Raw genomic sequence first — 55,913 nt, forward strand, 5'->3', positions numbered from 1 at the left:
TTCGAGCCGCTCGGCCACGCCGGCGGGCCTTACCGGCTGAACATCTCGCTGGTCGATTCGAAGCTTGTCTTCGCCATCACCACCGAAGAGGGCGGCGGCGTCGCTACCCATATCCTGTCGCTCACCCCTTTCCGGCGGATCGTCAAGGATTACTTCATGATCTGCGAGAGCTATTACGAAGCGATCCGTTCGGCGACGCCGAGCCGCATCGAGGCGATCGACATGGGCCGGCGCGGCATCCACAATGAAGGTTCGCAGACGCTCAAGGACAGGCTCGCCGGCAAGATAGAGATCGATTTCGACACCGCCCGGCGCCTTTTCACGCTGGTCTGCGTGCTCTACTGGCGCGGATGACGGCAATGGATCGCGCCGCCGAGATCGAGGAGGGAAAGCGGCCGGGCGCCATCCTCTTCATGTGCGGGATGAATGCCATCCGCTCGCCCATGGCCGAAGCGATCGCCCGTAGCATTCTGCCGGCCAATACCTATATACGATCGGCCGGCGTTCGCGCCGGCGAGCGCGATCCCTTCGTGGATGCGGTGCTCGAGGAGATCGGGCTTTCTCTCGGCCGCCGCCAGCCGCAGACGCTGGAAGAGCTCGAGGACGATTATTTCGATCTGATCATCACCCTGTCGCCGCAGGCCCATCACGCGGCGCTCGAGTTGACCCGGTCGAATGCGATCGATGTCGTCTACTGGCCGACGATGGATCCCACGGTTGCAAGCGGAACGCGCGAGCAGATTCTGACAAGCTACCGAGAGGTTCGCGATCACCTGGCCGGCCTCATAGAAAGCCGGCTACTCAAGCGAAATGGCATCGCCGCGCAATCGGCATGAAAACAAATAAAGGAAAGCCTGATCAACAAGGTTCACAAACCATCGTTGATTGTGTAGTTTCCGCCCAAATTTTCAAGGCGCGCCCTGCGCTGCCTATTCAACCCACAGGAAGAAAACACTTATATGCCTAAAGAAGAAGTCCTCGAATTCCCGGGAATCGTCACCGAACTTCTGCCGAATGCGACGTTCCGCGTGAAGCTCGAAAACGAACACGAGATCATCGCCCATACCGCAGGGCGCATGCGCAAGAATCGCATCCGCGTTCTCGCCGGCGACAAGGTGCTGGTGGAAATGACGCCCTACGATCTGACCAAGGGCCGCATCACCTACCGTTTCAAGTAAGCTTGCCCAAGGCCCTGCAAGGGTTTTTCTCCCGTCTGCCGATGGTCGAGGTTCCATGACGCTGAAATACAAGCTCATTCTGGCCTCGGGTTCGCCCCGTCGCGTTGACCTGCTCAACCAGGCCGGCATTGAGCCTTCGCGCCTGATGCCGATGGATATCGACGAGGCGCCAAAGAAGTCGGAGCATCCGCGTTCGCTGGCCCGACGGCTTTCGGCTGAGAAAGCCGAAGCCGCCCTTGCCGCCATCAAGGGCGATATCACCTGGAAGGGCAGCTATATCCTGTCTGCCGATACGGTGGTCGCCGTCGGCCGGCGCATTCTCGGCAAGGCGGAGTTCGCCGATGAGGCGTTGAGCTCGCTGCATCTGCTGTCGGGGCGCAACCATATGGTCTACACCGGCGTTTGCCTGGTGACGCCGGATCGCAAGATCCGCCAGAAGATCGTCGAGACCAAGGTCCGCTTCAAGCGGCTCTCCGGCTTCGAGATCGAGAACTACCTGGCCTCCGGCCAGTGGCGCGGCAAGGCAGGCGCCTACGGCATCCAGGGCCTCGCCGGCACCTTCGTACAGAAGATGGTGGGCTCCTACACCAATGTCGTCGGCCTGCCGCTTTATGAAACCATTCTGCTTTTGACCGGCGAAGGCTTCGATGTGCATAGCCGGTGGCCCGAGGGCTGAGCCCCGACGGCCGATCCTATAGGACAGACCGATATGCCTGAAGACAAGAAAGCGGCCGCCAAGGTCGAACCGCTGCGCAAGGCGCGCCCTTGCCCCGCATGCGGCAAACCTTCCCACCGCGAAAATTACCCCTTCTGCTCCAACCGCTGCCGCGAGGCCGATCTCTCCCGCTGGCTGACCGGCGCCTATGCCATCCCGGTTGCCGACGATGAGGCAAAGGTCGATTATCCGGATGAGGAAAACTAATGCATGTCGCCCAAAAATGCGCAGCGGTTTTGGGAGAACGACATGCATAGAAATAAAGCTCTAAAGCGCGAGGAGCGGTCTGAAGGATTGCGACGCGCTTTAGAGCACTGCACCCGCGAAGCTCTTATATTTCCTCATGAATCCGCAAAGCCGGCAAGACCGTCAAAAAAGAGTCATTTGACGCTTGCCATGGCCGAACAAGATGCTATAACCCCGCTCGCTTCCGGGGCGAACCAAGGCCCCGCGGTTCTTTTCCTAAAGGGGCCATCGGAAGCAGGTTAGCCCAGGTAGCTCAGTTGGTAGAGCAGCGGATTGAAAATCCGCGTGTCACTGGTTCGATTCCGGTCCTGGGCACCATTCAGTCTCTTAAAGCCAGTCTCATATGTTTGGTCTCGGAATAGCGGCGAGATTTTAATGGCTTAGCCCATATGTGCGTCCGTCTTTTCCACCTTTCTCAGCCTTCTGCATGTCATTCTCCACCTTTTTGCCGGCCCGTCTCAGGTGGCTGTCGTCAGTAGCCAATAGCTCGCATCAGTTGAGTTGCGCTTTCTTGAGACAGGTTCGCCTGTCTCGATCGACTCTGCTGCACCTGCGGAGAGCGCAAAAGGGCGTCTGCCGTGATGCCCTCCTCGATCAGTCAGCACGGCGCGGTTGAACGCCATCGGCGCCACCCGATTTCGCCGACGTAGCGCGTCCGCTGTTGCGCCGGTGATGGAGTTCTCTCATCGCCGCGGCGATTCTTTCAAGAATGAGAGGGTTTGCAAGCAACGATGAATGGACCGCAAAACGAAATCAATAGAAGCTTGCCGAACTTCGTGACGTCGCCTCGTGATCGCGCGAAAACTGGGAGGAGATCAGGTGAAAGTCGCTCGGCATTGACGCCGTCTATGAAGTTCGCGGACTTAAGTCATCAAATAAGGCACTGAAAAAGCATGCATTTCGTGCGAGGCAGTGCAGCGGGGAACGACTGGCAAATTGCCAGCGTCGAGATCGCCGCGATAGCTTTACGATGATTTTCGACCTTTTTTGCTGGCACCCTGACGCCTCTTTTTGGCCAGGGCGCTGGAGCTCCGGCGTGAGGAGGGTGCAGCCGGGCACCGCTTTGTGGAGGAAGTGAAATGAAAAAGTTTATCCTGGGCACTGCGATGGCGCTCGTCATGTCGACGGCGGCTCACGCAGAAACCGTCGGCGTCTCGATGGCGAAGTTCGACGATAATTTCCTGACCGTTCTGCGCAACGGCATGACCGATTATGCAAAGACACTCAGCGGTGTGACGCTGCAGGTCGAAGACGCGCAGAACGACGTGTCCAAGCAGCAGAGCCAGATCCAGAATTTCATCGCCTCCAAGGTCGATGCGATCATCGTCAACCCTGTCGATACCGATGCGACGACGGCAATGTCGAAGCTTGCGGCCGATGCCGGCATTCCGCTGGTTTACGTCAACCGTCAGCCGGTCAATGTCGACACGCTGCCGGAAAAGCAGGCCTTCGTCGCCTCCAACGAGCAGGAATCCGGCACGCTGGAAACCAAGGAAATCTGCCGCATTCTCGGCGGCAAGGGCAAGGCCGTGGTGATCATGGGCGAGCTCTCCAACCAGGCTGCGCGCATGCGCACCCAGGACATTCATGACGTCATCAAGACGGATGAATGCAAGGGGCTGGAGATCGTCGAAGAGCAGACGGCCAACTGGGACCGCACCCAGGGCGCCGACCTGATGACCAACTGGCTCTCCAGCGGCATCGAATTCGACGCCGTCATCTCCAACAACGACGAAATGGCGATCGGCGCCATCCAGGCGCTGAAGGCAGCCGGCAAGGATATGACCAAGGTCGTCGTCGGCGGCGTCGACGCCACCCAGGACGCGCTTGCCGCCATGCAGGCGGGTGATCTTGACGTCACCGTGTTCCAGGATGCCGCCGGCCAGGGCAAGGGCTCGCTCGACGCGGCGCTGAAGCTTGCCAAGGGCGAAAAAGTCGACAAGAAGGTCTATATTCCCTTCCAGCTCGTCACGCCTGAGAACGTCAAGGACTTCGTCACCAAGAACTGAGGCGAATGCCAAGCAGGATGCGGGCTTTGCCCGCATCCTTTTTTGAGTGCTCAAAGTCCCGTGGCTGATTGAGGATGAGACTGGCCGGCATCCCGATCTCGTGCCCGCAAAGAAGAGGCAGGGCCGAAACATCAAGGAGTGAACCTTTGCCGAAGACGCTTTGCGCGCCGCGACAGAGGCCACCATTGTCGGCAAATATAGCTAAGCTAGGTTGCTCGACGGAACCCTGTTTTCGACATATGTGGGTCCGCGCGTTACTAGCGCATCGTCCGGAAAATTGCCGCCCCGAGGTTCCTGCTTGACGATTTATACAGTCGGCATCAGAATCACAGCGTCGAAGGTGAGTCGACCGTACCCGCTTTCACATCGTTGCTCGCCTCGGAAGAGACTAGCCGCAGCGGCCGTTTGGCCACGCGCCGACCGACGCCGCTGGTCGCAAGCTTGCGGGGGATCGCCGTGGATAAAGTGTCGTTGGCAGTTGGTCCTCCTCGCGACAGCCAGCCGCGGCACTGGAGGTTCCTCTTACGGAGCAACCGCCGCTGGCTGCTTTGGTCGGCGCTTTTGATGCCCGTTTTGCTTCTTATCGGCATCGCTGTTTTTTACCATGAAATCCGCCGCGTCGAAGATCCGGCTGGTCGCTTTGAGTATCAAGCGCTCGATAAGGCCGCCCGATCATCACGCATATCAGTCCGCCCTGATACGGCGGCTCCTTCTCCTCTTCCGCCGACGTCTATATCGCTGAAGCTGATCGAGGTTCCGAAACCGGAGCTGGCCAGTCAGTTTCTGCGGACGTGGCGCTTCGCGGGGCCAAATATCTGCGGCGCTCTTCGAGAGGCCGGCATCGAAATGAGCGAATGGAAAGCCGCATCGATGCGCAATCGCAGCTATGAATGTTATTTTCAGCGCATCCACGAACGGGACGAGGTGCGACCGCTCAGTTCGACCTTCGTTAGGGTTCGGGGAAATGAAAGGGGCGATATTGTTGAGATCCGCGCCAAGATCGTCGGGCCGCAGACAGATGCCCAGGGGCGTCTCGCTCCGGCTGTCCTGCGCATTTTCGAGATCATTGTGAAGCAGGCCTGCTGGCGTGATTTCGAAGATGCGCTTGCGTCGATCCAAAGCCTTCGCAATGTCGAATACGAACAATTCGGCGCCTATCTCAGCTTTACGCGCGAAGCCGGCAGCGAAAATAGCTTCAATTTCATTCTTGGCCTTAAGGCGACGTCAAGTTCGCAGGTGAGGACCAAGGCGTATTTTTCGGCAGACAGCTGGCTGGCCACGACAAAACCCCGCATTCCGCAAACTTTATCCTCATCGACCGCATCGTCACGTCCACAGCCGCCACTTGCGCTCAATGACGGAGTGAGTAGCGGCCACAATTCAAGATCAATCTGGAACTGTGGCTGAACATCCACAAGTCCATCGTGACCTTAGTTTCGCCCCTTCGAGGTCTTCGCCAGCATCTCGCTCAGCGTTGCCGCCGAGAGCATGGATTCGGCCAAAAGCTTCTTGAGCTTCTGGTTTTCCTCCTCCAGTGCTCTCAGCCTTTTGGCATAGAGACCGACATTTCCGTACTGCAAGGATTGCCACCGATAGAAAGTCGGCTCGCTGATACCGTGCTTGTGGCAAACATCCGCCACCGTCACCCCGGCTTGGTGCTCCTTCAGAATACCCGTAATCTGGTCGTCGTCGAATTTTCTCTTGCCCATCACGGTCTCAGTCCTCGCGAAATGCTCTGTTGAAACTGTCGAGGAGTGGTCTGACGGCATAGAGCGCCACGCTGCTTTCGCCTGTTTCGATCAGTGTCTGTGCGGGCATGCCCGCGACCAGTTCGACATTACTCATTTTTGCCAACCGCTCGTCCGTTACACGGATAGTCGCGGCAAAGTAGGGCTGGCCGCTCTGCGGGTCGGTGAGACGATCCGCTGATACGTACTCGACCCGACCTTTCAGCAGTGGAACGCGCCGCTGATTGTAGGGAAGGAGGTGGACTTGTGCCTCGAGCCCCGGACGGACGAGATTGATGTCTTCCGGTCTGACGTGGGCAGACACGACAAGGCGATCGGTGCGTGGCAGAAGATCGACGAGCGGTTCACCCGCGCCGATCACGCCACCTGATGTGTGGATGCGCAGGTTCATGATTGTCCCATCGTCGGGAGCACGAATATCGGTCCTTGACAGTTGGTCGTCGATCGCCCGCAAGCGCTCGCGCAGCTGCATGATCTGGCTTTCCGTGTTGCGCATGCCCTGGGCGACTTCGCTCAACCGGTCGCTCTCAAGTTTTGCGAGATCGGCCTGCGAGCCGCTGATCGCCTGATAGGCGCGAGAGATCTGCGCCTCTACTGCACCGTGCTGGCCATCAAGGTCTGCTTTTTCCCGCTGGAGGTTGAGAAGCCTGCTCCGTCTTTCCAGTCCTTTGGCGGTGAGGACCGTAACCTGATCCAGTTCTTGGCTCGAGATTGCGGCTCTGTCGGCCAGTGCTGCCTTCTGCGCGCCAAGCCCGACGATTTCCTGCCGCACCTGCGCGATTTTTTCATTTGTGATCTGAATTTCCGCCTGCATGACCCGGCGACGGGCGTCGAAGATTTTCTGTTGCCCGATCAGAATGGCGCTGACCGAAGGATATTTGTCCATTGCTGCCCTGAGATCCTCAGGATAGGCGACATGGTCGCCGCCTGTCTGCTCCGCAAGCAGGCGGGCACGGCTTCCTTCGGCGTCCCAAAGTTGCCCTTGAACGCTGTCGCGCTCCGAGCGAGACTTCGTATCGTCGAGTTCTATGACGATCTGCCCGGCCGTGACCGCATCGCCGTTTTTAACGAGGATCCGTCGGACAATTCCACCTTCTAGATGCTGAATGGTCTTGCGGCTGGATTCCGGTTCGACAACGCCCGAAGCAATTGCAGCGCTTTTCAGCGGCGCCAGAACCGACCAGATTCCCAATCCGACGATGAAGGTCAGGATCAACAGGTTCCCCGTCCAGACAACGCCTCTGAGCCGCGGCATGGGAGAAGGGGCGGCGGGTCCGCGCTGTTTCGACTCGATCACCGGCCAATAGGCCGACTGTTGCTTGGCTGTCGCTGTCGGTCGTTCGACCAGCTCCCGACCCGTCCTCGACGAATTTGAAAATCTCGCCGGCGTTGTCTCCAGTTGAACAAGGGCCATGGCAGCGTTTCCCTATGTTCCTGTTCGAGACGGTGGTTGAAGATAGGTTTCGTAAATCCGCTCACTGTCGCCGAAGGCAGTCACCGTCCCGTTGCGCATGATGGCAATCTTGTTGGTGACCGGCAGGATCCCCATCCGGTGCGTTATGATAACGACGATCATCCCCCTGGATCTCATGCGCTCGATTGCCGCAAAGAGCATGCGTTCGCCGTCATAATCCAGGCTCGAATTCGGATCGTCGAGAACGATAAGAGACGGATTTCCATAGGCAGCCCGTGCCAGTCCCAGCTGTTGGCGCTGAGCCCGAAGGAGCAGGTTTCCACCTTCACCGATATCGGTCTCGTAGCCCTGCGGCAGTCGCATGATCGCTTCGTGCAACCCAACGAGCTTTGCGGCGTCGATCGCTTTGCCGGGGTCTCCTCCGTCCAGCCGGCCGATCACATCCTTGATTGCTCCGCCGAAGAGTTCGATGTCCTGCGGCAGGTATCCGACATGGCAGGTCCCGCCGCAAAGGCGCAGAGCCGAGATATCGACCCCGCCGAGAAGGGCACATCCGCTCGTTGCTTGCACAACGCCTGCCATGATGCGGCCAAGTGTCGATTTTCCCGATCCCGACGGACCGATGAGCGCTATGCAATCGCCTGGCGCCAGCCGCAATGTGATATCCGTCAGTATCGGCCGATTGGCGAATGGCTTGAAATAGCTGACATTATCGAGAACGAGGCCATTGGGTTCCGGTCGCGGCACCATTCGGGCATCGCGGTCCGATGCAACTGCTATCAGCATTCTGTTCAAGCGATTGAAGGCATTGCGCGCAAACGTAAAGGAGCGCCAAGCACCTATTGCGCCCTCGATTGGTGCGAGCCCGCGCCCGAGCAGCAGGCTCGCAACGAAGATGATCCCGGGACTGCCGTCGTTTGCGAGCACCAGCCATGTCGCGGATCCCATCATCAGGATCTGCGCGAGTGTGCGGATCGATTTGGAGAAACCAAGAATGATCTCGGTGCGATGCATCGCGATGTCCTGCGCCCGTCTTGCCATTTCTGCATCGCGATAGACGATCAGCGCCGCGCCATCCTGCATGCCCATTGCCCGGATCACCTCGATGTTTTTGAGGGCGGTCGCAAATCGCAGATAACTCCTCGAAAGGGCAAGATTGGCGTGGGCAAGCGGCTCCCGCGTCGCCAGTTCCGTCATGAACGCAAACAGCAGAAGTGCAACTGCGCTCAGAAGACCGATGGTCCCAAGCAGCGGATGAACAAGAAAGAGCAGGAGCAGGAATAACGGCGCCCAGGGAACGTCAAAAAGCAGCGAGCTGGCCGGTGAATCGAGGAACTGGCGTAGGGCGGCCAGGTCCCTGTAGCATTCCGTAGCAGCTCCCGTATCGGCGCGAGCGGCATATTCGAACGATGCGGTCAACACCATGGGCCGTAGCCTGTGATCCAGCCAGCTGCCGAGGCGCGAAAGCGCAGCCCTGCGCACGATATCGAGCGTCGACCCGACCAGCACAGCGACGGCGATGATCATCGTCAGCATCAGGAGCGTGTCAGCGCTTCGGCTCGACAGGACCCTGTCATAGATCTGCAGGAGATAGATGGACGGCGCCAGAAGAAAGAGATTGTAGCCGCAGCTATAGAGGAAGACCAACCCGAAGGCTCCGGCACAGGCCCTGAGCGCGACAACAAGCTGTGTCGGCGGGCGCGGTGGCTTGATGGAAATCGTTGTCATTACCAGATCTCGCTGCATTTGATACTGACGAGAAAAGACTGCGTGCTGGTTCAGCAATTCAGGAGGGTCGCCAGCCGAAACCGGCGACCCTCAGAGTCTGAGTTCATGAGCCGAGATGGTCGACGTCGATATGGCCGAAGGCGTTTATGAAGTGATCGAGAGAATTGTTCACCGTCGTCGTCTCGGGATCCGTGTGCACCAGAGCTGACGAGATATCGCCGCCCAGAGCGTTGTTTCCGTTGCCGCCGTTGCCGCCGACGCCTGCGAGGATGGTGGCATGCTGATCGGCCACAAGCTGCGTATATTGTGTCGCGGTCGTAGCTGCAGCCACCGCAGCCGTGTCGCCGCCGCTCGAGTTTCCTTGGCTGCCGTTGGAGTTGGAATCTCCCCCCGCGCCGCCGTCGCCGCTGTTCGTGACCGCCGCCAGGAAGCCGTTCTTGGCCTGAGCAAAGCCACCGTCTCCACCATGGCCGGCGTCCCAACTTGCCTTCTGCCAAACGTGATCGCCGTTGTGCAGATCGGTCGTTGCCCCGTAGACCTTTTGCACGGGGTCTACATATGCAACTGGGTTGTAGTTGATGTTCCCATCGTTGTGGCCATCACCGCCGTTGCCGGCTTTCGCGTCACCAGCATCCGGGTTATTGAGTTGAATCGTGTCGGATATTTGTGGAATAGGCATTGATGTCACTCCTTCTACTTCGTTTCGTCCATGTTACTTTTACGGCGTGGGTATCCAGCATGTCACCGCTAGCCAATACAACCGCGGACGAATATTGCCTGCGATTTAATCTACGAACTACCTAGATATTCGGCGGCATTCCTTCGGATGTATACTTGAAGGTGATGGAGCGTTATTTGGATTAGTACCTAGTGATTTGACCCCGGCTGGTATGGGCAGGATCATTTCTGCGGCCTCGTCGAAGCGATGCCGTTTTTCGAAGCAACGGCCGCCCAAGCGAACCGGCTGCATCCCCGGGGCTGATCAGGCCGCGCCTGGCGGAGGCCCCGCTTGGAGCTAAAAACTGTCATGACCCGCCGCGAGAACGGGGGCGCAAGATGGGGGCCTCTAACCCAAACGGGCGTTGAGTGCTCGCAGACTCGCACAAGGAGCACTGCGGCCCTGACAGCCAGATGGCTATAGAACTAGCCGACGGGATGTAGACGAATTGCAGGCTCTGCTTTTGTTGCGTTCAGATGCACAATGCCTGAACAATTCAGGCTGCATAGCGTCGCACGCTCGGTGGCCGTGCGGTTGACCGGAAATGGAGACGGTAATGGCGGAAACTCGTTCCTTATCGGAAGACTTGCCCAAGGCGGGCACCGATCAAAACCTCGCCCCTAATGTGGCCGCGGGGCATCTGGCACTGGTGCCGACCTGGCTTCCATTGGAGGTCGCTTCCAATCCGAGCTATAATTCTGCCGGCAGCGGTGGTGACGGGATAAGCGAAGGCGTGATCAGCAGCAACGCCTTGGCCGTCTTCATGCCGTCGAATGCCGCGATGGCCGGGCCTCATTCGGGCGCCGACGCTTTCCAGGGCAATGATGCGCTTATCAATCAGCATCCTACCGAAATGGCCGGGATCGGCGGGAATGGCGGAAGCGGCAATGTTGCCATCGGCAGCGGCGACGGCGGCAATCATGCCGGCACCGGCGGCAATGGCCTCTTCTACGGTGGACTGGTCAGCACCGAAGTCGCAGTGTTTGCGCCGGTGAATACGGCCGTGGCTGCTGGCCCCGGCGCGGAGGCTCACGCTGAGCAATCGAACAATGCATTGTTTCTGCAGGGCGCAACCCAGATGGGCGGCATCGGCGGCTCGGGCGGAGACCACAACGCCGCGGGCCATGGTCCGTCGCTGAGCCCGGGAACGTCGCTCACATTGACCGGCGACAATTATGCGGGCCACGGCGGCGATGGATATTTTATCGGCAGCATGGTCGACGTAAGCGTGGCCATATTCTCACCGATCAACATCGCCGTCGGCGCCGCGGGCGGCTCGGCGGTCGCTCATCAGACAAACAATGCAATTTTCGATCAGGGCACTGTGCAGATCGCCGGCATCGGCGGCAATGGCGGTGGCTTCAACATGTCGTCGGATACGATTTTCACCGGCAACCATGCGGGGGGCGGTGGCGGGACCGGATCGTCAACCGGCAGCATGGTAGACGTCAATTTCGCCTATTTCCATCCCATCAACATTGCCGTTCCCGCTGGCGGGACGGCGGACGCCCAACAGATCGATCATGTTCTCTATGATCAGCAAGCGCTTCAGTTGGCGGGCATCGCGGGCCACGGCGGAGAGGGTAATCTCACGGACGCCCATTCGGCTCTCGTCGACGACATTCTGAGCTTCATGCATAGCTAGCGGATAGACTCCGCGCTTGCATTGCGGAGGCTCGACTGCACGAAACCGCTTTCGTGCCGACGGGCTCGCGCAATGCCGAACATTTCACCACGACCTCATCCGTATTGTCACCGATTTCGGCCGCCAGAGGCCGTGACCGCCGCCCGGCATCTGGGAGCGTCGGCGCAGTGCTGCCTGCGTGAAACAACGGGTATTCACGCCTCATCAGGGTGTAGTTTCACTAATCATAATGGGTAATCAGCGATCTTGTGGTTTTGTCGCTTTTTTCGGTTGTCGTTTTGCTGTCTGGGTCTGCGGCTGTTTTGAGCCGACATATGGAAACAAAGCCGAGCCGATCGGCAGCTGGTTATCTCCACTGGTTCCTTCCGAAATGGGTCTGTAGCAGATCGGTTGCTTTTTCAGTGCCTTTGAAAGCTTTGTTGACCCGCTTGCCGTACGTGAATTCGGCGAAGGGATGGAAAGTCTGTAGCGACAAGTCGAACCAGCAGACCCTCATGAACAATCTCTTAAATACGCCCTGCGGGCCTAGTCATCTCTCACTCAAATCTTATAGACTATAAGAATTATCGTGAGAGATCAGACTATTGATATCTGAAATACACTCACTTTTTATCATGACATGTAATGAGAACAGGAATAATATGAACAGCTGTTGCGTTGCAAATATCTGGGGAGCGCGCAAGTGTCCGACATTGCTAAAACCAAGCGCCGTATGGGGCGCAATGCACCAACTGTGATCATCATTGAGCATTCTACTTTGGCGCGCACCACCGTGGTGAAGCTTCTTGAGCGTGAACTCGTCGGGTGGAACTTTATAGATTTGATCTCGACCGAGAGTCTCGATCGGGCTCTTGGAGCCGAGGTGCGTTTGATTGCATTGGATCTGGCTGGCAGAGATGTCGAGAGCGCCAGCCTGCGGGAAGATCTCGCGGCAATTGCTGCACGTTTTCCTGAGGCTCCTATCACGTTGCTCTCAAGTACGGATGACGTCATCATAGTCCGTCAGGCGCTCGAGATAGGCATCCGCGGCTTTTTCTCGACGTCACTTCCCGTTGATATTGCCCTTGCCGGTCTTCGCCTCGTTCTGGCAGGAGGAACATTTTTCCCGCAGCTATTGGGAGCTGTTGCAAACGGCTCAAGCGAGCATAGCCCGGCCAGAAATGAGGCCGAAAAATGCCTGGATGATAGGACGCAGTACTTGGCGATTGCTGATTTCACTCCCCGGGAAGCGGATGTCCTCGCAGAGCTGCAATCCGGCTGTTCAAATAAGGTAATTGCAGGAAAACTCAATTTGTCGGGGCATACGGTCAAGATGCATTTGCAACACATTATGCGCAAGTTGCAGGCGCAGAACCGCACTGAAGTGGTTGCCCGCTTAATTCAAAGAGCCGCCGGTGGGCCTGACGCCTCGCCGAGTTAGGCGGTGTCGGCCGGTACCGGGGAGATGTCTCAACGTTGTTGGCGGCGCGCGAGAGCCAAACACAGCGCGGCCCGCGCGATGGCGGGCCGTGTATCGGCGAGGCTTTCGTTTCAACGGGTCTCATATCGTGATGCCCTGATCGGAACCGCGACTCCGGCCGTCCGTTACCCTTTGAGGAACGGAGGACATGGACATGCCCAAGAAAAAAGCCATCGTCGAGGCGGCGCTCGAGTCCGGGTACGAGCGCCAGGCACTGGGGATCATGAATACGGAGCAAGCTCTCAAGCTTGAGGATTCCGACGGTCTTGTTTTCAGTCATCCAGATAAAGAGGCCGGCGTAACGGATCATTTTGTTGATCAGGATGAGCTGCGCCGATTGGTGCGGCGGTCAACGTCGCCGCTTCCCCGATTGCAATCGCCGGCTCGTACGACGCGTTCGTCCTGAACTTCAGGCAATCATGTAGCCGCCGTCCACCGGCATCGATATCCCGTTCACCATGGCAGCCTGATCGGAGAGCAGGAAAAGAACGACCTCGGCGATGTCTGCCGGTTCGGCGAAGCGACCGACGGGGATTCGCTTCATCATTCCCGCGGCTTTCTCGGGATCGCTCCATGCCTTCACCGCCATCGGGGTCAGCGTCACCGTTGGGTGGACGCCGTTGGCGCGGATGCCGTGCGGCGCAAGCTCCTTTGCCATGACCCGCGTCAAGCCATCCAACCCGCCCTTCGACGCACAATAGGCAGCGTGGTCGGGGATGCCGACGAAGGACGCGACCGACGAGACGTTGACGATGGCGCCCTTGCGGCCCGCCTTGATCAGCGAACGGGCATATTCCTGGGCCACGATCATCGGAGCACGGGTGTTGACCGCAACAAGTCGGTCGAATGCTTCGACTGTCGTATCCAGGAACGGCTGGAGCTCGGTCGTGCCGGCGCAGTTGACGAGGAAATCGGCGGGAAGGGCAGCGATGACAGCCTCCCTGGTCGCATCGGCATCGGCGAGATCGACCTGTATGGCCCGGCAGCCGGATTCCTGTTGCAGCGCTTCGACATCGGCGGCACTCCGGGTCAGCGCGACGACCTGCGCACCCCGTTCGATGAGCATCCTCACAAGTTCGCGTCCGATGCCTTTTCCGGCGCCGGTCACGATGACCGTCTTTCCTTTGAACTCCATGGATCGCCTCCCTTACAGTCTCTGGCCCGTTTCCCGATCGAAGATATGCGCACGCCGGGGATCGATATGGAAGTACATCGTCCGTCCGGGATCGACTTCGATGCGCTCGCGGATCAGGGCGTCGATCGGCACGCCTCCCGTGCGGCCGAAGATCAATGTCTCCGAACCCGTGGGCTCGAACACGGAGACCTCGACCGGAACGCCTTCATCGCCGATGGTGATATGCTCCGGCCGGATGCCGTAGGTAACGGCTCTTCCTTCGTCCGCATTTGTACTTCCCATGGGAAGGGCGATACCCTGGTCGGTGACGACGACCTTCCTGCCGTCGCGGGTCGCGATGCGGCCCTGCAGGAAGTTCATCGATGGGCTGCCGATGAAGCCTGCGACGAAGAGGTTGACCGGGAAGTCGTAGAGATCGAGAGGCTTGCCGATCTGCTCGACCCTGCCGTCACGCATCACCACGATCTTATTGGCCATTGTCATGGCCTCGATCTGATCATGCGTGACGTAGACGGTGGTGGTCTTCAGCCGCTGGTGAAGCTCCTTAATCTCGACGCGCATGGTGACGCGAAGCTTGGCGTCGAGGTTCGACAACGGCTCGTCGAACAGGAAGACCTTCGGATCGCGCACGATCGCGCGGCCCATCGCCACACGCTGACGCTGTCCGCCTGACAATTGCTTCGGATAGCGGTCGAGATAACGCGTTAGGTCGAGGATCTCGGCCGCTCTGCCGACCTTCTCGTCGATCTCCGCCTTGGGGCGCTTGGCCATCTTCAGCGGAAAGCCCATGTTCTCGGCGACCGTCTTGTGCGGATAGAGCGCATAGCTCTGGAAGACCATCGCGATGTCGCGCTCCTTCGGCGGAGCGTTGGTGACGACACGGCCGCCGATCCGGATGTCGCCGCCGCTGACGGTCTCAAGACCGGCGATCATCCGCAGCAGGGTGGACTTGCCGCATCCGGATGGGCCGACCAGCACGACGAATTCACCGTCCTCGATGTCGACGCTGACGCCGTGCATGACCTGAAGTGCGCCATACCTCTTGGTGACGTCGCTCACCTGTACATTTGCCAATGTCGTTCCTCCCTAAAGCAGCAATTTAAAGTGCTGCAGCTTTGCGCGTCTGATGAGACGCGCGGCGCTGTCGTGTCTTGATGGTGTTGACGGAAATTCATCGGCTCATCCCTTCCAGACGAGATAGGCGCCGAGGACTGCCGAGATTGCTGCCGCAAACCATACCGAAAGCCCGAACGGCTCGATGAACCGCATCCAGAACAGCGAGAGCGCGACCCAGATCACAATCGAGATGAACAGCCGGTCGAACCAGTTCGTTTCGATCGGCAGAAAGCCCGGCTTGCGTTCACCATTTCCTGACGGAGATGTCATGGCTTCATCCTTTCACGGCGCCGAAGGTCAGGCCGGCAACGATGTGACGCTGGACCACCGAAAACACGATGAGCGCCGGAACCAATGTCAGCATTGAGATCGCGGCCATGATGCCCCAGGCCGTTCCCGTGGTCGTCACATATTCCGACAGGCCGGTGGTCAGCGTCCGCGCATTGAAATTGGTGAGCGTCGCCGCCAGCAGATATTCGTTCCACGCAAACACCCAGGTCAGGATCAGCGTCACCGCAAGTCCGGGCCGTGCCAGGGGGAAGACGATGTCGTAGAGGACGACCCATGGGCTGGCGCCATCCATATAGGCCGCCTCGTCCAACTCCTTCGGAATGGCTTCCACGGTCGGTCGCAGCGTCCAGATTGCGAAGGGAAGGTTGAAGGAGCAGTAGACCAGGATCATGCCGAGCCGGGAATCGGCGAGCGAGAAGTCGCCGATCCTGTAGACCTGCGTCAGCAGCAGGAAGAGCGGCAGCAGGAAGACTGCCGGCGGCGCCATGCGGTTGGTGATCGTCCAGAAGAAGATACTTTCCTTGCCGGCAAGCTCGAAACGCGTCAGGGCGTAGCAGGCAAAAAAGCCGAGCGTCGTCACGAGCAGCGCGTTGCCTGACGAGATGATCAGCGAATTGAGCATGTAGCCGCGCAAGGTCGGATTGGTCAGCACGTCCTGATAGTTCTTCCAGAAGAAGCTCCGGAGAATGACGTCGGGTGTCGAGAACAGGTCGAAGGGCTGTTTCACCGATATGACGAACAGCCAGTAAATCGGGAAAAGCGTCGCGAGGCTTATCAGCGTCCACAGGACGACCGGAAGCCAGGGGGTCTGGTTCTTCATCGCGTCAACCTCTCTTCACGCGGGGCGCAATCAAGCCGACATAGAGCAGCCAGCAGACGACGATGGTGAGGTAAAGGACGATGACGGAGATCGCCGAACCGTAGCCGTAATTCGTCTTGGGAAAGACTTCCCTGAAGATATGGACGCCGATGTAGCGCGTCGATGAACCGGGACCGCCGCCGGTCAGCATCAGCACTTCGTCGACGGTGCGCAGCGCATCCATCAGCCGGATGAACACCGTGGCGAGCAGGGCCGGGCGGATCAAAGGGAGTGTTATGTGCCAGAAGATCTGGCTCTTGCCGGCGCCGTCGATCTGCGCCTGCTCGAAGGGGTCTGACGGAAGCGAGACGAGGGCGGCGATCAGCGAGAGGGTGACGAGCGGCGTCCAGTGCCAGATATCCATGATGACCGTCACGGTGAAGGCCGCGACGGCACTCTGGCCGATATTCAGATCGTAGCCGAACCAGCTTCGGAGGAGATAGGGAATGATGCCGATCGACGGCGTGGTCATCAGCTTCCAGACAGAGCCGACGATGATCGGCGCCATGATCAGCGGCAGGGTATGGATCGTGCGAAACACCGCTTTTCCGGGAAAGTCCTTGAGCAGCGCCTGGGCGAGGATGTAGCCGAGGACCAGCTCCGACACGACCGCGAAGAAGACGAATGCCAGGGTTATGCCGAGCGATGCCAGGAACTGCTGGTCGAAGACCAGCCGCCGATAGTTCTCAGCCCAGTTGAAGATCATGCCCGGATTGGCCGCGAACGGGTTCCATGAATGGAAAGAGACCCAGAGGACGTAGACGAAAGGAAAGATCCCGAACAGTCCGAGGATCACTATGGTCGGTGACAGCAACAGCCACCCGAGCTTCTGCGAATGCATCGCCTATCCCCCATTGAACGTTATGTGGACGTCCGCTCCACCTGGAGCGCAAAGATGACGGGTCGCAGGAAACGACCCGTCAGTTGGGGAGGATGTTTTATTTGCGATAGCCGAGCGAGGTGAGCTCCTCTTCGGCCTTGGCTGCCATCTGGTCGAGGCCTTCATCGGGGCCGATCTTGCCGGTCAGGATGTCGTAGAAGATCGGAGCGGTCGCTTCACGTACCTGCGCATGGAAGGGGTAGGGAGGAGCGCCGGCGAAGAGCTTGCCCTCGTCCTTCAGCATTGTGTAGAAGCCACCGAGCTTGGCGTCCATCTCCTTCACCTTCGGATCGTCGAACGTCGCCGTGTTGGTGATGCGCGGTGCGGCGATGGCCCAATCGGGCTGAACTTCGTTCTGACCGATGAATTCGAGGAAGAGCAGCGACGCTTCCTTGTTCTTGGACGTGACCGGCACGCCGAAGGCGCCGCCATCATAGTAGCCGATATAGCCCTTTCCGGCTTTCGCATCATCCAATACGCCCGGCTCGAGCGGCGGCAGAGCGAAGCCGACCTGGCCGACCACCTTCGACTGCGCCGGATCGCTGGCGATCCACGCGGCATTCTCACCATAGATCAGCCCCTGGGCGACACGGCCCGCGGCAAACGTCGTTGCGGTTTCCGTCCAGGTTGACTGAGTCGATTCCGGAGGAGCGATGTCGCGCAGGTGCAGCCAATATTTCAGCGCGGCCTTCGCCTTGTCACCGTTCATCGAGCCGCCGTGTTCGACCGTCGCCGCATAATTGTTCTTGGCGTCGATGCCCCAATTGTAGACGCCGAAGGTCGGCACGATGGACTCGAAGAATTCATACCAGGAGGCCGGATGGCCGGTATGGGCCTGAGCGGTCGTGCCCCAGAGCTCCAGACCGTTGTCCTTGCCGTATTTCGTGAAGAATTCGGCAATCTGGGTGTACTCCTCGTGGGTCGTCGCCGGCTTCAGGTCCTTGCCGGTTTCCTTCTTGAAGGCTTCCTTGATCTTCGCATCGTCGAAGAGGTCCTTGCGATAGAGATAGGTCTTCAGGAAGGCTTCCATCGGAACGCCGAAGAGATCGCCGCTCGTGTCCTTGAAGTAGTCGGCAAAGCTGGTGAAGTTCGCATCGTCGTAGGTCGGCGCTTTCAGATCCGGCTGGTCTTTCAGCGTCTTCGTGATGTCGACGAGGAAATTCCTGGCGAGATAGGAGTAGATGATGTCCTGCTCGATGTAGACCATGTCATAGATGCCGGTCTTGGCTTCCATGTCCTTGATGGCCTTGTCGTACATCTGATCCCAGGACGTCGTCTCGATGTCGACCTTGATGCCGGTCTTCTTTTCGAATTCCGGAGCAAGCACGTTCTTGATGTAGTTCGACGGCGGGGTGCTTTCGGTGACGCCGTGCAGGGTCACGCCCTTGAATTTAGCCCCGGCGTCGGACCAGAAGTCGGCCCAGGCCGGTGAAGCGGTGGCGGCGAGGCCGAGCGTCAGCGCAAGCGCGCTAGCCTTCAAAGCATAGTTCATTTCCAATCCTCCCAGAGTGCAGCGAGATCATTTCGCCGGTGCTTTGTGTAGGCCAAAAAAACCGGCGGCGCAACATTTGTTGTCTAAACATGCAAATCATGAGCCTATCCCATTGATTTCTGCAGAAACTAATTTCTGCTGGGAGGAAGGGTAAGCGCGAAAACGGCATAATATATTGCATTGCAAAGAAATTTTGCGAAGCAGCAAAAAGTTAGCCGCTGAAATTATTTGTTGCCTCACCAAACTAAATGGCATAGCACTGATCCGCGATCAAGAGCATCTCGCGGAGGAAAAGGCTATGCGTCGATTGGGTATCCATTCATTTGTATGGACAGGTGGCCAAACGCAGGAGGGGCTGGAGATGGCCCTCAACAAGACGGCCGAACACGGATATCGCACCATCGAATTTGCCTATCTGCGCCCCGAGAAATTCAACCTCGATCGACTGGCGAAGCTTGCCCAATCCCTTGACGTCGAGATTGGCGTGACGATGGGTCTGCCGCTCGACAAGGACGTATCGAGCGAGGACATGTCTGCTGTCTCCGCCGGCAAGCAGACGCTGGCCGACGCCGTTCGGGCGGTCCGTGATATCGGCGGCAACAAGCTCGGCGGGATTCTCTATTCCGCCCACACCAAATACAATCGCCAGCCGACGAGGAAGGGCTGGGACAACAGCGTCGCCGCGATCGCCGCGACCGGCGAGGTCGCCAGGCAGGCAAACGTCGACCTCGTCCTGGAGGTCGTCAACCGGTTCGAGACGAACCTGCTGAATACCACGGCGCAGGGGCTGAAGTTCATCGCCGAGACGGGATCGGAGCATGTCCGTCTCCATCTCGACACGTTCCATATGAACATCGAGGAAGCCAATCCGGCCGCGGCGATCCGTCTCGCCGGCGACAAGATCGGTTATTTCCACATCGGCGAGAGCAATCGCGGCTACCTCGGCGACGGTGTCATCAACTTCGATCTGATCTTCGACGCGCTGCTCGACATCGACTATAGGCGCGACATCGTATTCGAAAGTTTCTCGACGACGGTCGTCGACGAGGGCCTGTCGCTCGCCTGCGCGATCTGGCGCGACACCTGGGAGGATAATGATCCGCTTGCAGCACACGCGAAGCGCTACATCGAGCTGAAATATGACGAGGCGAAGCGCCGCCGCGCCACAAACGCGCGGCCCTAATTATCCTTCTGACAGCCTGTTCCAGTCGTGTAAGGGTTGGGCGACTTGAAGGGAATTGAAATATGAACGACACCGTCTCCATCGGAAGTTCGCCGCGCAGGATCCGACAGAACAATATCGTCGCCGCCTTGCAGACGATCTACGCTCACCGAAGCCTCAGCAGGGCGGATCTCGCCCGCAAGCTCGGGATGAACCGTTCATCCTCGGGAGAGATCGTCGCCGAACTGACGGAAGGCGGGTTCGTTCAGGAATCGGACGAGAGCGGCAAGCAGCGCTCGGAGCCCTCCCGTGCCGGGCGGCCGGGCATCATGCTCGAACTGGTTCCCGATGCCGCGTTCTTCGTCGGAATCGAGATCGGCGTCGAGCATATATCGGCAGCCGTCATCGATCTCTCCGCAGAAGTCCGGGCCTGTCGAAAAATGGCGTTCGATACACCGTCTTCGACGGTGGAGGAGGCGGTGGCGCAGGGTGTCGAGCTCATTGTCGGCGTGATGGCGAAGAGGATGATCGGCAGGTGCAAGGGTCTCGGCATATCGACGCCGGCCCATATCCGGCCGGATGGTTTTGTCACCCTGGCACCGATCATCGGCTGGCGAGACGTGCCGTTGAAGGAGATTGGCCGATCCGCTTTCCTGGCCGTTGTCCCGGCCGCCGTCCCGATCACGGTCGAAAACGACGCCAACGCCTTCGCGATCGGTGACAGCTATCGCCACGGCGCCGCGGGAGTGACCCTGTTCCTGCTCATGGAAACCGGCGTCGGCGGCGGCATCATGATCGATGGCAAACTGTTTCGTGGCGGCCACGGTCTGGCGGGAGAAATCGGCCACACCCTGGTGCCGGGAAGCGGTGGTCAGAAGTTTGAACAGCTGATCGGTCGCGAGGTGCTCATCAGGCAGTATCGCGAGGCTGTCGGCCGCGAGAACGCCGATCTGCAGGATTTCCTCGGCGACGTTCGTGACCGTGTCCCGGCTGCCGTCAACATCGCCGAAACCTGGTCGCGCCATCTCGCCTACGCATTGCTGCAAGCCTGTCGCCTGCTCGACCCGGACAGGATCGTGCTGGGCGGCTCCGTGGCATCCCTCTACCCGATGGTCGCTGCCCGCGTGGCGGTCCACATGTCGGAGAGCCAGAACATCCCTTTCCCCACGCCTGAGATCGTCGTCGACAGTGATGCGGAGTTCGGTTCCGCCTTCGGGGCGGCATGCATGTTGCACCAGCGCTTTCTGTCACTGGAGAGCGAGGAGTTCGGCAGCGAGGATGGTGGGCCGGTCCAATCGGCGACGAGTTGACGACAAGAACTATCGAAAGCAGGGTTGCAAATGGCTTCAATACTGTCTCCGGACGCGCTTGGTCCCACGGTTTGCGTAGGCGAGATCCTCGTGGAGATCGTCGCCACGACGGTTGGAGACGGATTTCTCGAAGCCCAGCCGCTGGTCGGTCCGTTTGCGAGCGGCGCGCCGGCGATCTTCATCTCGCAATGCGGCCGGCTCGGCGGCAAGTCGGCCATGGTCGGCGCTGTCGGCGATGACGATTTCGGCCGGGTGAATACCGATCGCCTCAAACGCGACGGCGTCGACGTTTCGGCGATCTCGATCGATCCGGACTATCCGACGGGAAGCGCGTTTGTCCGCTACCGCAAGGATGGCTCCAGAGATTTCGTCTACAACATCGCCACATCGGCAGCCGCGCGCTTCGGCTGGTCTCAAACGGTCGGCGATCTCATCGATCGGAGCGGGCATCTTCACGTGATGGGCTCGGCTCTGTCGGTCCCCAGTGCGCGCGAGGTGATCGACAAGGCGGTCGATATCGTCAAGGCGCGCGGGGGAACGCTCTCGGTGGATCCGAACATTCGCAAGGAGTTGAAGCTGGACGAGGACACCGAGCGCCGGTTTTCCGAGCTTGTTGCCATGGCTGATCTGCTTCTGCCGTCCGGAGAGGAGCTTGAACGTGCCGCAGGTGTCGAAGGCGAGGCGGAAGCAATCCGCCGCTTATTCGAGATGGGCGTCAAGGAAATCGTGCTGAAGCGCGGCGCCGACGGCGCGACCTATTTCGGCAGGCAAGGAGACCGCATCGAGGCTCCGGCATTCGTCGTTCGTGAGGTCGATCCGACCGGCGCCGGCGACTGCTTCGGCGGAGCCTATCTCACCTGCCGGCGGCTCGGAATGTCTCAGAAGCAAGCGCTGACCTATGCCTCCGCCGCCGGCGCCCGCAATGTGACGGTGCTGGGTCCGATGGAAGGCGCCGGCACTCGGCAGGAACTCGATGCATTTATTGCTTCAACGGAAAGGCGGCCGTGATGCAGGTGCACCTCGACGAACTGGCCAGACTGAGGATCGAAGGCCGCCCGAAAGGCGTGACCTCCGTATGCTCCGCTCATCCGATCGTGCTTCGGGCAGCACTCCGGCACGGGCGGCAACAGGAAAGCACCGTCCTGATCGAGGCGACCTGTAACCAGGTCAATCACCTCGGCGGCTACACCGGAATGACGCCAAGCGACTTCGCGTCTCTCGTTATTAAGATCGCTGCCGAGGAGGCGTGCCCCGAAGAACTGATCGTTCTCGGCGGCGATCACCTCGGCCCCAATCCCTGGCGCGACCGCCCGGCGGAAGAGGCCATGGCCGAAGCGGAGAAGATGGTTGCCGCCTATGTCGAGGCCGGTTTCCGCAAGATCCACCTCGACGCCTCGATGGGCTGCAAGGGCGAGCCGGTGGCGCTCGACGACGAAACCACCGCCCGTCGCGCCGCCCGGCTGGCTGTTGTCGCCGAGGCCTCGGCGAAGAAGGCCGGCGGCGCGATGCCGGTTTACGTCATCGGCACCGAAGTGCCGCCGCCGGGTGGAGCCGACCATGCCCTCACGACGATCGAGCCGACGGCCGCAGCGGCGGCGCTGAAGACGATCGATGTCCACCGCCGGGTCTTTGCCGAGGAGGGCCTAACGGAGGCGTTCGGACGCGCTATCGGGCTGGTCGTTCAGCCGGGTGTCGAGTTCGGCAATCACAATGTCATCCTTTATAACCGCAGCAAGATCGAGGCGCTGCAATCAGTGCTCACCGAGGAGCCGCAATTCGTGTTCGAGGCTCACTCGACGGATTATCAGGGCACCCGGCCGTTGGCCGCGCTGGTGGAGGACGGGTTTCCCATTCTGAAAGTCGGTCCGGAGCTGACCTTCGTCCTGCGCGAGGCGCTCTATGCGCTGGATGCGATCGCGTCCGATCTGTTGCCCGACTACGGCGAGCGCCCGCTCTATGCGGCGATGGAAACGCTGATGCTCGATCAGCCCGGCAATTGGAGCCGCCACTACCACGGAACCGATGGCGAGAAGCGGTGGCTGCGGCACTATTCGCTCTCCGACCGTATCCGCTACTACTGGGCGTCGGCTGAAGCGCAAGATGCCGTCCGGCGCCTGTGCGGGGCCCTTCGGGGTCAATCCGTACCGCTGCCATTGCTTTGGCAGCATATGCCGGCCGCGCAGCACTTCGCGGATGCGCCGCTCGATCCGGAACAGGTTTTGGTCTGGAGAGTGACAAGGAGTCTTTCGGACTATCACGCCGCCTGCGGCGTCGGAAAGAATGAGCAATCAGCATCAAGATAGGAGCAGAAAATCGATGACGGAACTGAATGGGAAGATCGCAGCGGTCACGGGTGCAGCATCCGGTATTGGCCTTGCTTCGACGGAGGCGATGCTCGCCGCAGGCGCGACGGTCGTGCTGGTGGACCGCGATCAGAAGGCGCTTGAGACGGTTTGCGAACGGCTTGGCGAGCGCGCCATTCCGCTGGTGATCAACTTGCTGGATCCGGACCAGTGCGCGGGACTGCTCGAGGGCGTCCTGTCGAAGACGGGCAAACTCGACATTCTGCATGCCAATGCGGGCACTTATATCGGCGGCGACCTGATGGAAACCGACCTCGATACCATCGATCGGATGCTCAATCTCAACGTGAACGTCGTCATCAAGAACGTTCGAAATGTCATTCCTCACATGATCGAACGCGGCACTGGCGACATTGTCGTCACCAGCTCGGTCGCCGGACATTCGGCGATTCCGTGGGAACCGGTCTATTCGTCATCGAAGTGGGCGATGACGTGCTTCGTCCAGACGATGCGACGCCAGCTTCTGAAAAATGGCATTCGCGTGGGGTCGGTTTCACCAGGGCCGGTGATCAGCGCTCTGCTGGCGGATTGGCCGGAGGAAAACCTTCGTAAGGCCAAGGAGGCCGGCGCTTTGATCGAGCCCAAGGAAGTCGCCGACGCGATCATCTTCATGCTGACCCGGCCGCGCAACGTCACCATCCGCGATATCGTGGTGCTTCCAAGCGCATTCGACATCTGAAGGAGCCGAACATGAGCTACCAGGAGAAATTTCGCCTTGCCGGCGAACGCGCGGTGGTCACCGGCGGAGGGCGCGCGATCGGCCTTTGCTGCACCGAGGCGCTGGCGGAGGCGGGTGCTGCCGTCGTCGTCATCGAACGCAGCGAGGCCGACGCTGAGCAAGCGCTTGCGTTGCGCGACAAAGGCTACGACATCGAAGTCCGGGTCGGCGACGTCACCGACGCGGCCCGCATGGAAGCGATCGCGACCGAGCTTGCCGATGCAGGCCGGCCGGCGACGATCCTCGTCAACAATGCCGGCATCGGCCAGAGCGGCATCCCGGCGGAGGATCTCACCGACGCCGACTGGTTGCGCATGATGGACGTCAATCTCAACGGCGTCTTCTGGTGCTCGCGCGCCTTCGGTCGTCCCATGATTTCGCTGAAACGCGGCGCCATCGTGAACCTCGGCTCGATGTCAGGGACGATCTGCAACCGGCCTCAGCCTCAGACGGCCTATAACGTCTCCAAGGCGGCGGTCCATCACCTCACGCGCTCGTTGGCGGCCGAGTGGGCGCATCACGGCATCAGGGTCAATGCCGTCGCGCCCACCTATATCGAGACACCGATGGTGGTCGCCGTCGAAGCCAATCGCGAGCGGATTCCGCTCTGGCTCGCCGACACGCCGATGGGGAGGATGGGAACGCCGGAGGAGGTTGCAAGTGCTGTCCTCTTCCTCGCATCGGGCGCCGCCAGCCTGATGACCGGGGCGATCGTCAATGTCGATGCAGGTTTCACCTGCTGGTAATACTTGCGGGACAGGCGCGAGGGGCGCCTCGTCCGCACTGGAAGGTCGGCAGCCGACAAATCAACCAATGTGGAAACGTTACCACATTTTCTTGACTCGCAATTTCGCTCCATTTATTCGAATGTGGAAACGTTGCCATATCTGGGAGGAGCTTCATGAAGTCCGCACGGTTGAACCGACTTTTCGGCGTGTCTGGAAATTGTTTTGACGTTGCCATCGATCACGGCATGTTCAATGAACGGACGTTCCTCGCCGGCATCGAGAACATGAAGACGGCCATCGAGGTGATCGCGCAAGCCGCACCCGACGCCATCCAGCTTCCGCCGGGAACAGCACCCATTCTGCAGGCGATCCCCGGCAAACATCGTCCGGCACTGGTGCTGCGCACCGATATCGCCAACATCTATGGCAATCCGCTGCCGTCGCAGCTGTTTTCCGAAATGATCGACAGGGCGGTGGAGCAGGGCGTTGCCTTGGACGCGGCCTGTGTCGTCGTCAATCTTTTGATGCTGCCGGACCAGCCGGAGGTCTACCGCGCCTGCGTGCGCAATGTGAACAGCCTGAAGCGCGAATGCGAGATCTACGGCATGCCGCTGATGGTCGAGCCGCTGGTCATGCAGGACAATTCCAAGGGCGCCTATATGGTCGATGGTGCGATCGACAAGATCCTGCCGCTCGTGCGCCAGGCGGCCGAACTCGGCGCCGATATCATCAAGGCCGACCCCTGCGACAATGTCGAGGAATATCACCGGGTGGTCGAGATCGCCCAGGGCCTGCCGGTGCTGGTGCGCGGCGGCGGCCGGGTTTCGGATCGGGAAATCCTGGTCCGTACCAAGCAGTTGATGGAGCAGGGCGCCCGTGGCATCGTCTATGGCCGCAACGTCATTCAACACAACAATCCCGGCGGCATGACGCGGGCCTTGATGGCGATCGTCCATGACAAGGCTTTGGTCGAGCAAGCCTCGCTGCATATCGGCTGACGCGCGTCTGGGAGGAGATGTCATGACGAAAACATTCCGCTTCGGCGTCATCGGCTGCGGTCTGATGGGACGCGAATTCGCCAGTGCCGCGGCGCGCTGGCTACACCTGGCCGATGTGAAGGCGCGACCGGAAATCGTCGCCGTCTGCGACACCAACACGACGCTGCTCGACTGGTTCAGGGATCATGTGCCGAGCGTTCGGCAAGTAACCGCCGACTATAAAGAGCTTCTGGCCAATCCCGAGGTTGATGCGGTCTATTGCGCCGTCCCGCATGTGCTGCACCAGCAATTCTATATCGACGTTCTGAAGGCCGGAAAACATCTTCTCGGTGAAAAGCCCTTCGGCATGGACGCCGCTCAGAACCGGGAGATCATGGCGGTTCTAGCCGAGCATCCCGACCTCCTGGTCCGCTGCTCGTCGGAAATGCCGTTCTTCCCCGGTGCACAGAAGGTCATCGCGCTCGCAAAAAGCGGCGAGATTGGAGATATCCTCGAAGTCGAGGCGGGGTTCCTGCATTCTTCGGATATCGACCGGCAGAAGCCGATCAACTGGAAGCGGATGGCCGAGATCAACGGCGATTATGGCTGCATGGGTGATCTCGGCATGCATGTGCTGCACGTGCCGCTGCGTCTCGGCTGGCGCCCGACCACACTGCATGCGCAATTGGTCAAAAAGGTCACCGAACGTCCCGACGGCAAGGGCGGCATGCTGCCCTGCACCACCTGGGACAATGCCACGATCAGCAGCCGCGTGCGCACCGCAGATCAGGATTTTCCGATGGTGCTGAAAACCTGGCGCATCGCGCCCGGCGAATCCAACAGCTGGTACATCCGCGTTCTCGGCATGAAGAAGAGCGCATTCTTCAGCACGAAGTCTCCGCGCCAGTGGCAGTGGATGGATTATAATGGCGGTGCGCAGGCCTGGAGCACCGAGGATCTCGGCTATGGCTCGCTGTTTCCGGCCATAACAGGCAAGATCTTCGAATTCGGTTTTGCCGACGCCATACAGCAGATGTGGGCGGCCTTCGTCGACGAGCTTGCCGGCGGCAATGCCAACGGTTTCGGCTGCGCGACGCCGGCGGAGGCGCAGGCGCATCATGCCGTCCTGACGGCAGCCCTCAAATCCGGCCGCGAGGACGTCGTGGTGCCGGTCGCCTATGACGGGGCGTCCGTCTGATGCAGCGCTCCGAGATCAACGCCGCGTTGCGGCGGGCAACTGAAACTCTCGAGCGCTGGCATTGGTCCCTGCCGGCATGGGGCTATTGGACGGCGGCGGATTTTGCCGCTCATCCGGAGGCATCGGCCTATTTGCGCGCCCATCAGCTGGGTTGGGATGTCACCGATTTCGGCTCGAACCGGTTTGCCGAATGCGGCCTCGTGCTGTTTTGCCTGCGCAATGGCATCGTTGATGTCGAGGGGGAGCGGACCTATGCCGAAAAGCTGCTCTTCGTTGGGGAAGGGCAACTCACGCCGACGCACCGCCATGCGGCGAAGATGGAAGACATCATCAATCGCGCCGGCGGCGATCTCGTCATCGAATTCGCCGCAACCGATACCGATGGCAATGTGCTGAAGGGGGATGTGACGGTTCCGGTCGACGGGCTGCCGCACCGGCTCGCCGCATGGGAGCCGCTGGTTCTCCAGCCCGGCCAGAGCGTGACGATCCGCACCGGGCTTTACCACCGCTTCTACGGCAGGAAAGGCGGCGGACCCGTCCTTGTCGGGGAGGTTAGCCAGGTCAACGACGACAACAGCGATAATGTCTTCCTGGAGCCGATCGGGCGCTTTGCGACGATTGAGGAGGACGAGCCGCCGCTCAGACCCTTGTGGAACGAGGGAGCCAGCTGATGCGAAGCCGGGAGGCGGTTCAACATCGCGACAGTCGGAAGCAGGGCGGCATCGTCTGCGCGGGAAACTTCATCGTCGATCGTGTCCACACCCTGTCCTATTGGCCCGAACAGGGCAATCTTGCGCATATCCTGCACCAGGATCTGGGTGTGGGGGGCGGGGCGGCTAATGTCGTCACGGATCTGGCCTCGCTCGGATTTCCCGGACAGCTGGCAGCGGCCGGATGCATCGGCGCTGATCAGGACGGGGAGATCGTCAAGGCCCGCCTTACGGCCGCCGGCGTCGATGTCGGTGGGTTGACGGCGCTGGCCGACCGCGTCACGGCGCATACGCATGTCATGAATGTGCCCGGTCAAAACCGCACCTTCTTCTATCATGGTGGCGCCAACGATGCGGTCACCGACAAACATGTCTCACCCGCGACCTTCGCTGAGGCCGGCTATCGGCTGTTCTATCTCGGCTATCTCATGCTGTTGCCGGGTCTCGACCGAATCGGCCCCGATGGCCGTTCGGGAGCATCGCGCCTGCTGGAGGCCGCGCGCCGCGCCGGGTTGACGACCTGCGTGGACTTCGTATCGAGCGAGGACCCGGAATTTGCAGCCAAGGTCGGCGTCGCTCTGCCCTTCTGCGATTACCTGATCATCAACGAGATGGAGGCGGCCCGGGCAACCGGCGTTGTCGTTCGCGATGCAAAGGGAGACTTGGTCGAGGCGGGGCTTTTGACAGCGGGCGAGCGCCTGCTTGCCGCGGGCGTCGCGAAGGGTGCGATCATCCATGCGCCGGAAATCTGCTTCTGGTTTGCGCCGGGCGCTTCCCCGGTCATGACGCGGTCACGACCCGTTGATCCCCATGATATCGTCAGCACGGTCGGCGCGGGAGACGCCTTCTGTGCCGCCGTGCTCTACGGCCTGCATGAGAACTGGCCTGTCGAGCATATCTGCGCCGTCGCCCATGCTGCGGCTGCGCGTTGCCTCGCGGGTGCGACGGCCACCGATGGCATCCCCGACATGTCTGTCCTCCTTCGCGAGGCGAAGGAGACGCACCCGCAATCCGCTTAGCCCATCGGCGTCGGCTCACGAGAGCGCGGCGCCGATCACCATCCAGTCAGAATGGAGGAGCAGAGATGAAGCTATTCGATATGGCAGCCGTGCACGGCACCTTTGCCGATTTGGGCGCGACCAGGGAGGCAGGGCGATGAGCTATACGGAAACGGGACGGCTCTCCGGCAAGGTGGCATTGGTCACGGGAGGCGCGAGCGGCATCGGCAAAGCGGTCTGCGAACGTTTCGCTGCCGAAGGCGCCAGGGTTGTCGTGGCGGATCTCGACGGCGAACGCTGCGCACGGGTGGCGCAGGCGATCGGTCCTCATGCCTGGGGTATGGCGCTTGACGTGACCAGCCAGGACAGCATCGAAGAAGCCGTTCGCTTCACTATATCAACCGCCGGTCAGATCGACATCCTGGTCAATGCCGCCGGTATTTATGACGTCGAGTCGATTCTGGACATATCCCGGGAGCGGACCGCGAGGGTATTTCAAGTCAATATCGAAGGCCTGATCTTCATGACGCAGGCCGTCGCCCGGCACATGGTGGAGAGAGGGGGAGGTGGACGCATCATCAACTTCTCGTCCCAGGCGGGGCGACGGGGCGAAGGACCTGCCGTGGCCTACTGCGCGTCCAAGGCGGCGGTCATCAGCATCACGCAAAGCTGCGCCCTGGAGCTGATCCGCTACGGGATCAACGTCAACGCCATCGCTCCCGGTGTCGTCGATACGCCGATGTGGGATGTCGTCGATGCAAAACTCGGCAGCCGTGAAGGTTTGAAACCCGGTGACGTCAAGCGTCGCGTGGCTGCCGCCGTTCCCGCCGGACGATTTGGCGCCCCCCAGGAACAAGCGGCCATGGCAGCCTTCCTGGCCGGGCCTGATGCAGCATACATCGTGGCGCAGTGCTACAATGTCGATGGCGGCAATGTCATGAGCTGACGCTTCGCTTCATCTGCAGCAATAGGCAATCGAACTTGGGGTCTGGAGGAGTGGAATGAAGGCTGTACGCTTGGAGTCGATCGGGTCTTTGACCATGCGCAGTGTCGAAAAACCGGTCGCCGGGCCGGGCGAGCTGCTTGTCCGGGTCGCAGCCGCGGGCATCTGCGGTTCCGATCGCCACATGTACAAGGGCGAATATCCGACGGCGATCCCCGTCACGCTCGGCCACGAATTCTGCGGCATCGTCGAAGAGATCGGCGATGGGGTGACACGGTTTACCGGCGGCGAGCTGGTGACGGTCGACCCGAATATCGCCTGCGGCACCTGTCCGGCTTGCACGCGGGCGCGGCCGAACCTGTGCGAGCGCCTGACCGCCATCGGTGTGACACGGGATGGCGGCTTCGCCGAATATGTCGCAGTGCCGCACGCGCAGGCCTTCGTGCTGCCGACCGACCTCGATCCCGTTCACGGCGCCTTCAGCGAACCGCTGGCCTGTTGTCTCCACGCCATCGACAAGGCAGGTATCCGTCCGGGCGACAGCGTCGCCATCCTCGGCGGCGGCGTGATCGGCCTGCTCATGGTGCAGCTGGCCCGCCTGGCGGGGGCGAGCGAGATCATTTTGATCACGCGGCAGCAATCAAGACGCCAAACCGCTCTGCGCCTGGGGGCGACGCACGCCTTCGACCCGGCCTCTTCTGACACGATCGCGTCCGTTCGAGAGGTCACCAAAGGCGGCGCCGACGTGGTCATGGAATGCGCCGGCGTCAGCGACACGCTTCAAAGCGGTCTGAAAATGGCGCGGCGCGGTGGCGCCTTCGTGCTTTTCGGGGTGACGCCGGCGGGTGTCGAGGTGCCGGTTCTGCCCTTCGATCTGCTGATAAACGAAGTCGATATCAGGCCGGCCTACCTCAATCCCTTCACCCATTCGCGCGCTGCGGCAATGGTCGCCAGCGGAGTGTTGGAGCTGGATGCATTGGTCACCAGAACCATCGGCCTCGAGCAGGTCGCCGAGGTGGTGGGCAACGCGCCATTGCCCGGCGAGATCAAGGTCATCGTCCGGCCTTAGCCTCGAGACCCACCTGCTCAACTGCGGACGGGGCCGGTGGAATCGCGCTCGATCAGCGTGACCGGCACCTTTACGATCGCAGCCTGTCGGGATTCGTCCCCGGTCTGGTGCTCGTCGATCAGCGCTTCCAACAGGCGTGCTGCCTGCTGCCCGACATCGCGGATCGGCTGTGCAACCGTTGTCAGCCGCGGAAAGACGTAGGCTGCTTCCGGCAGGTCGTCGAAGCCGACAACCGAATAGTCGTTCGGAACCGAAAATCCGCGATCCTGGATAGCATGGATGGCGGCAATCGCTGAAACGTCGGTCGTGCCGATGATGGCGGTGATATCAGGCCGAGACGCCAACAATTCTCGCGCCAGCCGGTAGGTCTCGGCAAAGCTGTGCTCTTCCGCCATCGCCACGACGGCAGGCGCGATGCCGTCTTTCGCCATTTCCGCCGTGATGCCCTGAAGGCGAAGCTGGATGGGCTGGCTGTGCGCCGGCGCGCCGACGATGGCGATCGCCCGGTGGCCGAGGCCGATCAGATGGCGCGCCATCAGCCGCCCGCCTTCCTCGTGATCGGCCATGACAGCATCGTCAGCGATGCCGTTCAGCTCGCGGTCAATAGCGATGATCGGAATGCGAGCGTCCCGCAGCACCTCGAAATGCTCGATGCTGCCGAAGGCGCTGGCGACGATGACGCCGTCGACGCGCTGAGCGAGCAGCATGGAGATATAACGCGCCTCGTGGTCCATGTTTTCCGCCGTGCTGCAGATCAGCGTCTGATAGCCGTGCTGAAACAGTTCCTGTTCGATGGCATGGGCCAGGATGCCGAAGAAGGGCACCTCGATCGACGGCAGCATCAGTCCGATCATCCGGCTTGGCGCACCGCGCAACATGCGTGCGCCCTTGCTGGGCGTGTAGTTCAGTGCACGGATCGCCGCCTCGACGCGGTCTCGGAGCTCAGGCGAGGCATAACCGCTGTTGTTGAGCACGCGCGAAACTGAAGAGACCGACGTTCCTGCAAGTTTGGCGATATGTCTGATGCTGGTCGTCACGTGCTCGTTTTTCTTTTTCTAGCGGTCGAATGAACCGAACTGCTGAAGTTCACCTCCATTTGTCATCCACTAGATCACTAGCGGCACGCCGCATCAAGCGCGCTCCGCTCGCCATCCCGTTGTCCTTCTCCGTTTCAAACGACACAAAGCAGGCATGGCGGGACGATGCCTCAGCGAAGATATGTCCACGCGCTGAATATTTTGGCGATCACTTTCCCATTCTCGCGTCGTAGCTGCCCATGGACAGTTTTTTGCTCGTCGGAAAAATCGATAAGGTCGAAGAAAACACTTTCATTTCGTTCGATATTTCCAAGGAAGAAAACGTCCCTGCGGACGACCGGTCCCTTGCAGGGAAACCAGTTTTCCAGGGCGCGGTCGGCGAGTGCCTGATACTCGGCAAAATAAAACAATCCTGCGCCGTTGAACTCCTGCGAAGCGCTGGGATCAAACTTAAAGGTTCGGAGCGCCCTGTGAGCGAGGACGGAAAACCCGAAATGCGTGCCTAACCGTCCATTCCGGATGTCCACAGCGTTCTGGGCCAGAGGACTGGGCTGGAAGCGCCGTCCCTGCCGCTCAGGCAACGTCACACGCGCGATCGAGTGATTGTTGTCTTTGATCGTTCTGTGAACGAAGGTAGAGATGAGTTCCACCGCGCCGACGCTTCGTCCGTGCAGAGACAACTCGTGTCGGGTCGACGTTCGGGTTCGCGAGACTGCGGACAGCTTCGAGTGGATCGTCAAAATGTCATTTGCCTGCACGATGGCGAAATGGGCATCCGTCAGGGACGTTGCACAGATCGCGGCATAGGCTTCCTCTCCATCGGCCGTTCTGAAATCCGCATTGTCGAGCCCGAGGTGACGGGCGAGCATCAGCCAGTGACGATGGCCGAGTTCCTTCATCAGCCAGGTCTCCGACAGCCCGTTTCCATTCAAATGCGGCATGCCGAGAAGCACATGCGGATCAAGGGCACGTTCCATCAAGTCGCGTGCCGAAGGTCCTGCGGGCGGAAAATCGAGAAGGGCTGCGCTCATCATCAGGCGCTGACCGCTTGCTTGAAAGAGGATGCCTGTGCCGAAAGCCGAGCTGCGAGATGCCCGACCACATGTTCGGCATCCCTTCCGACGCCGAGGAACCGCCCGGAACCCCAGGTCCAGAGCCAGGGAAGTCCGAGCACGTAGACGCCATCGACGACGGTGACGCCGCGGCGATGAACGGGATAGGCGTTGCCGTCGAAGATCGGCAGGCCGACGAAGGACCAATCCGGACTGAACCCCGTGGCCCAGATGACCGAGGTGATCCCCTCCGCCTTCAGATCGAGTTCGACAATCTCGGCCTCAGGCTCCCAGACAGGGACATAGGGGGATCCGGCCGGAGCCTCGATGCCTTTTTCGGCGATATGCCGGTCAATCAGGGCATTGATGCCGTTATAGACACGGTCGGCACTGTCGAGATTGGCCTTCAGGTTCGGCTCGAACAGCATCCGGCCGGCGGCGACGCCGGACATGCGGCCATAAAGCATCATACCCTCCAGCGCGAATTTGCGCAGATCGATATCGCGTCCGCCGTCGCGTCCGGTCAGGTAGTGGTTGGTGTCGTGCTTCTTCTTCGTCATGCCATCATGTTCGACCGTGATATCGTACTGGCCGATATCGGAAAGCCAGTCGACCACATCGCGACCGCGATAGAACCGGGCGCAACGCGGCGCGTTGCCGGTGACGAGATGCACCTTGCGGCCGGCAAGATACAGATCCTCGGCAATCTGGCAGCCGGACTGGCCGGAGCCGACCACGATGACGCCGCCCTCCGGCAGTTGGTCGGCATTGCGGTAGGCGGCGGTGTGGAGCTGCATGATGTCCTCCGGCAGGCGCTCGGCCGCACGCGGAATGGCCGGATCTGCATAGAGGCTGGTGGCGATCACCGCGGCATCGGCTGTCACCGCGCCAGCTGAGGTCTCGAGCCGGAAGAGGCCGCCATGCTTTTCGAGCGACGTCACGCTGGTTTGCTCGAAGACCGGCGCCTCGACCTTCTTCACGAAGCGATCGACATAGGCGAGTATCTCGTCCTTGACCATAAAACCGTGCGGATCCGTGCCGTCATAGGGATGGTCCGGAAGCTGGCATTGCCAGTTCGGCGTCACCAGGCAGAAGGCGTCCCAGCGTTCGTTCTTCCATTTATGCGCAACGGTCTTCTTCTCGAAAACCACGTGATCAATGCCGTGCCTCTTCAGATAGTGAGAGGCCGAGAGCCCGGCCTGGCCGCCGCCGATGACAACCGCGCTGTAATGGCTCTTGAGGGATGGTGTGGTCATGGTGGGTCCTTTCAAAGGATGAAGCTTTCGCAGCGGACTTCGGCCTCTGCGTCGGTGAGATAGGGAGTGGCGGCCTGTTCGATGCGCGACAGCTGGCCGAGCGCCAACGCGCAGGGATAGCCGTATTTCGCCTTGACCCTGTCGCTGGCGATGGTCAGTGCCGTGCGGCTGCGATCGAGAAAGTCGGCCAGCGGATAGTTTTGGCCTTCGGCGAAATAGTCCTTGATCACCAGGGAGGGCGAGTAACAGGTCTCCTTGCGGCCATCCGGCCAGGCAATGACGAACCGCATTTCAGGCATGGTCGGCCTCCAGCAGCGTGTGATAGCGGGCAAGATGGGCTGTTGCTGTTTGGTGCCAGCCATGGCGGGCGGCAACCTCGAGACCACGGGGGATGATCTGCTCGCGGATCGGTGCGACCAGCGCCAGCGCCATGCCTTCGGCAATGGAGACCGGATGATGCGGATCGCACCAGATCGCATCGCCGGGACCCAGATATTCGGTGAAGGGCGCAATCGAGGATGTCACGACCGGAATACCGCTGGCCATGGCTTCCAGAACGACGAGGCCGAAGCCCTCTTTGAGCGAGGGGAACACCAGCGCATCCGCCAACCGGTAGAGGCTCGGCATGTCGGCATCCGCGATCGCACCGGTGATATGCACAGCTGCTGCGTCCCGACCGAGGCAGGCGAGGTGAGAACGGAACTCCTCCTGATAGTCGCCATGGTCCAGGAGAGAGGCGCCGCCGGCAATGACAAGCTGGGCATCCGGCCGGATGGCGCGGACCTGACGAAAGGCTTCGAGAATGCCGAGGGTGTTCTTTCGCGCCTCGATGCCGCCGACACTGAGGAAGATCGGTCCGCTTCCGAGCTGCAGCCTGTCGCGCAGAGCGACCTGCTCGCCGTTCCAGGCAGGCGAGAAGCGGTTGGTATCGACGCCATTGCCGACTATTGTCGCCTCGATGCCGCGATCCTCTCTGAGCTTGTCTCGCCAGAGGCGGCTGACGGCGAAGAAGATATCGGCCACATCGATCGCGCGATCCTGCAGAGCCATCAGGCGCGGATCGGCGAACTGGTCGATGTGGTGGACGGTGCGGGCAAAACTCGGGATCAGGCCCTCCAGCTTGAGGGTCGCCAGCGCATTGCCGGAAATGCCGTCATGGGCGTGGAACAGGTCGAAGCCATTGGCTCCGGTTTTCCGGAAATAGCCGACATAATCGGCGATCCGCTGCTCGACCATTTCCGTCATGTTCGGGGATGCCGGCGCCGCGGCAATGCAGGCGGTGCCGCAGGAGGGCTGACGAAAAAAGCCCGCCCCCTTGGCATCGGGCGCATGCAGGACCACCTCATGACCAAGCGAGGTCAGCGCTTCCGAAAGCTGCATGGCATGAACCACGCCGCCACGCGGGTTGGTGGAATGGGTCAGCATCGCAATGCGCAAGGTTCGGTGCGACGGAAGGTTCATGCGGCGGCATCCTGTCGACCGAGCTGCAGCAGCGGTGTCTCGGCATGATTGCGCACCACTGCGCGGCTCTCGCCATCCACCAGTGCGACCTCGGCACCGGCCACGACCGCGCCGATGACCGCGGCGCTGATGCCGCGCGCGGTGAAGCGGGTGACGACATCGGCCACATGTTCCGGCGCGACGGCGAGCAGGTAGCCGAAGCTCGGAAAGGTGACGAGCCAGCGATCGAGGGCGACACCGGCCGGCAGAGGAATGGCGGCGACGTCGATATCGATGCCGACATGCGAACATTCGGCCAGCATGATGGCGGTGCCGATGATGCCGCCCTGGCTGATATCCTTGGCAGACAGCGCGAGCCCGGCCTCGGCGATCTCGGGCAGCAGCTCGAGGTCGCCGCGCAGGCGCGCCGGCGCGGCATCGGTGGCGGCCTCCCAGTTGTTGAAGGGTTCGCGGTAACGGCCGCGATGGTCGATCGCCGCAACCAGCACATCGCCCGGCCTTGCATCGAAGCTCGTCAGCAGTGTCTTGGCGCGACCGAGAATGGCGACCGACAACTGGCCGCGTTCGGTGCGCATATTGGTGTGGCCGCCGACGATCGGCACGCCAAAGGCGCTGGATGCCGCCCGCATGCCATCCAGAACGAGTGTCGCGCCAGCCTCGCCATCGGCCCAGACGGCATCAACCACGGCGATCGGCCGGCCGCCCATGGCAACGACGTCGGAGATATTGACCATGACGCCGCACCAGCCGGCAAACCAGGGGTCGGCGGCGACGAACTCGTTCATGAACCCTTCGATGGCAAAAAGCAGATGACCGTCGCCATCGGGCAGCGCGGCGCAATCGTCGCCGACGGCAATCTGCTGCCCCTGCAGGCCGAGCCTTGCGGCGATCGTGCCGATATCCTGCTTGGCGGCGATGCCGCCGCTCGTCGAGAGTTTGGCCGCCAGGGCCTTGATGTCGATCGCGACCATCTTCACGCCGCCTTTCTGGAAAGGGCGGTGAAGCCTGCCTCGGGTGTGACGCAAGGCGGATAATAGGCAAGGTCGGCCTTCATCCTCAGATGCGGCTTGCCATAGACCTCGAACTCCTCGATGACATCCCAGTGCAGCCTGCGAAACAGCAGGCCGTTCTGAACCTGCACATTGGCGAGGAACGTGTGGCATCCGATCGCATTGGCGGAGGACACGGCGAGCTTGATCAGCGTCGCCCCCAAGGCGCCGATCTTGCGAAAATCCGGATGGACCGCCAGTCTTGATCCCCACCAGATGCCGGGTTCGGCCTGATGGATGCGCACCGTTCCCACAAGTTGGTCGGCGGCAATGCCCAGCATGGAGAGAGCCACGATCGGGATGGCGTGATCGTCGATCGCGTCGCGGTCATCGCTTTCGAAGATCCGCTGTTCCTCGCAGAAGACGGCACGGCGCAGCGCATGCGCCTGGCTGCGCTCCCAGGCAGAGGTCGCGAATTTCACCTGGAATTCGCTCGAGCGATAGGGAGCAAAGGCTTCGAGCATCATTTGGTGAGCATCCTTTCATAGGTGGAAAGGGCAGAGCAGGCGCCGCATTTGCCGCAGCCGGCCTTGATGTCGACGGCCTTCAAGCCGCTGTCGACCAGCATCCTGGACAAGGGGCCGAGGATCGAGTGCATGAAGTCAGGCCTGGGCGCCGGGTGGCTTTCGAGCGGCGTGCCGGAAATCGGCACGAAGGGCACGACGAAGGGATAGACGCCAAGCGCAACCAGCTTTTCGCAGATATCCAGAATGGCCTCACGGCTGTCGCCGAGCCCCGCCAGGATATAGGTCGAGACCTGGCCGCGCCCGAAGACCTCCACCGCGGCCCTGAACGAGGCCATGTATTTGGCGATCGAGACCTGCGCCTTGCCCGGCATGATGCGGGCACGGACCTCCGGCGTCACGGCCTCCAGATGCATCCCGAGGGCATCGACGCCGGCCTCCTTCATGCGGGTGAACCAGATATCGTCCTCCGGCGGCTCGCATTGCGCCTGGATGGGAATATCGACGGCCGCCTTGATGGCGCGGGCGCTGTCGGCGAGGATCGCAGCGCCGCGGTCGTCGCCCTTCGGCGTGCCGGTGGTCATCACCATATGTTTGACGCCGTCCAGTTCGACGGCGGCCTTGGCGACTTCCGCGAGCTGCTCCGGCGTCTTGTGGGCGATGGTGCGGCCGGCTGCCAGCGATTGGCCGATGGCGCAGAACTGACAGGTCTTGCTGCGGCTCTGATAGCGGATGCAGGTCTGTAGCACGGTCGTGGCGAGCACGTCCTTGCCGTGCAGAACCGCGATCTGCGAATAGGGAATGCCGTCGGCGGTCGAGCGCTCGTAGAAGCGTGGGCGCAAGGGAAAGGAAACCTCACCCAGCACCCTGCCATCCCGGCTGATACGGCTGCGGCCCATATCATCCGGCTTTTCCACCAGATAGGGACTCTCGAATGCAGGTGCGGTGTGAACCGGCACCATCACCGTCATGCCGTCAATGGTCAGCGCCTTGTGGTCGGAAGGTCCGGCACCACCGCGGCGGCTTTCATGTCCGGCCTTGGGGTCAACGAGCCGGGCTCCGTAGGACTGCAATTCGTTGATCAGAATCTCGGTCGGCAGATGTGTCGTATTCTCCATCGGAAAGGGTCCTTGCTTCGGCTGTTGGGATGGCTGGCTGGGTGGTGGTGACCATCGGCGCCGTGGCGCGGCCATCCATGACAAGATGCAGCAGCTCGGGCCGGGCATAATGGCCGACCGAATCCATCATCCGCTTGCGCTTCACGATCAGGCTCATGTCGAGATCGGCGATCAGGATGCCTTCGCCTTCCGTCAGCGGCGGCACGACGTGTTTGCCTTCGGGCGAGATGATCGCAGTCATGCAGCCGCCGCGCAGGGCCTTCTGCAGGCCCGCGTCGGGAGCAATGGAAGCGATCTGCTCGTCGGTCAGCCAGCCCGTGGCATTGACCACGAAGCAGCCGCTTTCCAGCGCGTGGTGGCGGATGGTGACTTCCATCTGGTCGGCAAAAATCGGCCCGACCATCGAGCCCGGAAACTGGGCGATATGGATGTCCTCGTGCTGCGCCATCAGGGCGTAGCGGGCCAGAGGGTTGTAGTGCTCCCAGCAGGCCAGCGCGCCAAGGCGTCCGACGGCGCTGTCGACCACCTTCAGACCGGAGGCGTCGCCCTGGCCCCAGATCATCCGCTCGTGAAAAGTCGGGGTGATCTTGCGACGCTTGAGGAGGAGTGTGCCATCGGCATCAAACAGCAGCTGGGCATTATAGAGCGATCCGTGGTCGCGCTCGTTGACGCCAAGCGCTACGACGATGCCATGCTCGCGGGCGGCTGCCGAGACGGCATCGGTGGCGGCACTCGGCACCGTGACGGCTTCCTCGTAAAGTCGCACATGCTCCTTGCCGGAGAGAACGGGCGGCAGCACGAAAGAAAAATAGGGGTACCAGGGGACGAAGGTTTCGGGAAAGACGATCAGCTCGGCGCCTTTGGTCGCCGCTTCACGAATTGCATCCAGCACGCGGGCCAAGGTTTTCTCGCGCGAGGTCAGATCCGGCGCGATCTGCGCGGCGGCAACCCGGACGCTCGTTTTTTTCTCCATGACGAAATCCTCGATTGACGGGCGGGGAGGCGGAGCGCCAGGACTCCGCCCCCTATTCTTTGGGGCGGTTGCTGCTCAGAGCGTCCAGGTGTCGAGGATGAAGGCGCCGTCGCGGCGATGGATCAGAATCAAGTCGAGAACGTCGAGCGGACTGATCGGCGTGATGCCGGGGATCAATGCGCCTTCGCCATGGCCGTAAAGCGCCTGAAGGGCAAAACGGCACGCATAGACCTTGCCACCTTCTTCCATGAACTTGACGATTTGGTTGTTGAAATTCAGATGGCCGGGAAAGGCCTCCGCGCCGAGCGTCGGAAAACCGCGCTGGACGCCGAGCGTGACGCCCGGGCCGTAGAGAAGGACCGAGGTCTCGAACCCCTTCCGCTTCAGGCGCGTCGCCTGCAGCAAGTTGACGAATCCGATCGATCCTTCGAACGCCACGGTATGGAAGGTGACGAGGGCTTTTTCCCCTTCGCCGGCCTGTACGTCCTCAAAAACCTTCTCCTCGTAATTGACAAGAAAGTCGCCTTTTTGATTGGCGGGCTTGGTCACTGCGGGCATGGATGACTCCTTGGTTTGAAATCCGATCCCCATCCGGGGAGCATCCATCCAATTGCAAGCCACATGCCAGATTGATTATGCATAAATAGCAATCAAATTGACAAATAATACATTCAATTATGCTATCAATTTTGTAAGAGAAAGTTCCAGAGCTGATTTTATAGGCGATCGAGTGCAACAATCGAATGCACGAAAGCTCAAAACAGATGCATTCAATTGCGCGTCAATCAGCATGAGGAAGCATAATACTTGTGGCGTGAGCCCCGGCAACCCGCTTACGCCGGGGTTTTGGGATGGGTGCTCAGACCCGCACCCGCCTTCTGGTGCTGGCAGCGCCTGGTAATGGAAACGGCTCGCTTCCGAGGGAGGTTTGCGTCAAGATGCCTTATCGCATCAATCGGAACGGCCTAGCTATATTGAATGCAATCAATTAAAGCATTTGGATGTATGTATAGGGCCGCTCGTTGGTCAGCGGAATAAGCCGCCAACTCCGTCGACGGTGGAGGAAGGAGGCGAAAAAGATGCTCGGATTCCGTTGTCGCCGATCAGGCCGTGTCGCTCTTTCCACGAAATAGGAGAAAACTATGAGTAATAAACCTACGATCATTCTGGTGCATGGCTTTTGGGGTGGAGCCGCACATTGGGGCAAGGTCATACTCGAACTGGCGCGGAGGGGTTATCAATCCGTTCGCGCCGTCGAACTGCCGTTGACGTCGCTTGCTGAGGACGCTGAACGGACACGCAAGATGGTGGCCCAGCAGAAAGGACCGGTTCTGCTCGTCGGTCATTCCTACGGTGGCGCGGTCATCACCGAAGCGGGAGATCAACCGAATGTCGCGGGGCTTGTCTATATCGCCGCATTCGCTCCCGACGAAGGTGAAAGTCCAGGCGCTATCACGCAACGGCATCCGCCTGCGGCAATGGCCAATATCGAGCCGGACAGCGACAGCTACCTATGGCTCAAGGCCGACAAATTTCACGAAAGCTTCTGCCAGGATATATCCCTCGAAGATGCTTTCGTTTTGGCGGCCACCCAAAAAGCGCCGCTTGCAGGCACCTTTGGCGACGTCATCACCGCTCCAGCCTGGAGGAAGAAGCCGTCCTGGTATCAAATAGCAAGCGAAGACAGAATGATTGCTCCTGAAAACCAGGCAGCAATGTCGACTCGTCTCAATGCTCGGAAAGTCGTGACCTTGGAGGCAAGTGATGCCTTGCCGCATTCAAAGCCTCTGGAGGTCGCAGCCTTTATCGATGAGGCAGCGGTAGCCATCTCGAGGTAAGAACAAAGATGCTTGTGGGGGGCGTGAGAATAAGCGCCCCCCGCTCGATCATCTGCTTGATCGCTTCCGCCCTCCATGCTCCGGCGTGGAGAAGGCGCACGGCACGACGAAACTCTCCGGCATCGATCGACAAGCTTCACGCTTGCACGCTACAGGATAGGGCTTGATCGATAGCGGCGCGTTGAGCGGAGAGATGATGAACGACACAGTCATCCTTTTTCACGGCATTGCCCGGGCGAAGAAGAGCATGGAGAAGCTCGCCGGCTTCCTGTCCGGCCACGGTTATCGGGTTGTGAATGTCGGTTACCCCTCCACCAGGTTTTCGATCAGCGACCTCGTCGACATCGTTCGACCGGAGATCGACGGCGCTGCGACGGCGGCAGGAGACGGCCATCTCCATTTCGTCGGTTATTCGATGGGCGGGCTGATCATCCGGGCGTTTCTCACGCGTTATCGCCCAGCCAACCTCGGTAGAGTGGTCATGGTCGGAACGCCGAACAACGGCAGCCAGATCGCCGATTTCCTCAAGGGCTGGTCCTTATACAGGAAGGTCTATGGACCGGCAGGCCAGCAGCTGATTACCGATCAGACCGCAATGGCGAAGCTGTTCGGCACGGTCGATTACGAACTTGGCATCATCGCCGGCAATCGGACCATTGACCCGGTCTCTTCCCTTGTCATCGGCCTCAGGGTTCCGAATGATGGAAAGGTTTCGGTGGAGAGCACACGTCTCGACGGCGCCGTGGCGCATATCGTCATTCCCGCCAACCACACTTTCCTACCCGTCAACAGGACGATGTGGCGCCAAACCCTGTCGTTTCTGAAAGATGGGCGTTTTACAATCTGAATGTCCGAATATTCAAACATCCGCACATGCCCTCGCCTTAATCCCTGCTGCACCGCTATCGAAGGATAAGTTCAACAAAAAGCGCGATGATGGGCATGCGCTTATCGCTGAACGACGAGGGCCTGCTTAACTCTTGAAATCAGAATGCGGGAGCCGTCGGCGGTGAAGTGCCCATAGTCGAATTGGACTGGGTCTCCGCTTTTTGTCCACACCACACAATCTGGGTTGCACATCGTCTTATAGGTAGAGATGTATGTTGCCCCGCTTCCGGCCAACGCGTCTTGAATGTCCAGACCGATGTGTTGTCGAGGCACCAGATGATCGGCGGCTTTAAATGGTTGCTTGTCGTAGAGACTGTGTGCGAGCAACCGCGGCAGGGATGATTTATACTCTGCCACTGGTCCGAAGACGACGATCTTTTTGGCAAACGGTGATAGGTAATCCACCGTCTTCCTGATGAGTTTCGCGTCGTCTTTTGTCCAGCGTCCAGCCAATACGAGAACATCGACTTTATGGCTCGGCAAGAAATCCTTGAACATGTAGTTCATGAGTTCGATGCAGCGTTCTTCGCCTTCGGCGTCGAGAGTGGGGCGACATCCTGATGCGTTCGCTTGAATGACATTGGCCCCCGAAAGCGCCCTTAGTCCGGGATATAGATGAGCGGCGTGACTATCACCGACAAGCGCTATGTTTTGCTGATTGTCTGATAGAGCCAGGCAGGCATCACGATCATATTTTTCGATGCCGTCGTTTGACGTGAGGAAGCATTGTCCACTGCGAAAGGCCTTCGAAGGGTCGTAGTCAGCAAATTCCGCCACCCGTTCAACGGCCGTGTTGTCCTCTTTCATTTGATCGGCCGCGAGTTGCCCGACAAATGCCAGCATTGCTACCGATGCGATTGAAGCAGCCCCGGCGGCCACGGACACGGCAGGTCGATATCTCATTGTTCGGAACGGCGTTTCGACAAATCGCCACGAAACATATGCGACGACGAGACTCAAAGCGATCGGCACCAATTGCCAGCCATGCTCCCATGCCCCGTACTGGTTCGAAAACACCCAAATCGGCCAATGCCACAGATAGAGGGAGTATGAGATCAAGCCTATGGCAGTGGCGACCCTCAATGAGAGTAGCTTGCTGACAAGTGTGCCTGGGCCGATCCAGATGATCAGCGCCGTGCCTGCGGTCGCGGGCAACGCCGTCAATCCGGGAAACTCGGACGTCTTCGACAGCAGCAATGCGCTGAGGCAGATGAGCAAAGCACCGATTGCCGAAAGCACATCGTTGATCCGCGCATCAGCGAATTTCGGCAGTGCCGGTCCTGCGATGAGAGCGCCGACGAGCAGTTCCCAGGCGCGATACTGTACAAGATAAAAGGCTGCGGAGCGGTTGATTGGAACAGTGATAATGGAAGCAATGATACTGACCGCAAAAAGCCCGGCTATGGCCATCCCGGTTGCCCTGCGCCCATATCGGCTTGCCAGCATGACGATCAGGGGAAAAAAGACGTAGAACTGCTCTTCGACCGACAACGACCATGTGTGCAGGACTGGATTGAATTCCGAGGAATCATCGAAATATCCAGTTGTAAAATAGAAATAAGCATTTGAGGCAAAAAGCGCTGAGGAAGTGACGGACTTAAAGACCCGCAAGCTTTCGTCGGGCAGCATCGTAAAATAAGAAGCCGCCATCACAACGGCATACATGACCACGACAGCGGGAAGAATTCGTTTTGCGCGGCGACTATAAAAGTTGCCAATCGAGAATCGGCCATCCCCAACGTCAGCAAGAATGATTTTGGTAATCAGGTAGCCCGAGATCACGAAAAAAATGTCCACCCCGATAAATCCACCGGGGAGAATGCGGTCAAATCCACAGTGATAAAGAATCACAAAAATTACGGCTACGGCACGCAGGCCGTCGATATCTTGACGATGCGTAATCATTTGGGCCTCGATATTTGGCCTCCCAGGATTTCGTACCGTGAGACCGGTCAATATGCAACCAGCATCAGGGTGAAATGAAAACTACTCGCCTTAGACGGGCTTCTGTCCACAGCGAGAGACGACCTGAAGAGCAGCGGAGGGGCCGCAAGGTTCATCGGGTGTTTTAGGGTTATTGCTTATTTTACCATTCGTCCGATGAAGCCGGCGAGAACGAGAGCGATGTCCATCCGCTTCTCATTTCGACGGCGATTCAACTAAAGGGCACATTTTACAGCTGCCTTTCAACGGTTCCACAACTCAGGCCATAAGACTGACGGGCGATTTAACATTGACTGCTGGAACGCAGCGCGGCATTGCCAGGATGGCTTGCAGGCCAAATTGGGCGAACGTGTGACCAACAGAGTGCCGGACGGCGATCCCAGCGCAGAGCACGCAACTGGCCAGACACAGTTTCAGCCCATGTGGCCGGGACGTCAGGGGTCAATTTACATGGATTTCTCAGCGGTCGTTCAGGTCAAGATAATTTCCAGATATTCAAACATCCGCCACACGACCCCTCATTATTACGAGCTGTAACCGTATCGAATGGAGATCCGATGCCCGCCATCTTGCGAAAGAAAATTCACGGTGCATCCACACGGGGACAGGTCATCGACGGCGCTCCGGACATCGGCGTCGCCTATCAGGTGTTTTCCGATACGGTGGTCGAAGACGTTGTCGTCAAGAATTCTCCCCGCGGCTTCAAATTTCACAATGGCAGGAATCTCGTCATACGGCGCTGTGAGACCGAGAATGTGAAGGGCGACGGGATTTACCTTACAATGACGTCGGACGTGTTGCTGGAGAACAACCGCGTCGGCCCGGCGCCCGGCCAGGGAGCGGATTGCTGCCAATTCGCCTACGAAAACGACGACCGCAATGTGAGCTCCAATGTGGTGGTTCGGGGCAACCTTTTTCTTCAGTCGCCGACCAGCACATCCAACAAGGGGGCGCTGGTTTGCGGCAGAACGCGACAATACCATGTTGAATACAATTTCATCGGGGGGAAGAATTTCTCCTTTTCATCGATCGGTGACGATGCCGTCGTGCGCAGTAACGTCATGCGTGACGGTAAGATGAATGATTATTCCTTCGGGTATGGGGTTGGCGATCAAGTCGACCATGCTGGCCACCATGTTTATGACAACAGGATCGAGAACAGCAATCGTGGCGTGAGTTTGAGCGGTTACTCGGACCAGAGCCTGGCATTTCGCAAAGACATGAATATCCACGATAACGTGATCAGCGAATGTGAGATCGGGTTTTTCGCCAATCGGCCGTGGTCTGGAAGTTTTCGACGCAACATATTCTTGCGGTGCAAGCAGGACATCTTTCTGAAAGGAAACGGCAAAGCGACTGCAGGGGAAGTCGAAGGCAACTATCTCAACGACGGCAGCTTTCTGAACGTCACGCCGCCGCCGCTTCGCGTCAAGCCGGACGGAAAGGCTTCCGTTTCCTCCGGCGAATGGACATCCGAGCCCGACGAAATCCGCATCCAGTGGCGGGACAAGGGGATCGATATATCAGGCGCCAACCGGCCCTCCATTGCGATCGAGCCTGGCATGGAATTGTCATGCGTCTTGCTGGCCCGCAAGGGGCAGAATTGGATGTTGGCGATTGCCGAGACGGCCTATGACGATTTCACGCCGCGTGCATGGCAAGAAAACATGCTGCCTTGGCAGAAGCGCTATCTCTCGCTTTAATCGCCACACGGAGACCAGGCGGAGCGGAGCCCCCGTGAAGCCTCCGTGTCTCAAGCCTCACGCGGTCTCCGGTTTGCCAACAGCCTCGGACGCAGCTCGGAGAGTGCAATCACAGTGTGTGGCCAGAGAATAAAAGGTGCGAGCATCATCCCTGCCTCTGTCATGGATCCAAGCATGATCAGGATGATAATCACGATCTCCTTCCGTCTGGCGCCCGATCGCTCTTGATCGGCTTCGACGATTGTCATCTTTCGGAACAGACGAGTCACCAAAAACAAGACCCATGCGCCTATACCGGGAATGCCGATATTGAGGGCAAGTTCGAGATAGGTGTTGTGCGTCGACCGCGCGTCGAACGTCACCTTGACGTATTCCTCCATGACATCAGGCTGACGGAACATCGCAAAGCCATAGCCGGTTAAAGGCCTATCCCATATCAGCGGAAACAGCTGTTCCCAGATGTTGGTGCGCCCCGAGAAAGTAAGGTCTTTGCCGAAAGCTTCAGCAACGGCAGAGGCCACACCCAAATAAATGAAACTGGCGGCAAAACCCACCAGAAGAAACAGCAGGGCGACGACAAATGAGCGAAAAAGGCGATTTGGATAGACGTGGATAATCCGGATCGCATACAGCATGACACTGCCGAACATCGTCAATACAACCGCGGTCGACGACTTTGTCGCTACAATCAAAGCGAGGAGGCAAAGCATCGCAGCCCACCGTACAAGCGTGCTGTAACGAAGTCGGCCTAGCTTCTGCGTTGACAACAGACACACAAAGCTGACCGAGCAAAATTGTCCCAACGTATTCTTGTGGTAAAACGCCCCCTTTACCATGCCGGCATAGCTGCCACGCATGATGGCAAATTGCGGGAAAGCGGCAGTATAGAGAACATTGATAAATGCGGCCGCGATCGCAAAACGCCCCAGGATGCGAAACGCTTCCACGTTGCCATACCGCGCGCGATAAAGCAGCGGCGGGAGCGCAAGAACAATGACGGCGGCCAATCCCTTTAAAGACGCCCCTCTGTCAATCGAGAACACGATTGATGTCAGACAGGAAATGGCAACGACCCCGATGAGGGGCGAAATTCTTGAAAAGGTCCGTATGAATTGCCGTTGTTCCAACAGAAAATACAAACCGGACAACGGGATAAGGCTGTAAAGCATCAGCTTCATCGGAAGCGGGTCTACCGACGCGCCGTCATCGAAATTTGCCGGCAGTCCGTACCACATGCCGGTCGCCCGCCAAAGTGCGGCGTAAAATGCGACAGTAAGCACCAGCTTCGCCAGCACGTCCCGTCTGACGCGCCATCTGGAAGCAGTCCGCCGACGGTGGCTGCCTTGATAATAGTCTCGTGCTATAGACGCGTCTTGTATCGCCATTAAGAGCTCTTCTATCTCATATTCGGGGATGTTCCTATTCGAAATAGGACTGAGCCAAAATTACAATTTACCTCTGCTGGACTCTGTATGCGACATTGAAATCATCGACACTGGTTTCTGTCTACGACCCATCACAAATCGATAGATTTCGATCGGTTGACCACTCCCACAATCCAAAACAGCCGACACGTCGCTCTTCCTGCAGTATATGGTTGGCGCGAAATTCATGAGCCAGACCAACGAGTTATTGCTGCAGTTCCTGCTTTAACCCGCCATGTGGCGCCACTTTAAGCCATATCATTCCTCGAATCCAGTTTGCTAAACCTTCCAATATGTCGCGCTCAACTGGTTCGAGCCACCCGCTGCCGCGCGCCGGGACGCTGGCTGTCGTCGTCAATCGAAACCTCATCAGCTCCCGGAACCAAAGACCGAACAGGCCGTTGATAACGATGCCCAACCATGTCCGGGAGGCAGGACAGACATGGCACGTCAGACATTCTGGAAAGGCTATCTCAAGCTCTCGCTCGTCACCGCCGCCGTCTCGCTGACGCCGGCCACGACCGAAAGCAACAAGGTTCGTTTCCATGTCCTCAATCGCCAGACGAAGAACCGCGTCGAAAGCCGTTATGTCGACAGCGTCACTCACAAACCTGTGGCCGAGCGGGACCAGGTGAAGGGTTATCCGCGCGGCGAGGACGATTATGTTCTGCTCGAAGACGAGGAAATCGAGGAGGTCGGGCTCGAAAGCACCCGCACCATCGACATCGACAGTTTCGTGCCGCGCGGCTCGATCGACTGGATCTGGTACGACAAGCCGCATTTTCTGGCGCCCGAGGACAAGGTCGGGGTGGAAGCCTTCTGCGTCATCCGCGAGGCGATGAAGGCGAATGATGTCGTCGGCATCGCCCGTCTGGTTCTCTATCGTCGCGAGCGTGCCGTGCTCTTGGAGCCGCAAGGCAAAGGCATCGTTCTCTGGACCCTGCGTTATGGCGACGAGGTGCGTGATCCCATAGCCGAACTCGATAGCAACACCGAGATCGACAGCAAGCTGCTGACGCTGATGAAGCAACTGGTGAAGGAAGAGACCAAGGATTGGAGCCCCACGATGGTGCAGGATCCGATTCAGAAACGCCTGAAGGCGATGATCCGCGGCAAGCAGAAGAGCCTGAAGAAGACCGCGCCCGCGAAAAAGCCTGCCCCGGTGAAATCGACCGGCAACGTCATCAACATCATGGATGCGTTGAAAAAGAGCCTGGCTGCTGAGAGCGGGCGCAAACCGCATTAGGCGAAAGGGTATTGCCGATCCGCTATCGCTTCTTCTTTTCCAGCGGTTTCGCTGCCGCGAAAAACCCGTCCCAAGGATCTCTCGGCAAGGCGTCCAGCCGCGTCGGCGTGTTGTCCACCGTGAAATAGGCCGGCCCGATGTCGGCGGTGAGCTCATCCCATTCCAGTGGCATCGACACCGCAGCCCCCGGCCTTGCCCGCGTCGAATAGGGTGCGACCGCCGTATTGCCGCGGCCGTTGCGGAGATAGTCGATGAAGATCCTTCCCTGGCGCTTGGCTTTGGTCGCCGTCGCGAGATAGCGCTGGGGATCATCGGCCGACATGCTGTCGGCAAGCCATTTGGCAAAGCCCTTCACCTCCAGCCAGCCGGCCTTCGGTGCAAGCGGCGTCACCACATGCAGTCCCTTGCCGCCTGTGGTCTTGACGAAAGCGGCGAGACCCTCGGCCTCCAGCCGTTCCTTCAATTCGTAAGCCGCGGCGATCACATTCTCCCACGCCACCTCCTCGCCGGGGTCGAGGTCCATGGTGATCATGTCGGGCTTTTCCCAATTGTCGGTCGTCGCACCCCAGGGGTGGATTTCCAGCACGGCCGATTGCACCAGCGCCACGACGCCATCGAAATCGGTAATGCGCAGCAGCTTCTCGCCCTGCTTGTCCTTCGGATCGGTTATCTCGCCGATATGCGGGTTCATGCCCTTCCAGGCATGTTTCTGGAAGAACCGTTGCCGGCCCTCGATCCCGTCGGGCAGACGCAGCAGCGCCAGGGGCCGGTTGACGACATAGGGCGCCATGAAGCGCCACACCTGGGCGTAGTAATTCGCCAGGCCCTCCTTGGCAACGCCCTCGTCCGGCCAGTAGATGCGGTCGGGATGGGTGAGCGCCACCGCCGATTTCGGCAAAGCGCGGGCTGTGGTCTTTTCCGTTTCGCGCGTCACGTCCTTTGCCGGCTTGTCCTCGCGCAGGCCGCGGAAGGCGGCATGGCGCAGATTGCCGTCGGCCGACCAGGCGCGGAATTCCACTTCGCCGACCAGTTGCGGTTTCACATAGATCAGCCCGCGCCGTTCCTCCGATGTCAGTTTGTCGTCGAAGGAATTCTCGCTCTGCGTCAGCCGCGACAGCTTCTCATGGAGCATCTGCGCCGTTGCCACCGTATAGCCGGTGCCGACACGGCCGACATGTCTGAGTTCGCCGTTTTGGTAATACCCCATCGCCAGCGAGCCGATCGCATTCTTCATCGATGTCGACGGAACGTAGCCGCCGATGACGAATTCCTGCCGATGCGAGCATTTCGACTTGATCCACTCGCCCTTCCGTCCCGACGTATATTTGCTGTCGCGCAGCTTGGAGATCACGCCTTCGAGGCTGAGCCGGCAGGCATGGTCGAGCACCAGTCCGCCGCTTTCGTTGAAATGCGCGCTGTAGCGCAGCTTGTCGTCGTCGCCGGGTATCAGGGTTTCGAGCAGATGTTTGCGATCGAGGAGCGTCGCGTTGAGCAGGCTGTGGCCGTCGAGGTACAGAAGATCGAAGGCATAGAAGACGAAGCGATCATCGCGGCCTTGGCTCAAATCCTGCTGCAGCGCCGAGAAATCCGAGGCGCCGGTATCGCGCTCGACGACGATCTCGCCGTCGATCACCGCCGATCGCACCGGCAGGGCGGCGAAGGCATCGAGCACGTCCTTGCCGAATTTTGGTGTCCAGTCGAGCCCGCTGCGGGTCAGCATCCTGACCTCGCCGTCCCGGATCCTGACCTGCAGGCGATAGCCGTCGAACTTGATCTCATGGATCCAGCGATCGTCCGCCGGCGGCTTCGGCTTCAGCTTGGCAAGGGCCGGTTCGATGAAATCCGGCATCGCGGTCTTGCGCGCGCCCTTCGGCCAGTCGCGTTCCCGGGGTGCGGCGGCTTTTGCCTTCGGAGCCGGTCTTTTGACGGCAATCCCTTTGCCGTTCTTCGCTTTGGAATTCCAGGTCGCTTCGGGATTATCCGCCACCTCTTCGAGCTGCCGGCCCGTTTTGGCTGATTCCGGCCGTTCGTCGAGGATGTCGCCGTCATGGCGCGCCTCGGCGTCGTCGCCCTTGATCAAGAGCCAGTTCTCACGCTTTTCACCTGGCCGGCCGTGCATGCGCACGAGATGCCAGCGGCCTTTCAGCTTCTCGCCGTCGAGTTCGAATTCCATATGGCCTTTGCGGTAGGCCTTGTGCGCATCGCCATGCGGCGTCCAGGTGCCGCGATCCCAGACGATGACGGTGCCGCCGCCATATTGCCCCTTCGGGATAATGCCCTCGAAATCGCCATAGGAGAGCGGGTGATCTTCGACATGCACGGCGAGCCGCTTATCCTCCGGGTTGAGGCTTGGTCCTTTCGTCACCGCCCAGCTCTTCAGCACCCCATCCATCTCCAGCCGGAAATCATAGTGCAGCCGGGTCGCATCGTGCTTCTGAATGACGAAGCTGTTGCCGCTGCTGCGGCCCTTTTTTCCGCGTGGCTCGGGGGTGAGCTTGAAATTGCGTTTCGCCTGATAGGTTTCGAGAGCCATCTCAGCTTGCCTTCTTGCTGTGGCTGTCGCTGCGCGCCGGCGCCTTCTTCTTTGCCGGATCCTTCGTTGGTGGGGCCTTGCCGCTCATCTTCGCGCTCTGGCGCAGCGCCTCCATCAGGTCGACGACCTTGCGCTCCGGCTGCTTCTTCTTCTTCGGCGGTGCCCGGCCCTCGATCTTCGCCTTCACCAGTTCGACGAGGGCCGCCTCGTACCGATCCTCATATTCGCTTGGTTCGAAGCTGCCCTGCTTGGTGCCAATGATATGGCCGGCAAGCTCGATCATCTCCTTGTCGAATTTGATGTCGGGAATGTCTTTGAAGACCGTATCGGCCGAGCGCACCTCGTAATCGAAGTTCAGCATCGTCGCGACGATGTAATCGTCATGAGGGCGGATCAGCAGCGTCCGGTTGCGCCGGAAAAGCACGGCTTCGGCGAGTGCTGCGACCTTGCCGTCGCGCATGCCCCTGGCGATCAGCGACAGCGCCTCCTCGTCATGCTCGTCCACGGGGGCGAGATAATAAGGGCGGTCGAAATAAAGCTTGTCGATCCCGTCGAGGGCGATGAAAGCCTTGATATTCAGCACCTTGTCGCTCTCCGGCATGATCTCGGCAATCTCGTCGCCCTCGATGACGATGTAGTCGCCGCTCTCAATCTGGTAGCCCTTGACCTGGTCGTCCCGCTCGACCGGTTTGCCGGTCTCGCTGTCGACGAATTGCCGTTCCACCCGATGGCCGGTCCTGCGGTTGATGATGTTGAAGGAGACGCGGTCGGAGGAGGAAACGGCGGTGTAGAGCCCGACGGCGCAGGCAAGGTCGCCCACCTTCAGATGACCCTTCCAGCTTGCCCGAGCGGCCATTCCATCCTCCGTCGCAAATCAGAGCCGGCTGCCGCTCTTGTCGGTTTCGAGTTCCTGAAATGCCCAGCCGCGGCCGTCAGGCGCGGGATAGGCGAGCAGCGCATCGCCATCGCCGATCTTCTGGCGCGACGCGGCGTCCTTGGCATGGAAGATCGCTTCATCAGCCGTCGCATAGGTTTCCGAAAGCGTATCGCCGAGCTTATAGGCCCAGCCATTGTCATGCGGGACGACCTGATAGGTGATATCGGCCATTTCGGATCTCCTCTTCTCAATCAAATAGGGAGCATGATGGCGTTGGCATCCTGCTCTAGTTCCGATTTGTTTTGCGCCGTTCATCGAGGGCGATGATTTTCTCCAGCGATGCGATATCCTCGCTGGTGACGACGGGAACCGGATCGGCCGCGATCGCCTCCAGCACCTCCTTCGAGACGGCGCCGTTGCGGATCGCCCATTCCAGCGTTTCTCGCGTCTCTCGCTCGGCCTTCAACTGCGCATAGAGCGCGACGATCAGCCGATCGCGAGCATCCATCCGCCGGCCTTGGTTATCCATGCTGCGGACGTGCACCATCGCAATCCACCTTTGTCACTGATTTCGTTCAGGTGTATTCAACTGATGAGGGATGGAAAGGTTCCGAAACCGGTGGGCGGGCTTTGCCATTGCCGCATCAGGCGGAATCGCCATCCGGAGGATATTTGCGAGAGGATTTCAATATGGCCGATCTCAAGATTCGCCCCCGCCCGACCGGCGCCACCGCCGTGGTCGGCCGCACCGGTTTCCCGCACGTCATCTCCGCCACCAAGGGTGAGATCGATATCGTCACCGCGCCGTCGCAGCCGGGCTTCAATCCGCTCGACCTGCTCTATTCCTCGCTCTCGGCCTGCCTGGTGCTCAGCGCCCGCATCATCGCCAGCCAGATGGGCGTTCTCGACAAGATCAGCGAAATCACTGCCGACGTCACCGGCGAGAAGGCGACGGAAGGCCTTTCGCGCGTTGCCAAGTTCAACATCGCCTTCTCGATCAAGGGTGATATCGACGAGGAAACCCGGCAGAAGATCGCCCACGCCGCCGAAGACGAGATCTGCACGGTGAGCAACACCATCCGCGGCAATCCCGAATTCTCGACGACAATATCGGGATAAGCCTATAAAAATTATAGACAATAGCGGCGGAAGGATTGCGCGACCGCTGCCCCGCTTCTATGCTCGGATATCGAAGCAACGATCCCGGCCACCATGCAGCCCAAGCCTCTCCCGACGTCCGCACAACCCGTCGTTGCCATCATTGGCGGCGGTATCTCCGGCGCCGGCGTCGCCTATCATCTCGCTAAGGCCGACTGCGGCGAGCGTCCTGCCATCGTGGTCTTCGAGCCGCGCGCCGAACTCGGCCGCGGCCTTGCCTATGACACGGATGATCCGGCTCATCGCATCAATGTGCCGGCCGCCAAGATGAGCCTGCAGCCGGGCGACTTGAGTGAATTCCAGGCCTGGATCGAAGCCCGCGATGCCGTCGCCGACGATCCCGAGGCCAGGCAGCCCGATGGCTCATTCTTCCCCCGGCGCCGGCTCTTCGGCGAGTATGTCGCCTCCCTGCTGAAACCGCTGCTGGAAGACGGGAGCGTGCGTCATTGCCGCGCCGCGGTGACGGGTGTCGAACGCCGTGCCGGCCGCTGGTCGATCCTCGACGACAAGGGCGGCGTGACGGAGGCCAATATCGTCGCGATCGCCACCAGCCATCCGCCGCCGGCAGCTCCCGGCCGGCTTGCGATCCGGCTTGCGGCCCATCCCCGTTTCGTCGCCGATACCACCAAGCCCGGAGCGCTCGACGCGATCCGCCCGCATGACCGGGTGCTGGTCATAGGCAACGGTCTGACGGCCGCCGATGTGATTGCCTCGCTGGCGCAGCGCGGACATGACGGTCCGGTGACCGCGATCTCGCGGCGCGGTCTGCGGTCTCGCGGCCATGCGTCGGTCGCGCAGCCGCTTTTCGGCGATTTCGTCTCCGATGCGACCCATTCCGCCGTTTCGCTGCTGGCGGGGATCCGCACCGCCATCGATGCGGCGAAGGCTGACGGCATCAGCTGGCATGGCGTGATCGATCAGGTGCGGGCGCAGGGATACGAACTCTGGCAGGCGCTGCCGGTTGCCGAACGGCGCCGTCTCGTCCGCCATCTGCGTCCCTATTGGGACGTGCACCGTTTCCGGATCGCCCCGCAGGTCGAGGCCGTGCTCGACGCGGCGGTTGCTGCGGGCCGCCTCGATATCCTGGCCGGCTCGGTCGTCGATGCGCGCATCGAGGGCGAGTTGATCCTTTGCACCCTGCAGCCGCGTCATCAGCGCCAACCGCTGGAGAGACCTTATGACGCTGTCGTCGTCACCACCGGCCCGGCGCATGGCGGCATCCTCGAAACCCAGCCCTGGCTTGCAGCACTTGCGGCAGACGGTCACCTGGCGCTCGACCCGACCGGCCTCGGCCTTGCCTGTACCGAGCGTTCGGAGGCGATCGGCCCATCCGGACGGGCCGATCCCTCGCTGCTGATCTCCGGCCCGCTGGCGCGCGGCACGTTCGGCGAGCTGATGGGACTGCCGCAGGTGACCGAGCATGCCTTCTTCGTCGCCGGCGAGATCGCCGAAAAGCTGAGGACGCGCGCGACGAATAGGCATCCTGCCTGATTTTCGATCAATATGTCGTTCTTCGGCTGTCGCCGGTGATCGACTTCTGATACGCACCCGGCATCCGGGTGACCAAGAATATCGAGATCATGTCGCAGCCTGCCTCCACCCTTTCCGAAGCCTCGCCTTCCAATCGTTTTGCCCTTGCGGCCCTCCTTCTCGGCGGGGCGGCGATCGGCGGCTCGCCGATCTTCGTCAGGCTGTCCGAGGTCGGGCCGATGGCGACCGCCTTCTGGCGCGTGGCGCTGGCACTGATCCCGATCTTCATCGTCTCGCTGATGAAGAAGGAGGGGGGTCCGAAGCCGCAAAATCTTTCCGACTACGGCATGCTGGTTCTCCCGGGCGTCATGCTGGCGCTCGATCTCGGCGCCTGGCACCTGTCGCTCACCATGACGTCGGTCGCCAATGCGACGCTGCTTGCCAACCTTGCGCCGGTTTTCGTCACGCTGATCGCCTTCCTCTTTTTCAGCGCGCAGATCAGCCGCATTTTCATCCTCGGACTTGCCGTGGCGCTCTGCGGCGTCGTCATTCTGAAGGGCGGGCCGGCAGCTGTCGGCAATGGCGATCTCAGCGGCGACGGCATGGCGATGATCGCCGCCTTCTTCTATGCCTGCTACATCCTGGCGATCGGCAGGCTACGCAGCCGGTTCGATACGATCCGCATCATGTTGTGGAGCACGGCCTGCGCCGCCGTCTGCATCTTTCCGATCGGCCTCATCTATGAGGGCCATATGCTGCCCGCGACCGTCTATGGCTGGTCGATCGTTTTCGGCCTGGCTTTTATCAGCCATGCCGGCGGGCAGGTGGCGATCACCTATGCGCTCGCCTATCTGCCGCCGGCCTTTTCCTCGCTGACGCTGCTGCTGCAGCCGGTCGTCGCGGCCATCCTCGCCTGGGCGTTGCTGAGCGAGGCGATCGGGGCGATGCAGGCGCTCGGCGGCGCCATCGTGCTTGCCGGCATCATGGTTGCCCGCCGCGGCTGATCGTCAGCGATTTTCCTGCAGCAGCCATTTCTGGATGATCGGAATGTCGGCATCGCCGAGATCGTGGCCGCCGGGGATGACGTCGGAATCGACGGTGGCGCCCGAACTCTTCAGCCTCTCTTCCAGCTCGCTCGCATATTTGCCGTAGGCATCGGTCTTGCCGCTGATGACGAGCAGGTCCGTGCCTTTGAGATCGGCATGCGGATAGTCGCTGAGCACCGGCATGGAGCGCAGCAGCACCGCCTTGTGAACCAGGTTCGGGTGCAGGTAGAGCAGCGAGTTCAACAGGTTGGCGCCATTGGAATATCCGACATAGACGACCTTCTGAGGATCGAGCCCGTAGGATTTGACGGCGCCTTCGATGAAGGCCGCGAAGGCTTCGGCCTCGGTCTTGATGTCGTTCTGGTCGAAGGAGAAGGGGGTGATGCGCTTGTACCAGCGCGGAAAGCCTTCCTCCGTCGCCCGGCCGCGCACGCCGAGCAGCGTCGCCCGCGGCGCCGCCTTGTTCAGGAGCGGCATCAGCGTCGTCTCATTGCCGCCGGAACCGTGCAGCAGCACGAAGACGCTGCCATCGGGATCGGGGGGCGTATAGAAGCGATGGACGAATGG

The 55,913-nt window shown here is 60.1% G+C and carries 55 protein-coding genes, 1 tRNA gene and 1 pseudogene (2 of these 57 only partly in view); 30 read left to right on the top strand and 27 right to left on the bottom strand.

Annotation, left to right across the window (positions count from 1 at the left end; genetic code table 11):
- From FHX10_RS20885 to FHX10_RS20920, 8 genes are all read left to right on the top strand, one after another.
- A protein-coding gene (locus tag FHX10_RS20885) for a UPF0262 family protein (RefSeq protein ID WP_097544977.1) crosses the window boundary here: on the top strand, positions 1-354 show its 3' portion. 120 nt of this gene lie to the left of the window's left edge; the window shows 354 of its 474 coding nt (coding positions 121-474); its start codon lies beyond the left edge, outside the window; the stop codon is at positions 352-354.
- A complete protein-coding gene (locus tag FHX10_RS20890) occupies positions 351-836 on the top strand; it encodes a low molecular weight phosphatase family protein (protein WP_184390129.1) in 486 nt (161 codons plus the stop codon). Before FHX10_RS20885 ends, FHX10_RS20890 begins: the two co-directional genes overlap by 4 nt.
- Positions 837-959: 123 nt before the next feature.
- On the top strand, positions 960-1,178 hold the full coding sequence (infA, locus tag FHX10_RS20895) for a translation initiation factor IF-1 (RefSeq protein WP_003545338.1): 219 nt from the start codon (positions 960-962) through the stop codon (positions 1,176-1,178).
- A 55-nt stretch (positions 1,179-1,233) separates the two neighbouring features.
- Positions 1,234-1,854, top strand: coding sequence for a Maf-like protein (locus FHX10_RS20900; protein ID WP_028757471.1), 621 nt, complete (start codon positions 1,234-1,236; stop codon positions 1,852-1,854).
- Positions 1,855-1,887: 33 nt separating this feature from the next.
- The gene (gene yacG / locus FHX10_RS20905) at positions 1,888-2,100 is read left to right on the top strand and encodes a DNA gyrase inhibitor YacG (RefSeq protein ID WP_184390130.1); all 213 of its coding nucleotides are present in this window, start codon (positions 1,888-1,890) and stop codon (positions 2,098-2,100) included.
- A gap of 281 nt (positions 2,101-2,381) precedes the next feature.
- Positions 2,382-2,457 (top strand) — tRNA-Phe (locus FHX10_RS20910).
- Between the two features lie 761 nt (positions 2,458-3,218).
- Positions 3,219-4,148 carry a sugar ABC transporter substrate-binding protein gene (locus FHX10_RS20915; RefSeq protein ID WP_028756155.1) on the top strand — a complete coding sequence of 310 codons (930 nt, stop codon included), beginning with the start codon at positions 3,219-3,221 and terminating at the stop codon, positions 4,146-4,148.
- Between the two features lie 564 nt (positions 4,149-4,712).
- The gene (locus tag FHX10_RS20920) at positions 4,713-5,555 is read left to right on the top strand and encodes a DUF6030 family protein (protein ID WP_184390235.1); all 843 of its coding nucleotides are present in this window, start codon (positions 4,713-4,715) and stop codon (positions 5,553-5,555) included.
- Between the two features lie 44 nt (positions 5,556-5,599).
- On the opposite strand, the pseudogene FHX10_RS20925 reads toward FHX10_RS20920, so the two are convergent.
- From FHX10_RS20925 to FHX10_RS20940, 4 genes and pseudogenes are all read right to left on the bottom strand, one after another.
- Positions 5,600-5,857: pseudogene (locus FHX10_RS20925) on the bottom strand (transposase); the annotation flags it as partial.
- A gap of 7 nt (positions 5,858-5,864) precedes the next feature.
- Positions 5,865-7,310, bottom strand: coding sequence for an HlyD family type I secretion periplasmic adaptor subunit (locus FHX10_RS20930; RefSeq protein ID WP_097544505.1), 1,446 nt, complete (start codon positions 7,308-7,310; stop codon positions 5,865-5,867).
- A 12-nt stretch (positions 7,311-7,322) separates the two neighbouring features.
- Positions 7,323-9,038, bottom strand: a complete 1,716-nt coding sequence (locus FHX10_RS20935) for a type I secretion system permease/ATPase (protein WP_097544506.1) — start codon at positions 9,036-9,038, stop codon at positions 7,323-7,325.
- A gap of 103 nt (positions 9,039-9,141) precedes the next feature.
- The gene (locus FHX10_RS20940; RefSeq protein ID WP_028756841.1) at positions 9,142-9,717 is read right to left on the bottom strand and encodes a hypothetical protein; all 576 of its coding nucleotides are present in this window, start codon (positions 9,715-9,717) and stop codon (positions 9,142-9,144) included.
- A gap of 595 nt (positions 9,718-10,312) precedes the next feature.
- On the opposite strand from FHX10_RS20940, the gene FHX10_RS20945 reads away from it, so the two are divergent.
- The 3 genes from FHX10_RS20945 to FHX10_RS20955 all read left to right on the top strand — a co-directional run bounded on the left by FHX10_RS20945 (position 10,313) and on the right by FHX10_RS20955 (position 13,266).
- Positions 10,313-11,401: a hypothetical protein gene (locus tag FHX10_RS20945; protein ID WP_097596430.1), complete on the top strand. Its 1,089-nt coding sequence runs from the start codon at positions 10,313-10,315 to the stop codon at positions 11,399-11,401.
- A 712-nt stretch (positions 11,402-12,113) separates the two neighbouring features.
- A complete protein-coding gene (locus FHX10_RS20950; RefSeq protein WP_049813428.1) occupies positions 12,114-12,821 on the top strand; it encodes a helix-turn-helix transcriptional regulator in 708 nt (235 codons plus the stop codon).
- Positions 12,822-13,008: 187 nt separating this feature from the next.
- Entirely contained in the window at positions 13,009-13,266 is a 258-nt protein-coding gene (locus tag FHX10_RS20955) for a hypothetical protein (protein ID WP_028756844.1), read from the top strand.
- 3 nt (positions 13,267-13,269) lie between these two features.
- Here the strand turns inward: FHX10_RS20955 and FHX10_RS20960 are convergent, their stop codons facing one another.
- The 6 genes from FHX10_RS20960 to FHX10_RS20985 form a co-directional block, all read right to left on the bottom strand.
- On the bottom strand, positions 13,270-13,995 hold the full coding sequence (locus tag FHX10_RS20960) for an SDR family oxidoreductase (protein ID WP_028756845.1): 726 nt from the start codon (positions 13,993-13,995) through the stop codon (positions 13,270-13,272).
- A gap of 12 nt (positions 13,996-14,007) precedes the next feature.
- Positions 14,008-15,069 (bottom strand): ABC transporter ATP-binding protein, encoded by a 1,062-nt coding sequence (locus FHX10_RS20965; RefSeq protein ID WP_028756846.1) that lies wholly within the window; start codon positions 15,067-15,069, stop codon positions 14,008-14,010.
- Positions 15,070-15,174: 105 nt separating this feature from the next.
- Entirely contained in the window at positions 15,175-15,381 is a 207-nt protein-coding gene (locus FHX10_RS20970) for a DUF2160 family membrane protein (protein ID WP_028756847.1), read from the bottom strand.
- A gap of 4 nt (positions 15,382-15,385) precedes the next feature.
- Positions 15,386-16,222, bottom strand: a complete 837-nt coding sequence (locus tag FHX10_RS20975; RefSeq protein WP_028756848.1) for a carbohydrate ABC transporter permease — start codon at positions 16,220-16,222, stop codon at positions 15,386-15,388.
- A 4-nt stretch (positions 16,223-16,226) separates the two neighbouring features.
- A complete protein-coding gene (locus FHX10_RS20980) occupies positions 16,227-17,102 on the bottom strand; it encodes a carbohydrate ABC transporter permease (protein ID WP_047613532.1) in 876 nt (291 codons plus the stop codon).
- A gap of 97 nt (positions 17,103-17,199) precedes the next feature.
- Positions 17,200-18,633 (bottom strand): extracellular solute-binding protein, encoded by a 1,434-nt coding sequence (locus tag FHX10_RS20985; RefSeq protein WP_028756850.1) that lies wholly within the window; start codon positions 18,631-18,633, stop codon positions 17,200-17,202.
- 298 nt (positions 18,634-18,931) lie between these two features.
- On the opposite strand from FHX10_RS20985, the gene FHX10_RS20990 reads away from it, so the two are divergent.
- From FHX10_RS20990 to FHX10_RS21045, 12 genes are all read left to right on the top strand, one after another.
- Positions 18,932-19,816 (top strand): sugar phosphate isomerase/epimerase family protein, encoded by an 885-nt coding sequence (locus tag FHX10_RS20990; protein ID WP_028756851.1) that lies wholly within the window; start codon positions 18,932-18,934, stop codon positions 19,814-19,816.
- A 62-nt stretch (positions 19,817-19,878) separates the two neighbouring features.
- Positions 19,879-21,105 (top strand): ROK family transcriptional regulator, encoded by a 1,227-nt coding sequence (locus tag FHX10_RS20995; protein WP_028756852.1) that lies wholly within the window; start codon positions 19,879-19,881, stop codon positions 21,103-21,105.
- A gap of 30 nt (positions 21,106-21,135) precedes the next feature.
- A complete protein-coding gene (locus FHX10_RS21000; protein ID WP_184390131.1) occupies positions 21,136-22,113 on the top strand; it encodes a sugar kinase in 978 nt (325 codons plus the stop codon).
- Entirely contained in the window at positions 22,113-23,408 is a 1,296-nt protein-coding gene (locus FHX10_RS21005; RefSeq protein WP_028756854.1) for a D-tagatose-bisphosphate aldolase, class II, non-catalytic subunit, read from the top strand. The genes FHX10_RS21000 and FHX10_RS21005 overlap by 1 nt, the downstream gene beginning before the upstream one ends.
- Before the next feature lie 13 nt (positions 23,409-23,421).
- Complete coding sequence (locus FHX10_RS21010) at positions 23,422-24,147, top strand: SDR family oxidoreductase (protein ID WP_097631221.1); 726 nt, start codon at positions 23,422-23,424, stop codon at positions 24,145-24,147.
- Between the two features lie 11 nt (positions 24,148-24,158).
- Positions 24,159-24,932, top strand: coding sequence for an SDR family NAD(P)-dependent oxidoreductase (locus FHX10_RS21015; RefSeq protein WP_028756856.1), 774 nt, complete (start codon positions 24,159-24,161; stop codon positions 24,930-24,932).
- 155 nt (positions 24,933-25,087) lie between these two features.
- Complete coding sequence (locus tag FHX10_RS21020) at positions 25,088-25,912, top strand: class I fructose-bisphosphate aldolase (RefSeq protein ID WP_028756857.1); 825 nt, start codon at positions 25,088-25,090, stop codon at positions 25,910-25,912.
- A gap of 22 nt (positions 25,913-25,934) precedes the next feature.
- Positions 25,935-27,089 (top strand): Gfo/Idh/MocA family protein, encoded by a 1,155-nt coding sequence (locus FHX10_RS21025; protein WP_028756858.1) that lies wholly within the window; start codon positions 25,935-25,937, stop codon positions 27,087-27,089.
- On the top strand, positions 27,089-27,760 hold the full coding sequence (locus FHX10_RS21030; RefSeq protein WP_028756859.1) for a D-lyxose/D-mannose family sugar isomerase: 672 nt from the start codon (positions 27,089-27,091) through the stop codon (positions 27,758-27,760). The genes FHX10_RS21025 and FHX10_RS21030 overlap by 1 nt, the downstream gene beginning before the upstream one ends.
- Positions 27,760-28,818 carry a carbohydrate kinase family protein gene (locus FHX10_RS21035; protein ID WP_028756860.1) on the top strand — a complete coding sequence of 353 codons (1,059 nt, stop codon included), beginning with the start codon at positions 27,760-27,762 and terminating at the stop codon, positions 28,816-28,818. Before FHX10_RS21030 ends, FHX10_RS21035 begins: the two co-directional genes overlap by 1 nt.
- Positions 28,819-28,954: 136 nt before the next feature.
- The gene (locus tag FHX10_RS21040; RefSeq protein WP_028757309.1) at positions 28,955-29,743 is read left to right on the top strand and encodes an L-iditol 2-dehydrogenase; all 789 of its coding nucleotides are present in this window, start codon (positions 28,955-28,957) and stop codon (positions 29,741-29,743) included.
- A gap of 55 nt (positions 29,744-29,798) precedes the next feature.
- Complete coding sequence (locus FHX10_RS21045; RefSeq protein WP_028757310.1) at positions 29,799-30,809, top strand: zinc-dependent alcohol dehydrogenase family protein; 1,011 nt, start codon at positions 29,799-29,801, stop codon at positions 30,807-30,809.
- Between the two features lie 17 nt (positions 30,810-30,826).
- Here the strand turns inward: FHX10_RS21045 and FHX10_RS21050 are convergent, their stop codons facing one another.
- The 10 genes from FHX10_RS21050 to FHX10_RS21095 form a co-directional block, all read right to left on the bottom strand.
- On the bottom strand, positions 30,827-31,846 hold the full coding sequence (locus FHX10_RS21050; protein WP_028757311.1) for a LacI family DNA-binding transcriptional regulator: 1,020 nt from the start codon (positions 31,844-31,846) through the stop codon (positions 30,827-30,829).
- Between the two features lie 170 nt (positions 31,847-32,016).
- Positions 32,017-32,877, bottom strand: a complete 861-nt coding sequence (locus FHX10_RS21055) for a Pnap_2097 family protein (protein ID WP_028757312.1) — start codon at positions 32,875-32,877, stop codon at positions 32,017-32,019.
- A 2-nt stretch (positions 32,878-32,879) separates the two neighbouring features.
- Positions 32,880-34,154 (bottom strand): MSMEG_0569 family flavin-dependent oxidoreductase, encoded by a 1,275-nt coding sequence (locus FHX10_RS21060; protein ID WP_028757313.1) that lies wholly within the window; start codon positions 34,152-34,154, stop codon positions 32,880-32,882.
- A gap of 11 nt (positions 34,155-34,165) precedes the next feature.
- On the bottom strand, positions 34,166-34,453 hold the full coding sequence (locus FHX10_RS21065) for an MSMEG_0570 family nitrogen starvation response protein (protein WP_028757314.1): 288 nt from the start codon (positions 34,451-34,453) through the stop codon (positions 34,166-34,168).
- The gene (locus tag FHX10_RS21070) at positions 34,446-35,615 is read right to left on the bottom strand and encodes an MSMEG_0565 family glycosyltransferase (protein ID WP_028757315.1); all 1,170 of its coding nucleotides are present in this window, start codon (positions 35,613-35,615) and stop codon (positions 34,446-34,448) included. The genes FHX10_RS21065 and FHX10_RS21070 overlap by 8 nt, the downstream gene beginning before the upstream one ends.
- Positions 35,612-36,586 carry a sll0787 family AIR synthase-like protein gene (locus FHX10_RS21075; protein ID WP_168332661.1) on the bottom strand — a complete coding sequence of 325 codons (975 nt, stop codon included), beginning with the start codon at positions 36,584-36,586 and terminating at the stop codon, positions 35,612-35,614. The genes FHX10_RS21070 and FHX10_RS21075 overlap by 4 nt, the downstream gene beginning before the upstream one ends.
- A 2-nt stretch (positions 36,587-36,588) precedes the next feature.
- Entirely contained in the window at positions 36,589-37,131 is a 543-nt protein-coding gene (locus tag FHX10_RS21080) for an MSMEG_0567/Sll0786 family nitrogen starvation N-acetyltransferase (protein WP_097544524.1), read from the bottom strand.
- Positions 37,128-38,246, bottom strand: coding sequence for an MSMEG_0568 family radical SAM protein (locus FHX10_RS21085; protein ID WP_097544525.1), 1,119 nt, complete (start codon positions 38,244-38,246; stop codon positions 37,128-37,130). The genes FHX10_RS21080 and FHX10_RS21085 overlap by 4 nt, the downstream gene beginning before the upstream one ends.
- Positions 38,173-39,219, bottom strand: coding sequence for a Nit6803 family nitrilase (locus tag FHX10_RS21090; RefSeq protein ID WP_184390132.1), 1,047 nt, complete (start codon positions 39,217-39,219; stop codon positions 38,173-38,175). The genes FHX10_RS21085 and FHX10_RS21090 overlap by 74 nt, the downstream gene beginning before the upstream one ends.
- A 75-nt stretch (positions 39,220-39,294) precedes the next feature.
- Positions 39,295-39,777 carry an MSMEG_0572/Sll0783 family nitrogen starvation response protein gene (locus tag FHX10_RS21095; RefSeq protein ID WP_003521909.1) on the bottom strand — a complete coding sequence of 161 codons (483 nt, stop codon included), beginning with the start codon at positions 39,775-39,777 and terminating at the stop codon, positions 39,295-39,297.
- 584 nt (positions 39,778-40,361) lie between these two features.
- Between FHX10_RS21095 and FHX10_RS21100 the strand changes: the two genes are divergently transcribed.
- The gene (locus FHX10_RS21100; protein WP_168332649.1) at positions 40,362-41,057 is read left to right on the top strand and encodes an alpha/beta hydrolase; all 696 of its coding nucleotides are present in this window, start codon (positions 40,362-40,364) and stop codon (positions 41,055-41,057) included.
- Between the two features lie 196 nt (positions 41,058-41,253).
- Positions 41,254-41,904, top strand: a complete 651-nt coding sequence (locus tag FHX10_RS21105; RefSeq protein WP_097544581.1) for an esterase/lipase family protein — start codon at positions 41,254-41,256, stop codon at positions 41,902-41,904.
- Positions 41,905-42,005: 101 nt separating this feature from the next.
- On the opposite strand, the gene FHX10_RS21110 is transcribed toward FHX10_RS21105, so the two are convergent.
- Positions 42,006-43,850, bottom strand: coding sequence for an acyltransferase family protein (locus tag FHX10_RS21110; RefSeq protein ID WP_184390135.1), 1,845 nt, complete (start codon positions 43,848-43,850; stop codon positions 42,006-42,008).
- A gap of 596 nt (positions 43,851-44,446) precedes the next feature.
- On the opposite strand from FHX10_RS21110, the gene FHX10_RS21115 reads away from it, so the two are divergent.
- Positions 44,447-45,592 carry a right-handed parallel beta-helix repeat-containing protein gene (locus tag FHX10_RS21115; RefSeq protein WP_168332646.1) on the top strand — a complete coding sequence of 382 codons (1,146 nt, stop codon included), beginning with the start codon at positions 44,447-44,449 and terminating at the stop codon, positions 45,590-45,592.
- 50 nt (positions 45,593-45,642) lie between these two features.
- Here the strand turns inward: FHX10_RS21115 and FHX10_RS21120 are convergent, their stop codons facing one another.
- Positions 45,643-46,977, bottom strand: a complete 1,335-nt coding sequence (locus tag FHX10_RS21120) for an O-antigen ligase family protein (RefSeq protein ID WP_047613565.1) — start codon at positions 46,975-46,977, stop codon at positions 45,643-45,645.
- A 481-nt stretch (positions 46,978-47,458) separates the two neighbouring features.
- On the opposite strand from FHX10_RS21120, the gene FHX10_RS21125 reads away from it, so the two are divergent.
- Complete coding sequence (locus tag FHX10_RS21125) at positions 47,459-48,262, top strand: Ku protein (protein ID WP_028757623.1); 804 nt, start codon at positions 47,459-47,461, stop codon at positions 48,260-48,262.
- A 22-nt stretch (positions 48,263-48,284) separates the two neighbouring features.
- Here the strand turns inward: FHX10_RS21125 and ligD are convergent, their stop codons facing one another.
- The 4 genes from ligD to FHX10_RS21145 are packed head-to-tail and all read right to left on the bottom strand — an operon-like array spanning position 48,285 to position 52,219.
- Complete coding sequence (ligD, locus tag FHX10_RS21130; RefSeq protein WP_184390137.1) at positions 48,285-50,795, bottom strand: DNA ligase D; 2,511 nt, start codon at positions 50,793-50,795, stop codon at positions 48,285-48,287.
- Between the two features lies 1 nt (position 50,796).
- A complete protein-coding gene (locus tag FHX10_RS21135; RefSeq protein ID WP_097595997.1) occupies positions 50,797-51,651 on the bottom strand; it encodes a Ku protein in 855 nt (284 codons plus the stop codon).
- A gap of 18 nt (positions 51,652-51,669) precedes the next feature.
- Positions 51,670-51,903 carry a DUF2188 domain-containing protein gene (locus FHX10_RS21140; RefSeq protein ID WP_028755588.1) on the bottom strand — a complete coding sequence of 78 codons (234 nt, stop codon included), beginning with the start codon at positions 51,901-51,903 and terminating at the stop codon, positions 51,670-51,672.
- 55 nt (positions 51,904-51,958) lie between these two features.
- Positions 51,959-52,219 (bottom strand): hypothetical protein, encoded by a 261-nt coding sequence (locus FHX10_RS21145; protein ID WP_097595996.1) that lies wholly within the window; start codon positions 52,217-52,219, stop codon positions 51,959-51,961.
- Between the two features lie 143 nt (positions 52,220-52,362).
- On the opposite strand from FHX10_RS21145, the gene FHX10_RS21150 reads away from it, so the two are divergent.
- The 3 genes from FHX10_RS21150 to FHX10_RS21160 all read left to right on the top strand — a co-directional run bounded on the left by FHX10_RS21150 (position 52,363) and on the right by FHX10_RS21160 (position 55,304).
- Positions 52,363-52,791: an OsmC family protein gene (locus tag FHX10_RS21150; RefSeq protein ID WP_168332643.1), complete on the top strand. Its 429-nt coding sequence runs from the start codon at positions 52,363-52,365 to the stop codon at positions 52,789-52,791.
- A 93-nt stretch (positions 52,792-52,884) separates the two neighbouring features.
- Entirely contained in the window at positions 52,885-54,321 is a 1,437-nt protein-coding gene (locus FHX10_RS21155; RefSeq protein WP_184390140.1) for an FAD/NAD(P)-binding protein, read from the top strand.
- An 89-nt stretch (positions 54,322-54,410) separates the two neighbouring features.
- Positions 54,411-55,304 (top strand): DMT family transporter, encoded by an 894-nt coding sequence (locus FHX10_RS21160; RefSeq protein ID WP_168332659.1) that lies wholly within the window; start codon positions 54,411-54,413, stop codon positions 55,302-55,304.
- 3 nt (positions 55,305-55,307) lie between these two features.
- Here the strand turns inward: FHX10_RS21160 and FHX10_RS21165 are convergent, their stop codons facing one another.
- Positions 55,308-55,913 carry the final stretch of a VOC family protein gene (locus tag FHX10_RS21165; protein WP_184390143.1) on the bottom strand. 1,014 nt of this gene lie beyond the right edge of the window, so only the last 606 of its 1,620 coding nucleotides appear in the window; its start codon lies off the right edge, out of view — the gene reads right to left on this strand; its stop codon occupies positions 55,308-55,310.

The sequence above is a fragment of the Rhizobium sp. BK591 genome (genome assembly GCF_014195045.1).
GTDB lineage: Bacteria > Pseudomonadota > Alphaproteobacteria > Rhizobiales > Rhizobiaceae > Rhizobium > Rhizobium anhuiense.

What these genes read in the sequence shown, in the direction of transcription:
- FHX10_RS21125 (WP_028757623.1), top strand. Translation starts at nt 47,459, where the DNA reads ATGGCACGTCAGACATTCTGGAAAGGCTATCTCAAGCTCTCGCTCGTC.
- FHX10_RS21100 (WP_168332649.1), top strand. Translation starts at nt 40,362, where the DNA reads ATGAGTAATAAACCTACGATCATTCTGGTGCATGGCTTTTGGGGTGGA.
- FHX10_RS20945 (WP_097596430.1), top strand. Translation starts at nt 10,313, where the DNA reads ATGGCGGAAACTCGTTCCTTATCGGAAGACTTGCCCAAGGCGGGCACC.
- FHX10_RS21070 (WP_028757315.1), bottom strand. Translation starts at nt 35,615, where the DNA reads ATGAACCTTCCGTCGCACCGAACCTTGCGCATTGCGATGCTGACCCAT.
- FHX10_RS21015 (WP_028756856.1), top strand. Translation starts at nt 24,159, where the DNA reads ATGAGCTACCAGGAGAAATTTCGCCTTGCCGGCGAACGCGCGGTGGTC.
- FHX10_RS20900 (WP_028757471.1), top strand. Translation starts at nt 1,234, where the DNA reads ATGACGCTGAAATACAAGCTCATTCTGGCCTCGGGTTCGCCCCGTCGC.
- FHX10_RS20980 (WP_047613532.1), bottom strand. Translation starts at nt 17,102, where the DNA reads ATGCATTCGCAGAAGCTCGGGTGGCTGTTGCTGTCACCGACCATAGTG.
- FHX10_RS20955 (WP_028756844.1), top strand. Translation starts at nt 13,009, where the DNA reads ATGGACATGCCCAAGAAAAAAGCCATCGTCGAGGCGGCGCTCGAGTCC.
- ligD (WP_184390137.1), bottom strand. Translation starts at nt 50,795, where the DNA reads ATGGCTCTCGAAACCTATCAGGCGAAACGCAATTTCAAGCTCACCCCC.
- FHX10_RS21095 (WP_003521909.1), bottom strand. Translation starts at nt 39,777, where the DNA reads ATGCCCGCAGTGACCAAGCCCGCCAATCAAAAAGGCGACTTTCTTGTC.
- FHX10_RS21160 (WP_168332659.1), top strand. Translation starts at nt 54,411, where the DNA reads ATGTCGCAGCCTGCCTCCACCCTTTCCGAAGCCTCGCCTTCCAATCGT.
- FHX10_RS20990 (WP_028756851.1), top strand. Translation starts at nt 18,932, where the DNA reads ATGCGTCGATTGGGTATCCATTCATTTGTATGGACAGGTGGCCAAACG.
- FHX10_RS21005 (WP_028756854.1), top strand. Translation starts at nt 22,113, where the DNA reads ATGCAGGTGCACCTCGACGAACTGGCCAGACTGAGGATCGAAGGCCGC.
- FHX10_RS21035 (WP_028756860.1), top strand. Translation starts at nt 27,760, where the DNA reads ATGCGAAGCCGGGAGGCGGTTCAACATCGCGACAGTCGGAAGCAGGGC.
- FHX10_RS21020 (WP_028756857.1), top strand. Translation starts at nt 25,088, where the DNA reads ATGAAGTCCGCACGGTTGAACCGACTTTTCGGCGTGTCTGGAAATTGT.
- FHX10_RS20985 (WP_028756850.1), bottom strand. Translation starts at nt 18,633, where the DNA reads ATGAACTATGCTTTGAAGGCTAGCGCGCTTGCGCTGACGCTCGGCCTC.
- FHX10_RS21010 (WP_097631221.1), top strand. Translation starts at nt 23,422, where the DNA reads ATGACGGAACTGAATGGGAAGATCGCAGCGGTCACGGGTGCAGCATCC.
- FHX10_RS21120 (WP_047613565.1), bottom strand. Translation starts at nt 46,977, where the DNA reads ATGGCGATACAAGACGCGTCTATAGCACGAGACTATTATCAAGGCAGC.
- FHX10_RS21145 (WP_097595996.1), bottom strand. Translation starts at nt 52,219, where the DNA reads ATGGTGCACGTCCGCAGCATGGATAACCAAGGCCGGCGGATGGATGCT.
- FHX10_RS20995 (WP_028756852.1), top strand. Translation starts at nt 19,879, where the DNA reads ATGAACGACACCGTCTCCATCGGAAGTTCGCCGCGCAGGATCCGACAG.
- FHX10_RS21090 (WP_184390132.1), bottom strand. Translation starts at nt 39,219, where the DNA reads ATGGAGAAAAAAACGAGCGTCCGGGTTGCCGCCGCGCAGATCGCGCCG.
- FHX10_RS21075 (WP_168332661.1), bottom strand. Translation starts at nt 36,586, where the DNA reads ATGGTCGCGATCGACATCAAGGCCCTGGCGGCCAAACTCTCGACGAGC.
- FHX10_RS21115 (WP_168332646.1), top strand. Translation starts at nt 44,447, where the DNA reads ATGCCCGCCATCTTGCGAAAGAAAATTCACGGTGCATCCACACGGGGA.
- FHX10_RS21085 (WP_097544525.1), bottom strand. Translation starts at nt 38,246, where the DNA reads ATGGAGAATACGACACATCTGCCGACCGAGATTCTGATCAACGAATTG.
- FHX10_RS21040 (WP_028757309.1), top strand. Translation starts at nt 28,955, where the DNA reads ATGAGCTATACGGAAACGGGACGGCTCTCCGGCAAGGTGGCATTGGTC.
- FHX10_RS20970 (WP_028756847.1), bottom strand. Translation starts at nt 15,381, where the DNA reads ATGACATCTCCGTCAGGAAATGGTGAACGCAAGCCGGGCTTTCTGCCG.
- FHX10_RS20920 (WP_184390235.1), top strand. Translation starts at nt 4,713, where the DNA reads ATGCCCGTTTTGCTTCTTATCGGCATCGCTGTTTTTTACCATGAAATC.
- FHX10_RS21000 (WP_184390131.1), top strand. Translation starts at nt 21,136, where the DNA reads ATGGCTTCAATACTGTCTCCGGACGCGCTTGGTCCCACGGTTTGCGTA.
- FHX10_RS21155 (WP_184390140.1), top strand. Translation starts at nt 52,885, where the DNA reads ATGCAGCCCAAGCCTCTCCCGACGTCCGCACAACCCGTCGTTGCCATC.
- FHX10_RS21025 (WP_028756858.1), top strand. Translation starts at nt 25,935, where the DNA reads ATGACGAAAACATTCCGCTTCGGCGTCATCGGCTGCGGTCTGATGGGA.
- FHX10_RS21135 (WP_097595997.1), bottom strand. Translation starts at nt 51,651, where the DNA reads ATGGCCGCTCGGGCAAGCTGGAAGGGTCATCTGAAGGTGGGCGACCTT.
- FHX10_RS21150 (WP_168332643.1), top strand. Translation starts at nt 52,363, where the DNA reads ATGGCCGATCTCAAGATTCGCCCCCGCCCGACCGGCGCCACCGCCGTG.
- FHX10_RS21060 (WP_028757313.1), bottom strand. Translation starts at nt 34,154, where the DNA reads ATGACCACACCATCCCTCAAGAGCCATTACAGCGCGGTTGTCATCGGC.
- FHX10_RS21140 (WP_028755588.1), bottom strand. Translation starts at nt 51,903, where the DNA reads ATGGCCGATATCACCTATCAGGTCGTCCCGCATGACAATGGCTGGGCC.
- FHX10_RS20915 (WP_028756155.1), top strand. Translation starts at nt 3,219, where the DNA reads ATGAAAAAGTTTATCCTGGGCACTGCGATGGCGCTCGTCATGTCGACG.
- FHX10_RS20975 (WP_028756848.1), bottom strand. Translation starts at nt 16,222, where the DNA reads ATGAAGAACCAGACCCCCTGGCTTCCGGTCGTCCTGTGGACGCTGATA.
- FHX10_RS21030 (WP_028756859.1), top strand. Translation starts at nt 27,089, where the DNA reads ATGCAGCGCTCCGAGATCAACGCCGCGTTGCGGCGGGCAACTGAAACT.
- FHX10_RS21080 (WP_097544524.1), bottom strand. Translation starts at nt 37,131, where the DNA reads ATGATGCTCGAAGCCTTTGCTCCCTATCGCTCGAGCGAATTCCAGGTG.
- FHX10_RS21065 (WP_028757314.1), bottom strand. Translation starts at nt 34,453, where the DNA reads ATGCCTGAAATGCGGTTCGTCATTGCCTGGCCGGATGGCCGCAAGGAG.
- FHX10_RS21045 (WP_028757310.1), top strand. Translation starts at nt 29,799, where the DNA reads ATGAAGGCTGTACGCTTGGAGTCGATCGGGTCTTTGACCATGCGCAGT.
- FHX10_RS20960 (WP_028756845.1), bottom strand. Translation starts at nt 13,995, where the DNA reads ATGGAGTTCAAAGGAAAGACGGTCATCGTGACCGGCGCCGGAAAAGGC.
- yacG (WP_184390130.1), top strand. Translation starts at nt 1,888, where the DNA reads ATGCCTGAAGACAAGAAAGCGGCCGCCAAGGTCGAACCGCTGCGCAAG.
- FHX10_RS20940 (WP_028756841.1), bottom strand. Translation starts at nt 9,717, where the DNA reads ATGCCTATTCCACAAATATCCGACACGATTCAACTCAATAACCCGGAT.
- FHX10_RS20890 (WP_184390129.1), top strand. Translation starts at nt 351, where the DNA reads ATGACGGCAATGGATCGCGCCGCCGAGATCGAGGAGGGAAAGCGGCCG.
- FHX10_RS21105 (WP_097544581.1), top strand. Translation starts at nt 41,254, where the DNA reads ATGAACGACACAGTCATCCTTTTTCACGGCATTGCCCGGGCGAAGAAG.
- FHX10_RS20950 (WP_049813428.1), top strand. Translation starts at nt 12,114, where the DNA reads ATGGGGCGCAATGCACCAACTGTGATCATCATTGAGCATTCTACTTTG.
- FHX10_RS20930 (WP_097544505.1), bottom strand. Translation starts at nt 7,310, where the DNA reads ATGGCCCTTGTTCAACTGGAGACAACGCCGGCGAGATTTTCAAATTCG.
- FHX10_RS21055 (WP_028757312.1), bottom strand. Translation starts at nt 32,877, where the DNA reads ATGAGCGCAGCCCTTCTCGATTTTCCGCCCGCAGGACCTTCGGCACGC.
- FHX10_RS21110 (WP_184390135.1), bottom strand. Translation starts at nt 43,850, where the DNA reads ATGATTACGCATCGTCAAGATATCGACGGCCTGCGTGCCGTAGCCGTA.
- infA (WP_003545338.1), top strand. Translation starts at nt 960, where the DNA reads ATGCCTAAAGAAGAAGTCCTCGAATTCCCGGGAATCGTCACCGAACTT.
- FHX10_RS20935 (WP_097544506.1), bottom strand. Translation starts at nt 9,038, where the DNA reads ATGACAACGATTTCCATCAAGCCACCGCGCCCGCCGACACAGCTTGTT.